This window comes from Brachyspira pilosicoli (genome assembly GCF_008016535.1).
Classification (GTDB): Bacteria; Spirochaetota; Brachyspiria; order Brachyspirales; family Brachyspiraceae; genus Brachyspira; species Brachyspira pilosicoli_A.
Window position 1 is genome coordinate 1 of the sequence record NZ_SAXY01000040.1, and the last position, 57,671, is coordinate 57,671.

50 protein-coding genes and 1 riboswitch (1 of these 51 running past the window's edge) are annotated in these 57,671 nt (G+C 27.0%); of the genes, 20 read left to right on the plus strand and 30 right to left on the minus strand.

Annotated features, from left to right (window positions below; translation table 11 throughout):
• Positions 1 to 4: 4 nt before the first annotated feature.
• Entirely contained in the window at positions 5 to 841 is an 837-nt protein-coding gene (locus EPJ72_RS06010; RefSeq protein WP_147731296.1) for a DDE-type integrase/transposase/recombinase, read from the minus strand.
• Positions 842 to 982: 141 nt separating this feature from the next.
• A riboswitch (purine riboswitch) is annotated at positions 983 to 1,079 on the minus strand.
• A 319-nt stretch (positions 1,080 to 1,398) separates the two neighbouring features.
• Between EPJ72_RS06010 and EPJ72_RS06015 the strand changes: the two genes are divergently transcribed.
• The 5 genes from EPJ72_RS06015 (at position 1,399) to EPJ72_RS06035 (ending at position 5,386) form a co-directional block, all read left to right on the plus strand.
• Complete coding sequence (locus tag EPJ72_RS06015; RefSeq protein ID WP_147731297.1) at positions 1,399 to 2,154, plus strand: hypothetical protein; 756 nt, start codon at positions 1,399 to 1,401, stop codon at positions 2,152 to 2,154.
• 18 nt (positions 2,155 to 2,172) lie between these two features.
• Positions 2,173 to 2,799, plus strand: a complete 627-nt coding sequence (locus tag EPJ72_RS06020) for an MBL fold metallo-hydrolase (protein ID WP_147731298.1) — start codon at positions 2,173 to 2,175, stop codon at positions 2,797 to 2,799.
• 535 nt (positions 2,800 to 3,334) lie between these two features.
• Positions 3,335 to 3,589, plus strand: a complete 255-nt coding sequence (locus tag EPJ72_RS06025; RefSeq protein ID WP_147731299.1) for a hypothetical protein — start codon at positions 3,335 to 3,337, stop codon at positions 3,587 to 3,589.
• Between the two features lie 76 nt (positions 3,590 to 3,665).
• Positions 3,666 to 4,811: a DUF262 domain-containing protein gene (locus EPJ72_RS06030; protein ID WP_147731300.1), complete on the plus strand. Its 1,146-nt coding sequence runs from the start codon at positions 3,666 to 3,668 to the stop codon at positions 4,809 to 4,811.
• Between the two features lie 20 nt (positions 4,812 to 4,831).
• Positions 4,832 to 5,386 carry an HNH endonuclease family protein gene (locus EPJ72_RS06035; RefSeq protein WP_147731301.1) on the plus strand — a complete coding sequence of 185 codons (555 nt, stop codon included), beginning with the start codon at positions 4,832 to 4,834 and terminating at the stop codon, positions 5,384 to 5,386.
• A gap of 479 nt (positions 5,387 to 5,865) precedes the next feature.
• Here the strand turns inward: EPJ72_RS06035 and EPJ72_RS06040 are convergent, their stop codons facing one another.
• From EPJ72_RS06040 to EPJ72_RS06055, 4 genes are read right to left on the minus strand one after another with little or no spacing between them, the layout of a single operon-like run.
• Positions 5,866 to 7,068 (minus strand): ABC transporter substrate-binding protein, encoded by a 1,203-nt coding sequence (locus EPJ72_RS06040; protein ID WP_147731302.1) that lies wholly within the window; start codon positions 7,066 to 7,068, stop codon positions 5,866 to 5,868.
• Positions 7,069 to 7,092: 24 nt separating this feature from the next.
• On the minus strand, positions 7,093 to 7,905 hold the full coding sequence (locus tag EPJ72_RS06045; RefSeq protein WP_147731303.1) for an ABC transporter permease: 813 nt from the start codon (positions 7,903 to 7,905) through the stop codon (positions 7,093 to 7,095).
• The gene (locus tag EPJ72_RS06050; protein ID WP_147731304.1) at positions 7,902 to 8,711 is read right to left on the minus strand and encodes an ABC transporter permease; all 810 of its coding nucleotides are present in this window, start codon (positions 8,709 to 8,711) and stop codon (positions 7,902 to 7,904) included. Before EPJ72_RS06050 ends, EPJ72_RS06045 begins: the two co-directional genes overlap by 4 nt.
• Complete coding sequence (locus EPJ72_RS06055) at positions 8,708 to 9,766, minus strand: ABC transporter ATP-binding protein (protein WP_147731305.1); 1,059 nt, start codon at positions 9,764 to 9,766, stop codon at positions 8,708 to 8,710. The genes EPJ72_RS06050 and EPJ72_RS06055 overlap by 4 nt, the downstream gene beginning before the upstream one ends.
• Positions 9,767 to 10,208: 442 nt before the next feature.
• Between EPJ72_RS06055 and EPJ72_RS06060 the strand changes: the two genes are divergently transcribed.
• Complete coding sequence (locus EPJ72_RS06060; protein ID WP_147731306.1) at positions 10,209 to 10,700, plus strand: hypothetical protein; 492 nt, start codon at positions 10,209 to 10,211, stop codon at positions 10,698 to 10,700.
• A 24-nt stretch (positions 10,701 to 10,724) separates the two neighbouring features.
• Here the strand turns inward: EPJ72_RS06060 and EPJ72_RS06065 are convergent, their stop codons facing one another.
• Positions 10,725 to 12,089: an MATE family efflux transporter gene (locus EPJ72_RS06065; protein WP_147731307.1), complete on the minus strand. Its 1,365-nt coding sequence runs from the start codon at positions 12,087 to 12,089 to the stop codon at positions 10,725 to 10,727.
• 25 nt (positions 12,090 to 12,114) lie between these two features.
• Positions 12,115 to 12,558 (minus strand): hypothetical protein, encoded by a 444-nt coding sequence (locus tag EPJ72_RS06070; protein WP_147731308.1) that lies wholly within the window; start codon positions 12,556 to 12,558, stop codon positions 12,115 to 12,117.
• Positions 12,559 to 12,760: 202 nt separating this feature from the next.
• Here EPJ72_RS06070 and lepB point away from each other — a divergent pair, with 202 nt between their 5' ends.
• The 4 genes from lepB to EPJ72_RS06090 all read left to right on the plus strand — a co-directional run bounded on the left by lepB (position 12,761) and on the right by EPJ72_RS06090 (position 19,611).
• Positions 12,761 to 13,807 carry a signal peptidase I gene (gene lepB / locus EPJ72_RS06075; protein WP_147731309.1) on the plus strand — a complete coding sequence of 349 codons (1,047 nt, stop codon included), beginning with the start codon at positions 12,761 to 12,763 and terminating at the stop codon, positions 13,805 to 13,807.
• Between the two features lie 13 nt (positions 13,808 to 13,820).
• Complete coding sequence (locus tag EPJ72_RS06080; RefSeq protein WP_147731310.1) at positions 13,821 to 15,461, plus strand: hypothetical protein; 1,641 nt, start codon at positions 13,821 to 13,823, stop codon at positions 15,459 to 15,461.
• A gap of 38 nt (positions 15,462 to 15,499) precedes the next feature.
• A complete protein-coding gene (queA, locus tag EPJ72_RS06085; RefSeq protein ID WP_147731311.1) occupies positions 15,500 to 16,576 on the plus strand; it encodes a tRNA preQ1(34) S-adenosylmethionine ribosyltransferase-isomerase QueA in 1,077 nt (358 codons plus the stop codon).
• A gap of 71 nt (positions 16,577 to 16,647) precedes the next feature.
• Positions 16,648 to 19,611 carry a PD-(D/E)XK nuclease family protein gene (locus EPJ72_RS06090; protein ID WP_147731312.1) on the plus strand — a complete coding sequence of 988 codons (2,964 nt, stop codon included), beginning with the start codon at positions 16,648 to 16,650 and terminating at the stop codon, positions 19,609 to 19,611.
• A 405-nt stretch (positions 19,612 to 20,016) separates the two neighbouring features.
• Here the strand turns inward: EPJ72_RS06090 and EPJ72_RS06095 are convergent, their stop codons facing one another.
• The 6 genes from EPJ72_RS06095 to EPJ72_RS06120 form a co-directional block, all read right to left on the minus strand.
• Entirely contained in the window at positions 20,017 to 20,913 is an 897-nt protein-coding gene (locus tag EPJ72_RS06095) for a class I SAM-dependent methyltransferase (protein ID WP_147731313.1), read from the minus strand.
• A 5-nt stretch (positions 20,914 to 20,918) separates the two neighbouring features.
• Positions 20,919 to 22,406, minus strand: coding sequence for a transcription termination factor NusA (nusA, locus tag EPJ72_RS06100; protein ID WP_147731314.1), 1,488 nt, complete (start codon positions 22,404 to 22,406; stop codon positions 20,919 to 20,921).
• A gap of 26 nt (positions 22,407 to 22,432) precedes the next feature.
• On the minus strand, positions 22,433 to 22,978 hold the full coding sequence (locus EPJ72_RS06105; RefSeq protein ID WP_147731315.1) for a ribosome assembly cofactor RimP: 546 nt from the start codon (positions 22,976 to 22,978) through the stop codon (positions 22,433 to 22,435).
• Positions 22,979 to 23,114: 136 nt separating this feature from the next.
• A complete protein-coding gene (locus tag EPJ72_RS06110) occupies positions 23,115 to 24,053 on the minus strand; it encodes an NAD(P)/FAD-dependent oxidoreductase (RefSeq protein WP_147731316.1) in 939 nt (312 codons plus the stop codon).
• Positions 24,054 to 24,128: 75 nt separating this feature from the next.
• Entirely contained in the window at positions 24,129 to 25,592 is a 1,464-nt protein-coding gene (locus EPJ72_RS06115; RefSeq protein ID WP_147731317.1) for an AlbA family DNA-binding domain-containing protein, read from the minus strand.
• A gap of 265 nt (positions 25,593 to 25,857) precedes the next feature.
• Positions 25,858 to 26,646 (minus strand): hypothetical protein, encoded by a 789-nt coding sequence (locus EPJ72_RS06120; protein ID WP_147731318.1) that lies wholly within the window; start codon positions 26,644 to 26,646, stop codon positions 25,858 to 25,860.
• 170 nt (positions 26,647 to 26,816) lie between these two features.
• Between EPJ72_RS06120 and EPJ72_RS06125 the strand changes: the two genes are divergently transcribed.
• The 3 genes from EPJ72_RS06125 to EPJ72_RS06135 all read left to right on the plus strand — a co-directional run bounded on the left by EPJ72_RS06125 (position 26,817) and on the right by EPJ72_RS06135 (position 33,076).
• The gene (locus tag EPJ72_RS06125) at positions 26,817 to 28,316 is read left to right on the plus strand and encodes a DUF4026 domain-containing protein (RefSeq protein WP_147731319.1); all 1,500 of its coding nucleotides are present in this window, start codon (positions 26,817 to 26,819) and stop codon (positions 28,314 to 28,316) included.
• A gap of 81 nt (positions 28,317 to 28,397) precedes the next feature.
• Positions 28,398 to 28,715, plus strand: a complete 318-nt coding sequence (locus EPJ72_RS06130; protein ID WP_147731320.1) for a hypothetical protein — start codon at positions 28,398 to 28,400, stop codon at positions 28,713 to 28,715.
• A gap of 2 nt (positions 28,716 to 28,717) precedes the next feature.
• Positions 28,718 to 33,076 (plus strand): hypothetical protein, encoded by a 4,359-nt coding sequence (locus tag EPJ72_RS06135; RefSeq protein WP_199749269.1) that lies wholly within the window; start codon positions 28,718 to 28,720, stop codon positions 33,074 to 33,076.
• On the opposite strand, the gene pyrR is transcribed toward EPJ72_RS06135, so the two are convergent.
• The gene (gene pyrR / locus EPJ72_RS06140; protein ID WP_147731321.1) at positions 33,073 to 33,600 is read right to left on the minus strand and encodes a bifunctional pyr operon transcriptional regulator/uracil phosphoribosyltransferase PyrR; all 528 of its coding nucleotides are present in this window, start codon (positions 33,598 to 33,600) and stop codon (positions 33,073 to 33,075) included. The genes EPJ72_RS06135 and pyrR overlap by 4 nt on opposite strands.
• Positions 33,601 to 33,838: 238 nt before the next feature.
• On the opposite strand from pyrR, the gene EPJ72_RS06145 reads away from it, so the two are divergent.
• The 3 genes from EPJ72_RS06145 to fliN are packed head-to-tail and all read left to right on the plus strand — an operon-like array spanning position 33,839 to position 36,497.
• The gene (locus EPJ72_RS06145) at positions 33,839 to 34,384 is read left to right on the plus strand and encodes a flagellar basal body-associated FliL family protein (RefSeq protein ID WP_147731322.1); all 546 of its coding nucleotides are present in this window, start codon (positions 33,839 to 33,841) and stop codon (positions 34,382 to 34,384) included.
• 30 nt (positions 34,385 to 34,414) lie between these two features.
• Positions 34,415 to 35,446, plus strand: a complete 1,032-nt coding sequence (fliM, locus tag EPJ72_RS06150; RefSeq protein WP_147731323.1) for a flagellar motor switch protein FliM — start codon at positions 34,415 to 34,417, stop codon at positions 35,444 to 35,446.
• A gap of 4 nt (positions 35,447 to 35,450) precedes the next feature.
• Positions 35,451 to 36,497 carry a flagellar motor switch protein FliN gene (fliN, locus tag EPJ72_RS06155; RefSeq protein WP_147731324.1) on the plus strand — a complete coding sequence of 349 codons (1,047 nt, stop codon included), beginning with the start codon at positions 35,451 to 35,453 and terminating at the stop codon, positions 36,495 to 36,497.
• Between the two features lie 429 nt (positions 36,498 to 36,926).
• On the opposite strand, the gene EPJ72_RS06160 is transcribed toward fliN, so the two are convergent.
• The 10 genes from EPJ72_RS06160 to EPJ72_RS06205 form a co-directional block, all read right to left on the minus strand.
• Entirely contained in the window at positions 36,927 to 37,469 is a 543-nt protein-coding gene (locus EPJ72_RS06160) for a hypothetical protein (protein WP_147731325.1), read from the minus strand.
• Between the two features lies 1 nt (position 37,470).
• On the minus strand, positions 37,471 to 39,009 hold the full coding sequence (locus EPJ72_RS06165; RefSeq protein ID WP_147731326.1) for an NAD(P)H-hydrate dehydratase: 1,539 nt from the start codon (positions 39,007 to 39,009) through the stop codon (positions 37,471 to 37,473).
• A 9-nt stretch (positions 39,010 to 39,018) separates the two neighbouring features.
• The gene (locus EPJ72_RS06170) at positions 39,019 to 40,641 is read right to left on the minus strand and encodes a hypothetical protein (RefSeq protein WP_147731327.1); all 1,623 of its coding nucleotides are present in this window, start codon (positions 40,639 to 40,641) and stop codon (positions 39,019 to 39,021) included.
• 114 nt (positions 40,642 to 40,755) lie between these two features.
• Complete coding sequence (trxA, locus tag EPJ72_RS06175) at positions 40,756 to 41,073, minus strand: thioredoxin (protein WP_147731328.1); 318 nt, start codon at positions 41,071 to 41,073, stop codon at positions 40,756 to 40,758.
• Positions 41,074 to 41,398: 325 nt separating this feature from the next.
• On the minus strand, positions 41,399 to 42,412 hold the full coding sequence (locus EPJ72_RS06180; RefSeq protein WP_147731329.1) for an alpha-hydroxy-acid oxidizing protein: 1,014 nt from the start codon (positions 42,410 to 42,412) through the stop codon (positions 41,399 to 41,401).
• 85 nt (positions 42,413 to 42,497) lie between these two features.
• Positions 42,498 to 42,818 (minus strand): PTS lactose/cellobiose transporter subunit IIA, encoded by a 321-nt coding sequence (locus EPJ72_RS06185; protein ID WP_147731330.1) that lies wholly within the window; start codon positions 42,816 to 42,818, stop codon positions 42,498 to 42,500.
• A gap of 22 nt (positions 42,819 to 42,840) precedes the next feature.
• Positions 42,841 to 43,029, minus strand: a complete 189-nt coding sequence (locus EPJ72_RS06190; protein ID WP_277871915.1) for a hypothetical protein — start codon at positions 43,027 to 43,029, stop codon at positions 42,841 to 42,843.
• A 323-nt stretch (positions 43,030 to 43,352) separates the two neighbouring features.
• Positions 43,353 to 44,435 carry a DUF871 domain-containing protein gene (locus EPJ72_RS06195; RefSeq protein WP_147731331.1) on the minus strand — a complete coding sequence of 361 codons (1,083 nt, stop codon included), beginning with the start codon at positions 44,433 to 44,435 and terminating at the stop codon, positions 43,353 to 43,355.
• Positions 44,436 to 44,456: 21 nt separating this feature from the next.
• The gene (locus EPJ72_RS06200) at positions 44,457 to 45,776 is read right to left on the minus strand and encodes a PTS sugar transporter subunit IIC (protein WP_147731332.1); all 1,320 of its coding nucleotides are present in this window, start codon (positions 45,774 to 45,776) and stop codon (positions 44,457 to 44,459) included.
• A gap of 59 nt (positions 45,777 to 45,835) precedes the next feature.
• Positions 45,836 to 46,135: a PTS sugar transporter subunit IIB gene (locus EPJ72_RS06205; RefSeq protein WP_147731333.1), complete on the minus strand. Its 300-nt coding sequence runs from the start codon at positions 46,133 to 46,135 to the stop codon at positions 45,836 to 45,838.
• A gap of 150 nt (positions 46,136 to 46,285) precedes the next feature.
• Here EPJ72_RS06205 and EPJ72_RS06210 point away from each other — a divergent pair, with 150 nt between their 5' ends.
• Positions 46,286 to 48,157, plus strand: coding sequence for a BglG family transcription antiterminator (locus tag EPJ72_RS06210; RefSeq protein ID WP_147731334.1), 1,872 nt, complete (start codon positions 46,286 to 46,288; stop codon positions 48,155 to 48,157).
• Entirely contained in the window at positions 48,158 to 48,424 is a 267-nt protein-coding gene (locus EPJ72_RS06215) for an HPr family phosphocarrier protein (RefSeq protein ID WP_147731335.1), read from the plus strand.
• A gap of 298 nt (positions 48,425 to 48,722) precedes the next feature.
• Here the strand turns inward: EPJ72_RS06215 and pnp are convergent, their stop codons facing one another.
• From pnp to EPJ72_RS06240, 5 genes are all read right to left on the minus strand, one after another.
• Positions 48,723 to 50,861 (minus strand): polyribonucleotide nucleotidyltransferase, encoded by a 2,139-nt coding sequence (gene pnp, locus EPJ72_RS06220; protein ID WP_147731336.1) that lies wholly within the window; start codon positions 50,859 to 50,861, stop codon positions 48,723 to 48,725.
• Positions 50,862 to 50,925: 64 nt separating this feature from the next.
• On the minus strand, positions 50,926 to 51,195 hold the full coding sequence (gene rpsO, locus EPJ72_RS06225; protein ID WP_147731337.1) for a 30S ribosomal protein S15: 270 nt from the start codon (positions 51,193 to 51,195) through the stop codon (positions 50,926 to 50,928).
• A complete protein-coding gene (locus EPJ72_RS06230) occupies positions 51,168 to 52,097 on the minus strand; it encodes a bifunctional riboflavin kinase/FAD synthetase (protein WP_147731338.1) in 930 nt (309 codons plus the stop codon). The genes rpsO and EPJ72_RS06230 overlap by 28 nt, the downstream gene beginning before the upstream one ends.
• 4 nt (positions 52,098 to 52,101) lie before the next feature.
• Positions 52,102 to 52,938, minus strand: coding sequence for a hypothetical protein (locus tag EPJ72_RS06235; protein WP_242004940.1), 837 nt, complete (start codon positions 52,936 to 52,938; stop codon positions 52,102 to 52,104).
• Between the two features lie 159 nt (positions 52,939 to 53,097).
• Entirely contained in the window at positions 53,098 to 53,475 is a 378-nt protein-coding gene (locus EPJ72_RS06240) for an STAS domain-containing protein (protein ID WP_147731340.1), read from the minus strand.
• 139 nt (positions 53,476 to 53,614) lie between these two features.
• Here EPJ72_RS06240 and EPJ72_RS06245 point away from each other — a divergent pair, with 139 nt between their 5' ends.
• Both EPJ72_RS06245 and EPJ72_RS06250 read left to right on the plus strand, forming a co-directional pair.
• Positions 53,615 to 54,955, plus strand: a complete 1,341-nt coding sequence (locus tag EPJ72_RS06245) for a CoA-disulfide reductase (protein WP_147731341.1) — start codon at positions 53,615 to 53,617, stop codon at positions 54,953 to 54,955.
• Between the two features lie 90 nt (positions 54,956 to 55,045).
• Entirely contained in the window at positions 55,046 to 55,654 is a 609-nt protein-coding gene (locus tag EPJ72_RS06250; RefSeq protein WP_147731342.1) for a hypothetical protein, read from the plus strand.
• A 362-nt stretch (positions 55,655 to 56,016) separates the two neighbouring features.
• Here the strand turns inward: EPJ72_RS06250 and htpG are convergent, their stop codons facing one another.
• A protein-coding gene (htpG, locus tag EPJ72_RS06255) for a molecular chaperone HtpG (protein ID WP_147731343.1) crosses the window boundary here: on the minus strand, positions 56,017 to 57,671 show its 3' portion. The gene runs 265 nt beyond the window's last position; 1,655 of the gene's 1,920 nt are visible here — the last part of the coding sequence; its start codon lies off the right edge, out of view; it ends in the stop codon at positions 56,017 to 56,019.

A 57,671-nucleotide genomic window follows, 5' to 3' on the forward strand; every position in this document is an offset into this window, starting at 1 on the left:
TAAATCAATAATGTGTATATTCTTTTAATTTTTCTCTCAATAATTCTACTGTGATATTTTTATTTAATCGTGAATAAAATTCTCTTTCGTCTATGCCGTGTACTCTTTCTACTACGCCATTGTATCTTGGTGTTGCTATAGGAATATATCTCCTCTCTAATTTATTTTTTAAGCAGTATTCATCAAAAATATTTATTTTAGGAGTATTAATACAGCGATAAGTATATTCTATACCATTGTCCGTTTGTATAGCCTGTATCTTAAAAGGTGAAGTTTTTAAGACATATTTTAAGAAAGATAAAGCACTATAAGGTGTTTTATCCTCATAGATTTGCCTCCAACTATAGCGTGTAGCTAAATCTACTGCAGTGAATTGATAAACTGTTTTTCTGCCTAATTTGATATATTTAGTGTCTATTTGAACTATTTTGCCCTCTTTTTGTATTTTAGAGACAAATTTTCGTTTATCATATCGCTTCTTTTTCTTTTTTGTTTTATATCTCCAAAGATTATTTCTTTTTAGTACATTCTCTATAGCTGTAACACCTATCTTAATGCCTTCACGATTTAAATATGCTTTAATATAATGCTTACCTCGATATTCTTTAGTATAGAGTTCAATAATTAAATTAATAGCTTTTTGATTATTAAAGATATTTGGAGAAGTTTTTGGCTTAGTACTAAAATTAGCGACAGTTCCAGTGTCTTTATATTTTTTAAGCCAAGCATAAAAAGTGGATTTAGGTATTTCTTGTCTCTTTAAAAATCTTTTAATATTTTTAGTTTTTAATGCTTCATCCACTATAAATAATTTAAATTCTGTGCTATAATCTCTTTTCATAGTAGTATCCTTTTATTTCTTTTTTGTTCAAAATATTATAACAAGGATACTGCTTTTTTTATACTAAAAAATGTCCAATATCTCATACTCCTAAACACATTTTTTATAAATAGACTTGACATATAAATCACCCCTTTAATTTAAATAAGGCATAAAACTTATAGTCAATTATTTAGGTAATTGGTAGAAACATTCATCCGTATTATGAACTTATATAAGAATAAATATTTTGCCCATACATAAGTATAGTGCTTTTTTACACTATGTCAATTAAATATAATGAATTTTATTTACACAACCCGCCCTATATATTTTTTACTCCATTTTCAAACAACAAACAAACTTTTTCTTATTATTTCATTAAAAAATGCAAAACCCACCCAAGTTTTTATTAATTATTATAATTCCATTTAACGCACGGTTGATGCATTTATACCTATAAAAAAATTACCATTATTAACTCACCTATATATTAAAAACATACTCTGCGTGCGGTAAATAATATATTTTTTCTTTTTCTATATTGAAATTTGTACTATTAAGTTTATTATATAATAATGAAAAGATTAATAATTATTTTTGCAGTATTTACATTTAATATTTTAAATGCACAATACTATTCATATACCAATATAAAAAATTTACCTCAAAATGAATATTTTACCTACAAAGGAATATCTTCTAAAAAAGATAAAGCAATAATTATATACACAGAAACTTCTATCGATAAAAATTACTGGAATATAAAAGAAACTTATATTAAAGGAAATGTAACGAACAATTTAAAAGACCCTTTCAAATTGAAAGAAACTTTTCTAACTAATGTAAGAAAATCAGAAAATTACTACACAATAGATTTAAAAAATATGAGAACAGTGTATGCAAAAAATATCGATTATTATGAGTTTGGAAATATTGAATATACATTTGATATAAGAAAAAAAGTAGACTATACAAACGATGCAGGAAGTTTGGCAATATTTTCTATGTATGGAATATATCAAATTGCAAGAGCTTATCCAATAGGCTCTACTAACCAAATGAATATTATTATGCCAACATCAAGCCCAGACAGTAAGCTTAGAGCTTATGTTATATATAATGGAATAAAAAAAATAGATATTAACACCAATCAAAAAAATGCTTATGAAATGGAAGTAAAAATTGAAGGCATACCTTTTTCTATATTTCTTCCAAAAATGGGAGCATATATAGAAGAGAATGATGAATCAAGAAAAATAATAAAATATAATTCTATTACTGGAATATTTGATAATATAGATATATATTTAACTGATTATAAATCTAAATAAAAATTATGGAGAAAAATAATGAGTGAATTAAAAGTAAGCTGTATTAACACAAATATGTATGGAATGAACTCTTATATAGTTTCTGTAGAAGATGAAGCTATTATAATAGATATTGCTAAATTGTCATTTGGATATGATGATTATACAAAATTATTAGAAGGCAAAAAACTTGTTAATGTATTGTTTACGCATGGGCATTTTGACCATATGTCTGGTGCTGATGATATAAGAGAGATTTACAAAGATACAAAGCATGCTGTACACAAAGATGATTATGATTTCTTTCAAGATGCTAACTTAAATGCAAGCGGTTATTTTGGAAGAGGTATAACATGCCAAAGCCCAGAAATAAAGTTTAATGATGGGGATACTTTTAAGTTAAAAGACAAAGAGTTTAAGGTAATACATACTCCGGGGCACACAAGAGGAGGAGTTTGCTATTATACAGAGGGACACTTATTTTGCGGAGATACTATATTTGCTTATGGTATAGGAAGAACAGATTTTGTTACTGGAAACTATGAGGAACTTGAAAACAGCATAACAAATATAATATACAAACTTCCAGATGATACATTGCTTTATCCAGGTCATGATGCTTACGGCTTTAAATTATCGCAAAGAAAGAAGATGGGCATAATGTGATTTAATAATAGCTGCAGTATATTTAAATCCTTATGGAATTAACAGAGTTTCAAATAATTATGCTTTAAAAAATAGCGATAATTATGCATTAGAAATAGAAATATTTTAATATTTTTCTAAAATTAATATAAAAAAATGCTTGACAAAACATAAAAATATCTTAGACTTACGGTATTATGAATATTATGTTTAGTTTAGAAAATATAAACCGCACCGCACCGCACCGCACCGCACCGCACCGCACCGCACCGCACCGCACCGCACCGCACCGCACCGCACCGCACCGCACCGCACCGCACCGCACCGCACCGCACTAATTTAAACTTTTTATTTAAAATATTTTTTAAGGGCATTTATAATCTTTTTAACTGCCTGTCTTTGCTATTGCAGAAATTATTATACATTAAAAAACTATCAGAATTATTTAATAACTTTATATATTTAAATTTCTTTTATAAAACAATTAAATCAATTGCAAAACTTTCAATATTTTTCAAAAATTTAATAATAAAAATTTATTTTAAGGAGGCTTTTTATGGCTCAAAATTTTTACTGTGAATATTGCGGTAGGAAATATAATTCTATATTTAGTTTAACATCTGGTTCTTGTTCTAGACATCCTGATGGAGCAAATAAGGGAAGGCATAAACTTTATGAAGGAAGTGAAAAAACTCAATATTTCTGCAAATACTGCGGTAGGAAATATAATTCCATATCTGATTTAACATCTAATTATTGTTCTAAACATCCAAATGGAGCAAATAAGGGAAGACATGCACCTGCTTTATAATTGGGGTTAAATTTAAGCACTTGATAAGTTTGTTTTATCAGGTGCTTATAAATATATTTAATTTAAGGAGATTATTATGTCTTTTATAAATATAAATGAATTGTTTAATGATAATAATAAAAAAGAAATAGAAATTCCAGATTATCAAAGGGCATATTCTTGGGAAGAAGATCAAATAAAAAGATTTCTTTCAGATATAGAAGAATATATTGGAAATAAAGAAATTGAGTATTATATGGGGCATTTTTTATTTGAGAAGCATGATAATTCTGATACCTATTATATTATAGACGGACAGCAAAGACTTACTACTATAGTAATATTTATGGCTTCCATTATAAACATTATGAATAAAAATAATATATTGGATAACGATATAAAAGATATTTATGATTCTATAAAAAATAAATTTTCAACAGTTTCATTTGATAACAATAATTTTAGAAAAATAATCGAAAATAATATAAGTAAAAGAGATTTGATTACTTTATCTCAAAAACGAATGCATAATGCATATAAAATTTTCACTAATGAATTAAAAAATAAAAAAGATAAACTTAAAGATATGTTTGATATTATTATGAAATCCCGCTGCAGCGAGTATGTCGTAAGCACAAAATCCCAAGCGGTGCAAATGTTTATATATGAAAATGACAGAGGCAAAAATCCTACCAATTTGGATATACTCAAATCTTTATTTATACATACCATATATATTAATTCAAATAAAAAAGAAGAAATTATAAATGATATTAGTTCAAAATTTGAGGAAATTTTTAAAAGTATTTCAAAGATAGAGGATATTTTAAGCGAGAATAATTTTTTAGAAATAGCTGTAAAAACATTTTTTAGCGATTTGAAAGAAAGAGGCATAGAACATATAAGAAAATATTTAAATTCCAAAAATGATGAAGAAGTTCCTAAAAAAATTAAAGATTATGGATATGATTTCAATACAAAAATAGACTTTATAAATGATTTTGTAAATACATTGGTTAAAAATGGAGAATATTTAGTAAAATTTGTAAATGAAGATAAAAAATATTTTTATATACATTCTATAATATCATTAGGCATTAATGTTGATATATATCCTTTAATAATATTTCCGTATAAAAACAATGTAGATGAAAAGACAAAAAAAGATTTTATAGAAATGATAGAAAATATATTAATAAGAAGCAGAGTTATAAATACTAGAAAAAAATATCTTCCGAATTAAGATGGAAATACTACTATAGATTGGCTGATGATAATGATGATTATAATATAAATGATTTTGTAAATGATATGTTAAAAGCATTTGAAGATGAATATTTTGCTTGGAGCAACAAGAGATATGAAGAATATCTTAATTATGAAATATCTAATCATACTATAAAATTTATATTATGGAAATATGAAAATTATTTATTGGGAAAAGAATTAAGATACGATGATGATAAAAAAATGCATAATATTAGTATAGAGCATATAGCACCCATTGAGCATCCGAATAAAAAAGATCATGGATTTGGTAGATATGACGGTAAATTTAAAAATTTAATAAATAGTTTGGGAAATTGTCTGCTTTTAGATAAAGATATTAATAATGCATTGAAAAATTCAATTTTTTGCAAAAAACTAAAAGGTTATAATGATCAAGAAGAATTTAAAAAGCTTAAACAGCAGGAAGAAATTATTAATAAATATCTCAATAAAAAAACGGGAACTATTAAATCTAATTGGGATAAAAATGCCATAGAAATCAGAAAAGCTAAAATAATTAATACAATGAAAAATATATACATAAAATAGTTATTGTATATTTTTTAACGATATTTTGTTAAATTTTATATAAATTATACTTGTATTAGCTTATTGATAATTCTGTCAAACAAATCACAAAAAACGGCAAATATGCTTTTAAAATTAATATTGTGCTATATACCTTTATAGCTACTTAAACTGTATATTATAATTTATTTAAAATTTTTATAAAAAAGTTTGCATTTTTTTTATATATAACTAGGCTTGTCAATATTATCAATATTAAATTAAAATTTTGCAGCAATTAATATTTTTAAGAACAGAATAAAAATGTTATAGCACTATTTCTATTATATTCATTTAATAGGTTGGTGCTACCGTTCGTTTCAAAAGAACTGTGGGGCTAGTAGCCGCAAATAATTAAAATAAAAACTTATATGACAAAATATAGTTATTTAAGTATAAATAAATGCAATAAAAAAGCATGTACGTAAAATACATGCTTTTGTTTTCTATGAAAATAATTATTAATTTTCTCTTCTCTTCTTCTTTCTCAAAACTATTATAGCTACACATAAAGCTACAACTACCGCCAAAGATATAGGAACAACCCAACCGCCGTAAGTTGAATCATCTGATAATATCTCATTCCAAAGCTCTTCCATAAGCAAGTTTGTCTCATCTGGCAATGTTATATAAACTTCGCAATTATCAAGAACCTCAGCAGGCGGATATATTAAAGGATTATTTTTTACTTCTTCGCTCATAATTTCTATAGCAGCATTATTAGGAGAGCCGTAATTAATATACTCTATATTAGCTAAAGCAACTTCTGCCTCGCATAAGAAATTTATATAAAGCTCAGCAGCCTCAACATTTTGAGCATTTGAAGGTATACATATAGCATCTACAAATAAATTAGCTCCATTCTCTGGTATAACAAATTTTAAATCAGGATTATTGTCTATCATAGAAAGAGAATCTCCAGCATAATAAACACCAAGTGCCGCCTCACCTGCCTCCATTTTGTCATATATTTCGTCCATTACATAAGCCTGAACCAAAGGTTTTTGCTCTTTTAATATTCTTGCAGTCTCTCTTAATTCCATTTCATTAGTAGTGTTTAATGAATAGTTTAAATAAGCCTGTGCCACTCCAAAAGCATCTCTTAGGTTATAATACATAAGTATTTGGCCTTTATATTTATCATTAAAAAGTATATCCCAGTCTACTATATCTTCTGTTACTTTTTTTGTATTATATATTATTCCATTGATTCCCCAAGTATATGCTACAGAATATTCGCCTGTTGGGTCATAAAGTTGTTTATAAAATCTCTTGTCTATATTTTTAGCAGCTGGTATATTATTATAATTTATTTTTTGTATGAGGTTTTCTTTTATCAATTTTGCTATCATATAATCTGAAGGTATTATTATATCATAAGCAATGCCGCCAACTTTTAATTTTACATAAAGCTCTTCATTTGAAGCAAAAGTTGAGTAATTTACTTTTATACCTGTAAGCTCTTCAAACTCTTTATTAATATCCATAGATTCATCAGAACCATCAGATATATACTCGCCCCAGTTGTATACATTTAAAGACATATTCTTATCTTTAAACTTCTGATAGTAGTTTAAATCGAGCTTGCTAGTATCAAGTCTCTGAGCATTCAATGAATAAAAACACATAGAAACTAATGCAAAACTAAAAAATAATTTTTTCATTTTTTATTATTCTCCTTTTAACTATTAATTATTTTTATTGAATTTTCTTTTTAATTGTGTTAAATATTTTTCTTTTTTTATCTCTTTAATATTGATAATAACTAAAGTGATAAGAACTATAGTAAATATTACAGTAGATATAGCATTAATTTCTGGGCTTACTCTTTTTCTAGTCATAGAATAAATTGTTATAGGAAGAGTTTGAGAAGTGATGCCAGAAGTAAAATAACTTACAACAAAATCATCTAAAGAATAAGTAAGAGCCATTAAAAAACCAGCTATAATACCAGGAAATATATCAGGAATTACAACCTTCCAAAAAGCCAAAGTAGGAGTGCATCCCAAATCTAATGCTGCTTCATACAAACTATTATCCTGCTGTCTTAATTTTGGAAGAACATTCAATATTACATAAGGTATATTAAAAGTAATATGAGCAAGTATTAAAGTTGTAAAACCGAATTTCAATTTCATTATTACAAACAAAAGCATTAATGAAACACCTGTCACTATTTCAGGATTAATTATAGATATGTAGGTAACACCCATAATAGCACTTTTCATTTTTTTGTTGAAAGAACTTATTCCAATAGCAGCCATAGTTCCTATAATTGTAGCAAGTACAGATGAAACAGCAGCTACTATGATTGTGTTAAAAAAAGAAGTTAATATCAAATCATTTGAAAAAAGTCTTTCATACCATTCAAAAGTAAACCCCGTAAAAACTCCGCGTCCTCTTGCTTTATTGAAAGAGAAAAATATTAGTATAGCTATAGGAGCATATAAAAATAAAAATATAAAAGCAATATATGTTCTAGAGAGTATTTTTTTTATCATAATAGCATACCCTCTACATCATCATCAATCTGCTGCATAAGAAGTATAGCACATAATGAAATTACTATTAAAACCAAACTAATAGCAGACCCCAAATTAGGATTATAAGACATTCCTAAAAATTGCATCTCTATCAAATCACCTATAAGTATGTTGGAGCCTCCACCAAGCATACGGGAAATTACAAATGTACTAACAGCTGCCACAAACACCATAGTAACACCAGAAGCCATACCCGGCAAACTTAAAGGAAAAACAACTTTTGTAAATACATTAAAAGAATTAGCACCCAAATCTTGAGAAGCCTCTATTAAACTCTTATGTATCTTTGTCATTACAGAATATAGAGGAAGTATCATAAAAGGCAAATAGTTATATATCATTCCTATAAGCACAGCCCATTGAGTGTTTATAAGTTTTACAGGTGAAAGCCCGAAAAAAATTAAAGTCTTATTAATTAAACCATTTTGCTCTAATATAGTCATCCAAGCATATGTTCTTAATAAAAAGTTCATCCACATAGGAAGCATTACAAGCATTATAAGTGCATGCTGAACTGTTTTATTTTGTCTTGATATATAATAAGATAATGGATAAGCAAGTATCAAACATACCAAAGTAGACACAAAAGCAAGCATCACAGAACGCATTATAACAGGGGCAAATGTAGAAACATCTGCAAAATTTTTTATAGTAAAATCACCCCTCTGATTAGTAAAAGCAAAATATATAACCAAAATTAAAGGCACCAATATAAAAACTAAAGTCCAAATAAGATAAGGTATAGCAGGTATTTTTGTTTTCATAAAAGCACCTCCTCTTCCTCTCTTTTCATTATATGAATATTTTCTTTAGCTACATCAATGCCAATCTCAGTACCAGCTTCCCATTTCTCTGTAGAATGTATAATCCATTTATAACCATGAGCATCAAGTATCATCTCATAATGAACACCCTTAAATATAGCAGATTCCACAAGTCCAGATATATTAGCATTATCAGCAGGCACTACTATTATATCTTCCGGACGAATAACAACATCAACTTTCTCTAACTTTTCAAAACCCTTATCAACACAATTAAATACATAACCCGCAAACTCAACTAAATAATCTTCATGCATAATACCATCTATAATATTGCTCTCTCCAATAAAATCTGCTATGAATGCATTCTTTGGTTCATTGTATATATCTTGAGGAGTGCCAATCTGAAGTATCTCTCCGTCTTTCATAACAGCAACCGTATCACTCATAGTTAAAGCTTCTTCTTGGTCATGAGTAACATATACAAAAGTAATCTCTAATGACTGCTGAATTTTTTTAAGCTCTATTTGCATCTCTTTTCTAAGTTTTAAATCTAATGCTCCTAAAGGCTCATCAAGAAGTAAAACCCTCGGCTTATTTATTAATGCCCTTGCAATAGCTACCCTCTGCTGCTGACCGCCTGATAAATTATTGATATTTCTATTTCCGTAATTTTCTAAGTTCACCATCTTCAGCATTTGATGAACTCTATCTTTAATATCTGCTTTAGGAACCTTTTTGAGATTAAGACCAAAAGCAATATTTTCAAACACATTAAGATGCGGAAACAAAGCATATCTTTGAAAAACAGTATTTACTTCCCTTTTGTAGGGCTGAGTATTATTTATCACCTTACCGTCAAATAATACCTCTCCATAATCTGGCTTAACAAAACCTGCTATAGTTCTAAGTATAGTTGTTTTACCGCAGCCTGAAGGTCCTAAAAGAGTGAGAAACTCTTTGTCTTTGATGTCTAAATTAAGATTTTCAAGTATGGTATTTTCACCATAAGATACATTGATATTTTTTAAAGATACGATAATATTATCGCCCATCACACGACCCCCTATGCGTATATTTACAATAGCCTCCGTAAAATTACGTATATACATGTTAACGTATAAAACGCAGTTTACTCGTCGCTTACCCGCATAGGGTTTTTTTCGTTCTAGCTAATTATAGATTAATAATAAGCCTTTCTTAGTCAACAGATACACCTGCAAAGAATATCCATTACTCGAGCTATTGCATTAATTTTTTAATGAAACTCAATATAATACAAATAAAAATAATGTCAATACTATAAATAAAATTTTATTTAAGTTTTTTAATTCTAATGAAATATTTTTACTAAATGTTATTAACATATCATAAAAAATAATTTTAAATATGAAATCTTAATATACAAAAGTTGCAATACTATTATAAATTATATATAATCCAATATAAATAGATTTTTAGTTCTATAACAAAATTAAAATCAAGGAAGCTCATTCTATGAAAAATATCAAAAAATTATCTATTGTCTTAATATCTTTATTATTTATATTATCTTCATGCGAAACATTACAAAATACAGCAAGAGAAATTACAAGAGAATATATAGAAGAAAATAAACCAGATATAAAAGTAAAAAAAGCTTCTATTGCAAGTATAACTTTTAAAGATATTACTTTAGATGTGCTTCTAAATATAAAAAATAATTTTCCTTTTGAATTGCCATTAGAAAGAATAGATATAGAATTAATTAATACAGATAATAAAGTTTTTACAAGTGCAAACACTATTCAAACTCTAAAAATACCTTCTAAACAATCAAAAGATGTTAATATGGAGTTTAATGCTAAATATATTGATGTATTTACTACAGCCTTTGGAAGTATAAAAAATAAAAACTTCAAATGCTCTGCTAAAATTACTTTAACTTTTACAATACAAAATATGAAATTCCAAATACCTTATACTAAAGAATTAACTTTTATAGAATAAATAATTTTTAAATAAATTTTTTATCTATTGTGTGATATTTGAGTTTTTTTGCCATTTATTAGATTTATAATAATATAAACTAAACAAAGTATTTATTATATAACAAATACCCATAGATGCCCATATTCCAACAAGTGCAAATTTTCCTGATAATACATAAGCTAATATGGTTCTTAAAATAAGTGTAGTAGAAGTGCTAAAAATCATTATTACTATAGTTTTACCAGCACCATTAATTATACCATTGCATACAAACATAATTGAATAAAATATAAATATAGGCATTATAGTATAAATATAACTCTTAGAATATTCAAAAACTTCTAAATCTTTCGTAAACATATTAACTAGTAAATGAGGATTAACTATAGAAAATATGCTCATCACAGAAGAGATAATTATACCAATAACAATGCCGTTTTTAAAAATTTCTTTTACCCTATCAAATTTATTAGCTCCGATATTTTGTGCTGACATTGTCATAACAGCATTACCTAAAGCCCCTATAGGCATAATAAATAAAGATTCTACCCTATTTACTATAGCAACCGTAGCACTTGCAGCATCTCCAAAACTGCTTATAAGTCTTGTTATTATAAGCCAGCCGAAAGCCACTATAAATTGATTCGATGAAATTGGAATTGCTAATTTCATTATCTTTTTAGTTATTTTAATATCAAATGTAAATATAAAAGGATTAATTTTTATAAAGCTATTTTTTATTTTTAAATATGATGTGCTTATTAACACAGAAATACATTGAGATATTACAGTAGCTATAGCAGCCCCCTTAAGCCCCATTGCTGGAATTATAAAAAAGCCCTTTATTAATATTGGGTCTAATATAACATTAATAACAGATGATACTATCAAAAATATTAAAGGCCTCACAGTGTCCCCAATAGCCCTAAGTATAGAAGATATAAAAAAATAAGAATATGCAAACGGCAAACCTATTATAGATATTCTCAAATAAATAACGGCCATATCTAAAGCATCTTTTGGGGTGTTCATTATTATTAATATTTTTTTAGCAAATATAAACATTAATGAGCCAACAGTAAAAAGTATAATAACTCCCAAAGTGGTAGATACTTTTATTACATAACTAACACTATCATAATCTTTAGCACCATAATATTGTGATACTATAACCCCATTAGCCATATTGACCCCAAAAGCAAAAGAACCCATCATAAGTGTTATTGGAAAACTCACGGCAACAGCAGAAAGTCCAAGAGGTCCTATAATATTTCCTATCCATATGCTATCTACTATGTTATAAACAACATTCAATGTGTTTGATAATAATATTGGTATCAAAAGTGTGATAAGTGTGGTAGATACCTTTGATTCTGTAAGATCTTTGCCTATGTGATTTGATGACATATATTATTATAACCTTCAAAATTAATTAATATCTATTAAAAATACCACTGTATATTTTATCATTCATTATATTTCTTTTCTCTACTAAACCAACATTAGCTATATAAATACTTTCATTATAACTACTCTTTACAAATTCAATAGTTAAATAGTAAGTAACACTATCTCCCCTATCATATACATATTTAGTTGCATCATACACATCATTCCCAGAAACAGTTCTATATACAATATCATACTTATAAAAATCTATAGTAAGGTTATATTGATCTTTAAACTGCATAGTACCGTCAGAAGCAATTCTTATAATAGAATTACCATGTATATTATCAGCTCCATATAAATATCCAGCCCAAGCTCCTGTATATATGTTGCCTTTTGTAAAAATCGAAGAAGTGCTTAAATTAATAATACAGGAAGATAAAACTATGTTTAAAAATATTATTAGTAGTATAATTTTTTTATTCATAATTTAATTACCATTTTTTAAACATTATTTTTAAGATAATATATCATAAAAATATAAAGTCAAATATCAAAATTACAGCAATATATTATAAAAAATGACTTTATTATAAATAAATAATTATATATAACATAGTATCAAGTTGATTTTTTATGAGTGTTATTATATAATACTACATTAATATTTAGAGAAGGTGCTTAATTTTATGGAAAACCCTATAAAAAATATTACAGATATCATAATAGGCGAATGCAAAACTTTTAAACATACATTAAAAGAAATTTTATACGCAATAGTAATAGTGCTCATTATAAACACATTTTTAATACAAAACTATCAAATTCCAACAGGTTCTATGATACCAATTATCATGCCTGGAGATAGGTTATTTGCAAATAGATTCGTATATGGCGTAAAACTTCCATTTACAGACGGACTTTTAGGATATAGACTTCCTAAAATCAAATCACCTCAAAGGGGAGATTTAGTTGTATTTAGAGCGCCTCCTTCTTCTACTTTTGGATGCGAATCTTCTATGCCATATTATGAACCTTCACCTTTGGTACAGATGTTAAAATTGCCTGTAATGGTATTTTCACTTACTCCTTTTAATTGGGACCCGAGATTTTTAGTGGCAGACTTTATAGGAGAAAAACTCACAGGAGGAAAGCATCTTGCTCCTGCTAAATTATTCTTTGGGCTTAAAGCTGTAGATTTAGACCCTAGAAAAGAGTTTGTTAAAAGAGTAATTGCTACTGCTGGAGAAACTGTTGAAATTAGAGAAAAAAAGATAATTATAAATGGAAATGAAATAGAAGATAAATGGGGTTATTTTTATTATGGGGAAAGAGACTTCGTACCTATTATAGATATATATGGACCTGTTTATGTACCAAAAAAAGGTGATATTATAATATTTAAAAAAATAGTTGATAGGGAAGATTATTATAATGACCTTAAATCTTTTGAAGTATATATTAATGATAAAATAGTTAGCGATGATATTAAACTATTTTTTTGGATGAATATATATATACCTTATGCAAAAGACAGACCCGATGAATATATATACAATGTACCTGAAGATTATTTCTTTGTCATGGGAGATAATAGGGATCAAAGCTGCGACAGCAGAATGTGGGGACTTGTACCTTACAGACTTATTAAGGGTCAGCCTATGATTGCTTGGATACAATCAAAAAGACCTGATGATGTGCCTCAAGGTTTCTTTAAATACTTTATTATAAAATAAGTGAATATATATTATGTATAGCCAAATATCAAAAGATACATTAAAAGAATTATTAAAAATTTGGAAAGCAAAAAATATAGAAGATTTGCAAAATAAAACTGATAATATATCTTTAATTTCGTATAAGTTCTTTCTTTTAAATAAAGAAGAAAAAGAAATTGTTTATTTTATTATAAAAAATTATGATAAAGAAATCAATTCTATAGATATTGCATATTCTCTTAAATATGGTCAAAAGCAATTACCTATGTTTTTTAATTATGTTGATGATATAAAAAAATCTGGGCTTTTATATTTAAAAATGAAAAGAAGAAAACTTAATGCTAATGATGATACATTAAACTTTTTACCAAACATAAGAGAATTATTAGAAACAATTATTCTAAAAGACAATACTAAAAAAATAGAAAATTATATTGATGTTAAATATAATGCTACAACATACAAAAAATATCTTAAAAAAATAATATCCATATATGAAAATGGAGGAATAATAGAAAATACAAAAATAAAAATTACTAATGATGAATTATTGGATTTATGCAAGGCTAATATTGTTACATTATATTTTACAAAAGAAAGTGAAAATGCATTTATAGCTATTAATAATACAAATGTATTAAACACTATAGAAAAATCTCTTGAAGACAATGTGGCTTCTTCTGTTTTTATATATAATCACCTTAATATATTAAATGATATAGAAAACTTTATTTATGAAGTAGATATTCAAAAAATAAATATAGATAATATTAATTTAGAAGTTTTTAGCAGCAATATAGATTATAACACAATCATAGATATTTGCTTAAAACTTGATTTAATAGTGATAGATAATAAAGGTTTTATTTCATTAGAAAGTGATAATGTAAAAAAATTCTTATCACTTAATATAGAAAAAAGAAGAGATACCATATTAAAACAAATATTTAAAAATCATATGGAATATCAAAATAAAATACTTCAAATATTAGAAAATAATGAAAATATTTCTAAAACCAAATTGCTATTAGAACTCAAAGAAAAAAACACTATATCTCCAGAAACATACAATAATATATTATATACAATGTTTATTTTCGGACTTGTAGAAGCTTCTTTTTATGAAGGAGCTATTGTTGCATTAAAAAGTGTAAAAGATATAAAAAATAATGCAAAAAAATGTTTTATTAATGGCAATTTTGAAATAACCTTAATTAATCATAATGCTTTTGATGATGATTTTATTTATATGTGTAATTTATATTTTGAGCTTGAAAAAAATGAAAGCGTTTATACTTATAAAATCACAGAAGACAAAATATTAAAAGCAAAAACTATTATAAATGATACTGAGTCTGATTATAGTTTTAATAATTTTTTAAGCAAATTAAAATCTGTATTAAATGAATATTCGCTTACAATACCAAAACATGTAGAAAGTAATATTAACAGATGGTATGAAAGAGGAATTATATCTTCAATATACGAAAACATTACTTTGATAAATATAAAAGATAAAGACAAACTTGAAGAGATAGTTTATGAAGCAAACAGAAAAGGCATGAACATAAAAAAAATTAATGATGAATATGCTATATTAAAATACAATTCTGTAAGCAAGAAGACTTTAACGAAATTTTTAAGACAAAGAAGAATAATAGTAACTTTTTAATTTTTTAGATTTAATTTTTTACAAAAGAGAAATATTTTATGATAGATTATTTAAATAGAGAAACTTATAATTTTTATTTACCAGACAATTTAATAGCAACAACTCCAAACTATGAAAGAGACCATTGCAAGTTAATGACAATCAACAAAAATACAGGAGAAGTAGAACATAAAATTTTCTCAGATATTATTAATTATTTAAATAAAGATGATATATTAGTTCTCAATGACAGTAAAGTAATCCCTGCAAGAATATACGCTAAAAAAAATACAGGAGGTAATTCTGAGATACTTCTTCTAAATAAATTCAATAACAGTGAAGATTTATGGGAATGCTTAATAAAAGGAAAAAACATAAAAGAAAATGATGTATTATATTTAGATTATAGCCATATAGAAAATATTGGAATAATAGAAGCTTTTATAATAAAAGATAATATATCAACAAAATTAATAAAGTTCTCAAAACCGCTCACTTCAAATATATTAGATAGAATTGGTAAAATACCTCTTCCCCCCTACATAATACAAAGCAGAAAGAAAAGAGGTGAAGAAGAATATAACGATAAAGATAAAGAGTTCTATCAAAATGTATATGCTAAAAACGAGGGAAGTATTGCTTCTCCTACTTCAGGACTTCATTTTACTAAAGAGCTTTTAGAAAAAATTAAATCTCTTGGCATTACAATTTGCTATGTTACTTTGCATGTTGTTTTTTCTACTTTTAACCCTATAAAAGAAGAAGATTTAAAAAAACATATTATGCATGAAGAGAGATTTTCTATACAAAAAGAAACCGCTAGTATAATAATAAATGCTAAAAAAGATGGAAAAAGAATAGTATCCTGCGGTACAACTGTGGCAAGGGTTTTGGAAAGCGAATATAATGATTTTAATTTTAATAGATTAGAAGGCTCTACAAATATTTTTATATATCCTCCATATAAGTTTAAATGCATAGATGCTCTCATTACAAACTTCCACACCCCGCACTCTACTCTTCTTGCTATGGTGAGTGCTTTTGCTGGTTATGATAATATTATGAATGCATACAAAATTGCTTTAGAAAATAATTATCATTTCTTCTCGTATGGAGATGCTACTTTTTTATATTAAGTTAAATACTTGATTAAATGGTATTTTAGTTTATTATAAAAAATAAATTAAAACTATGGATTTTTTATAGCATGAATAAATTATTTTTGTTTCCAAACTCTAAAGCAAGAGATAATTATCTTATAAAAGAAAATGGAAAATATTATAGCCTTGACATCACAAATTATAAAACAATATATGAATTCTATAAAAACAGTATAGATAATTTTTTAAAAAAATATTCTATAGAAAATAATGTTTGTATGTTAGAAAAAGCTATTGCTATAGTAAATATGCATTCTGCTATAAATGAGTTCGCACAAAAAAATACAAAATCAATATTATCTAAACAGGTTATTACTTATCAATTAGCTTCAAGTTTATATTCTTTTTTAGAAGAGATTAGTTTTGCTAAATTGATGTGTAATGAAAAGATAATTTTTGATGATGAGCATTTAAAAGATATAAATAAAATCATAGAAATATATAAACTTAAAAATGCTTCAATTAATGCTATCGATGAGTTTGATGCATTTGAATATTTTATTAATGCATTAAAAAATAAAAAGGTACAATATAATTATGATGAAATAAATATATATAACTTTGAAAGCCTACCTCATTTATATAGCATATTCTTAAATACAATACGAACTTCATACAACATAAAAATAAACATATTTTTAGCAGAGGAATGCATAAAAAACTTTAAGAGTTATTTTAATGATTATAATATAAATACTTATAATATATCAAATTTTGCAAAATCATTAATAAGTAAGAAAAATATAAAAAAAGATGATATAAAATTAATAACAGCATTTGGCACAAAACAAGAAGTTGATACTGTATTAGATGAAATAACAAAACTAATAGAATCAAATATTTCTTTAGAAGATATTAATATAATTTATTCTGATGCTGATAAATATCATGATATTCTAGTTGAAAGATTAAAAGAATGTAATATTGATTTTAATGAAAGAAGGGGGAATTTTATATGGAAAATGCCTCTTATACCTGTATTAATGTCTATATTTACTGTGCTTGAGAAAAAAGAGGAAATAAAAATTGATGTAGAGAACCTGATTAAAATATTATCATCTCCTTTTATAAGCAATAATGAAGAGATAAATAATTATAACCTAAGAAATACATTGTATGCTAATGAAAAAATAGTAAGTATTATGCCATTAGATGATTTTGTAAAAAACGTAAAAGATAATAAGTTTATACTAAATTTTATAGAATTATTAAAAAAACTAATATATGCCAACACTTATAAAACTATAGCAATAATATATATAGAAATATTAAAATTTTTAAAAGTAGATTTAATATTTGATAATAAGTTAATTTATAAAGATGACAATATTATTAACATTCATCAAAATACATTAAGATTATTTATAGAACTAATACTAAAACTTGAAGCAACAGAAGATGAAGATAAAATAGATTATTATGATTTTTATTCAGCATTAAGTACATTAATAGAAGACAGCTACATAAAAACAGATAAAAGCAAATATGACGCTATAACATTAAGCAATCTATATGATGCAAGAGGAATAAAAGTAAAACATTTATTTATATTAGGTATGAATAATGATTTTTTAATGAGAAAGCCAAATACTTTTTTTATGAGCAATAAACTCAGAGAAGAAATTAATAATAAATATAAAAAACATATATTTAATACTCAAAGTTTATTATCTGATATGTATTATAATTTATTTTTAAATATACTCTCTTCATTAGAAGATGATAGTAAGGTTTATTTTTCTTTTAGATTTAAAGATGATGAAGGAAATTTAGATATACCATTTTATTATTTGGAAGATATAGCATCAGAAATTGGAATAAAAGATTTTAATGATATTAACTCTTTTATTTATAGAAAAAATTATATAACAGATAATATTCACACTTCAAAAGAAAATATGATGAGCTTATTTTTTGAAAGGGAAAATTACAATTTAGAAGAAAAATATTTGAATAATAACAACAAACTTCCAATTAATATAAAAGAGATTACAAAAAGTGTTTATAATAAAATTAATAAAAATGAATATGATGATGCCAATAACAATGCAATAGAAATAATACAAAAAAAATTATTTAATAAAGATGGCATTAGTGTAAGTTACTTGCTTAATATAATGCAATGCCCTGCTAAAGTTTTATATAATGATGAATGTAAAATAGAAGCTGTATCATCTGCACTTGTTGATATAGATAAAATATTGAGAGGAAGTATTTATCATGATATATTTCATTATTTTTACAAAAATATAAAAAATAAATATGGTGATTTAAAACTAAAAACTTCAGAGTTTGATAATTATAGCAATATAGCAAAAGAAGTTATAGAAGATACTTTAATAAAACATAAAGAAATTACTGATGAAAATGATAAAAAAATAATGACTTATGAAATAAATAATATAATGAAGCATTTTATATCAAATGAAATAGAAAATATTGAAGAATATGGATTTATACCATTTGAATTTGAAAAGTCTTTTAGCGGTGTTAAAGTTTATTCTTATAATGGACTTGATGTAAAAATTAAAGGCAGAATAGACAGAATAGATTTAAGTTATAGAAATGATAAAACAATAAATGGAATAAGAATTATAGATTATAAAGGAAGCAGCTACAATATAAAAAAAATTGAAAAATCTGATAATTATGATGATATAATTAATAATTACTTACAGCCTTTACTATATTTAAAATATGCCATAGAAGAATATATAATTAAAGAAAATAAAAACATTGATGTATTTAATCAACTAGAAAAATGCGAATTAGGTTTTAGTATTTATAAAGAAGAAAATGTAGTAAATAGAAAAAATCACTATATAAAATTTGATGATAAAGAAACAATACTTACTATATTAGGATATAACGGAGAAAACATACTTTTTAATTATTTTGATAAAGTATTAAAACATATTGCAGATGGAGAGTTAATTTTTATAGCGGGTGAAAATCAATGTAGAGATTGTATATATTATAATCTATGCAAAGAGCATTATGTTTATGAATAATAATATATACCTAAACAACTATATTTTATCAAAAATAAGTTTTTTCTTCAACTTTTTCCCGCCTTCGCTCTGCGGACTTCGTCAAAGTTGCAAAAAGTGCATATATCATAATCAATATTTTATAAATATGTATAAAATATATCATAAAACCTAAATTTTAGCTACACGCTGTGGACTTCGTCAAATGCAGTCTTTTTGGTTCTTTTGGTCATACCACAAGGGCACTTCCTAAGGTCGCCCTGAAGGACTTCCTAAGGTCGCCCTGAAGGACTTCCTAAGGTCGCAAGAAGAACTGGGGGCGTGTACCCTAAGGGCACGCTTCGCAGGGGGAAAAGCCACAACAAATAAAAACTTAAAAACTATATTTTGACAAACTTAAAAATTCTCAGTATATATTTTTTTATTTTATATTTTTGCTATTAATCTAATGTTCTCTCCATAAGACCATTTATTAGCCTTACCTTTATAATCAATAAAAGTTGAATTTGGTATAATTAATGTTTTTAGAGCAAACAAAGAAAAGTTAAAATAATTACTAAAATTAGGTAAAGAGCCTTCTAATAGGCTTATTCTTAAATTTTTATTGTCTATACTAATGTTATAATTATTATATTCACTTCTTACTATTTTTAAATTGACACTTTCTACAAATTTAAGCAAATTATCCATATTAAAATTAACAATATGCTCTGTATTAAGATACCTCATAAGCATATTGTAAGAGCATTCATTAGGCATAGGAGAATTAGGTACTTCTATATATATAAATCCATTTTCTTTGAGCATACTTTTTATTTTTATTAATATCTCTTTAGGCTCTCTAAAATGCTCTATTACATGTGAAAGTATTATAATGTCATATTTAGATTTACTCTCCAAAAAGTTTTCTTTCAAATCAATATCATATTTTTTTTTGGCATAAACTCTAGCATCATCATTAAGCTCATACCCAAAAACATTATTATTATTTTTCTTAAATAAACTTAATAATAATCCGTCAAAAGCACCAATCTCGCATATATCTTTGTTTTTCAAATCTATAGTTTGTTTAATAAAATTAAATTGAGATAAACTTCTAGCATAACGCATCTTGCTTTTAGCTATTTCAAATAATTTATTTTTTATATTATTATGATATTCATTTTTGTATAATGAGTTAATCTCTTCATCGGTTGGAGAATCTATAAAGTATAAAGAACATTCATCACATTGATAAACATCTTTATACTCTCTCCAAATATTTTTAATTTCTCCAATTTTTTTATAATGATTGGAAGAACAAACTTTGCAGCTGTTTGCCATATAAATTATTCAAAAGAAAGCTCAATGCCGCATTTAGGACACTTAGTCATATCTTCAGTAATACTAGAACCGCAATTAGGACATTCATAAACTTCTATCTCTTCAACAACCTCTTCTGCAATTCCTTCATAGTTCTCATCAGTCTCTTCTACAACACTTACAACTTCTTTAAGAATATTTATTATATTATTAACAGTTTCTTCATCAAGATTAGTTTTTTCTATAATAGTATTAGCATCCATTCCATAAAGCTCTTCTATAGAATTAATGCCGCCGTCAATAAGTGTTTTTATTATATCTTTATCTATATCAGTTAATGAATATAAATTACTTACTGCTGCCTCTTGAGTATCTTCTGTATTAGCTATAGCCTCTTCATTTTCAACATTCTCTTCAACATTTTCAGCAAATATTTGATTTAAAGGAACTATGTCTTTTAATAATTCAGGATTTTCTTTAATATCAGTTTCTGTTTTAAGGTCAAAAGTATAACCAGTAAGCTGAGAAGCCAATCTTACATTATATCCGCTTCTTCCCAAAGCAAGAGATAATTGATCATCAGGTATAATAATCATAGCCTCTTTTTTATCAGGGTCTGTAATAATTATTCTAGTAGGTTTAGCAGGTGCAATAGCCTCTGCAATATACTCTCTAATATCTTTAGACCATTTTAGAACATCAATCTTTTCACCTTCAATCTCTTTTATAATAGCCTGTATTCTTATACCCTTCTGTCCAATACAAGCTCCTATTGGATCAACTTCAGGCTTGTTTGATACTACTGCTATTTTTATTTTTAATCCCGGCTGTCTTACAACATTCTTTATCTCTATAGTTCCATCAGCAATCTCTGGAATCTCTAATTCAAATAATTTCTTAATAAAATCAGCTTTAGTTCTAGTTAAATATATAGTAGGATGTCCTGATCTATCATTTTCTACTTTATATATATATGCCCTTATTCTATCTCCTGCAGAATAATGCTCTCTTGGAGATAAATCTTTTTTTAGTAAAACACCTTCAGTCTTACCTAAATTCACATATATATTGCCTCTGTTTTCTCTTTGGAAATATCCATTTACTAATTGATTTTCTCTTCTTTTGAATTCATTATATATAATATTTTTTTCAAGCTCAGAAATCTTTTGAAAAAAAGTAGTTTTAGCAGCAGTGCTCTCTATTCTTCCAAAATCTCCAACATGATCAACCAATATTAAAACCTCATCACCCAAGTTAATATCGCTGTCAAGTTTCTTAGCCTCTTCTAAAGATATCTCTTTTCTGTCATCTTTTACCTCTTCAACAACATTAACTCCTCTATATACTGTAGGATTATTATTATTATCAAAATTAATGTGAAAGTTTACATTATCTCCATATTTCTTTTTTAAAGCCAAAATCATAACAGATTCTACAACCTCTTTAAGCAAATCAATACTTATATCTTTTTCTTCAGATAGAATTTGCAAATAAGTACCAACATTTTCAAACATAATTAATTCTCCATTTTTGTTTTTTACTAGCAATTTAATCTAGTTTTTATAATATTAGATTTTAATATCTTTATATCAACATTATCATCATTCTTTATAATAATATAATCATCTTTAGCTTCTTTTAATATAGCCGTAGTAGTAATATAATTGTCATCATCTATCTTGTATTTAATCTTTATAGGCATATCCTCAAAAAGCTCATAATTATCATCAAATTTCCATCTAAACCCAGCAGAAGATACAGTAATAGTATAATCACCCTCATCATAACCATTATTTTTTATTACTTCTTGAATTACTCTTGTTGCTTCAATACAATGATTATGTGAAACACTCTCTTTTTTCTTAAATATAACAGCATAAACTTTTTTATTATCTTTAACCGCAAGCACTTTCAAATCTAATAAATAAATATTATGCTTTTCTATTAATTTTTTAGCATTCTCAAAAAGCAGCTCTTGGTCTATTACTTTAACTTCATCTTTTTTAATGGGCTTAACTTTTTTCTTTTTAGCATCTCTGCCGTATTCTTTTTGCCTCTGCGGTCTTCTATTGTTTTTTTCGCTCATAATACTAAATGTTAACAAAAAAAGAGAGTCAGTTTTTCCCTTGTGGGAGATAAAACCAACACTCTTTTATTAAAGTCCTATTGATTATAAAATTAATTCTATATCAATAAATATTTTTGTCAAGCATTTTTAAAAATTAAAGATGAGATAAATACTCAGTAACTCTCACAGCTGCCACTGCACCCTCGCCCACAGCATTAGCAACCTGTCTTACAGGCTTAAATACAGAATCTCCGCAAGCAAAAACTCCGTCTATATTAGCAGCCATAGTAGCCATATCAACTATAATATGTCCGCTTTCTTTCATAGCAAGACCAGTATCTTTTAATATGCCAGTAGCAGGCTCTTGTCCCACAAATACAAATACGCCGTCTACAGCTTGTTCATGTATAGAATTATCTAATACATTTTTTATTTTTATATTAGTAACTTTTCCGTCTCCGCAAATCTCATCTATCACACTGTCTAAAACATATTCTACTTTGCCAGTATTAGTTAAATGTTCTATATTGATAGCATCAGCTCTAAACTCTTTTCTTCTATGAACTAAATATATTTTCTTAACGAATCTAGTAAGGAAATAAGCCTCATCAAAAGCACTGTTTCCTCCTCCAACTACAGCAACAGTTTTGTTTCTGTAAAAAGCTCCATCACAAGTAGCACAATATGAAACACCCCTTCCAGCAAACTCTTCTTCACCCTTAGTGCCTAATTTCTTGGAAAATCCACCCATAGCAAGTATTATCGTTTTGGTCTGATAAGTTTTTCCGTCTGCAGTATGTATTGTTTTTATTTTATCTTTAATATTTTCTATTTTTGTTACATCATCATAAACTATAGGGTTCTTAGAAAATTTTTCAGCATGCCTTTGCATTCTGTCAACAAGTTCAAAAGAAGTCATCTCCTCTGGAAAACCTAAATAATTTTCAACAGTATCAGTACTCATCATCTGTCCGCCAATACCTTTTTTCTCTATAAGCAAAGAATTAGTTAAAGCTCTTCCCAAATAAAGCAAAGCAGAAAGACCAGCAGGACCGCCTCCTATAACAATAGAATCATATATATTATTTGACATAATAGAACTCCCTTTTTATTAGTAATCATTATTATATTGTATTTTTTTAAATTAGTCAAACATTTTGTTATAGTATTATAACTTTTTGAAATGCTTGTTAATATAGGCTATGATTTCGCTAGCATTTGCTATTTCCCGAGATGAATTGCCAACTCTAATAAAGAATTTTTCCTCTTTAAGACCTTGTTTATTGGTAATCTTACTATATACAGGTTCTCTGCTTTTACTTATATAAACAATACATATGTCTTTTCCTTCTTCTTCAACAAAGTCTATTCTAATATTTTCAGCAGAAAAAGCATTGCCGTAATAGGTTTCAACTAAAGTTCTAAGATGAAGCTCAAAGAAATCTTTATTAGGCTGTTTTAAAGTGGAATAATCATGGTCAAGACCTATAATTTCTCCGTCATTAGTAATTCCTATAAAAAGTCTTCCTCCTTCTGTGTTAGCAAATGCCGCAATGGACTTCATTATCACTTCTTCTAAAGATTTATTTATCTTTTCTGTATTGCTGTCATATCTTAAAGTTGACTTAAACTCTATATTTGTACTTTCGCCCTCTTTTATAATGTTTTTAATATTCATATGATTGTTTCTCAAATCTTCTATTATCCTTACATAATGAGCAGAAAACATTACTATTAATCCTATTGTAAGAAGTATAAATATAACAAAGAAAAGTATAATAGGTACTTGTATTTTATTTATCAAAGATTTTTCTGGAATTATAATTCCTATTTCAACTTTATTTTCTGATACACTAAAATTACCCTTATAACCCCAATAATGCTTATTATTATAAACTACTTTGGCTATATCTTCATTTTCATTTTTTTGAAATTCATAATTAAGCATATCCGCTATTTCAACAAAATCCATAGTGTTTTCATTGGTATTAGACAAAGATATAGGGAAAATTATTCTGCTGTTTCCTGTAACTAAATAAGCATATATATTATTCATATTTTTTATGTCTAAATTATCAAACTTTACATTAAACTCTGAAATATATTCAAAAGCAACATTCTCACTTGCAATATAAATTAAATGTATATAAGGCTTGCCGTCTTTTACATAAAAAGAGTCTATACTAAGCTGCTCCATTGGTATTGCAGAATATTTTTGCATATTATTCGCGGCAATAGTACCCTGAACCTTATAACCATTACCTGATTTAGTAATAGACATATAACTGTCTCCAAACTGCATAGCTGCTTTTTCTATAAAAGTATGCTTTGGAAAAAAATTAGTTATTAAAACCTTATAAACATCCGGAGCTTGATTGATTATATCAAATATAGGCGTCATTTGCATAGAAAAATAGTAGGTGGGGTAATATATTTTTGAATATTCCTCTACTACGCTGTTTTTTACATCTTGAAAAAGAGACTTAAAAAGAAACTTTACAGGCACTGGGCTTCGCATTTGAAAATATACAAACCCTGATACAGATATAAACAGAAATACTAACAGCACATCCTTAAGTATCTTATTACGCAGCTCAGATTTTGAGATAAATCTCCCAGATATTATTTTCATGCCATATCCATAGTACCTATTTTTCTTATTATTACACTATAATAACATAATATAATTATAATATCAACATATAAAATATCAACATATAAAAAAATAATAAAAAGTCAATACATAAATATTGGTAATTATATACTAAATACACCCAATTTGTTAATCTAATGAATATAAATTACACCATATCATAACAAGGGGCTTAAGCCCCTTGTTTAATATTTAGTAAATGGGTTTATTTTATATATAGATACCTAAATATTATAATATTTTTTTATGGTGTAGCTTTTACAAAGTTATAATTAGTATTTTGTTTTTCAAAAGTTCTATCAGGGTCGTAATTGTAGAAACTTATCCACTGAGCATCATTAAACAATATATCTGCTCTATAATTAGTATTTTTAGTGCTAGCATCAGTTGTCAGTTCATCGGGTCTTAATATAATAAGCTCATCAAATCCAGCGTTTTGGAAATTTTCAGATTTTGTCATAGCTCTGGTAACAGCACCCCCTGCGGTGCTGTTTTCTTCTTCTCTATAAATCCCTGCTATAGTATAATTTCCTAATAATGAAGAATTAGCAGTTTTTATAGCAGGTGCAGCATCTGTAGCATCAGGGTATATTATTACTAAACAAACACCTCTAAATTGCTTATTTCTAGCTGTTGTTGTTCCTGCATTTTTATTTGCTTCTTTTTTTATAAGATTCAAATCCTTATCAAAAGTATAAGTTTCTTTATTGTCATTTTTAGATAATTCAAATCGAGCTTTTCCGCTTTGAGAATCTATTATCATATTAGAATAAGCTTCAAGCAATTTATCAGTATCTGATATTTTATATTGGTTTGTTATAATAGTTCCATTATCTCCAAGTATCAAAACATCATAATAACCATAACCAGAATTTAAATCATTATTACCCCCGCTGTTTGTATTGCTGCTGCCTGTATTATTATTTGTTATTCCTTCCTCAATTTTAGGGGGAGAAGATAACACACTTCTCGGATTTTGTTTGCAGGACAAAGACGTAAATAAAAAGAACAAAACTAAAAATAATATTTTCATAATATGCCCCCAAAAAATTATTAGTATATATATTATTATAATCATATTAAAAAATATTTCAATCAAAAATAACAATTTAATAGTAAAAAATTAATAAATATATTTATAATTGCAAAAAAATATTTTTTATTTTATCATATAGTATTATTTTTTAAGAGGTTTAGCAAAATATGGATTATAATGAAAAACTATATAATGTATTTTCAAATAAGGAACATAGATTAGAATCTTGGATGGCGGCTGTATTTTCTAAAGAATATGACCATAATGTAACTATAGATGAGCTTAAAGATATTTTAGCAGAAGAAAACAGCTTTATAGTTACAGAATTAAAAGAAGTAGAAAAAGAAAATTATATAAGAGAAAACTCTAAATGGGAAATTATATTAAAAGCAGAATATATAGAAGAATATGATGACTGCGATGACTGCAGTGATTGCAATAATAAAGAATGCGATAACGGCAGCGAAGAAAATGAATGCTCTTGCTCTCATAGCCACAGCGAAGAACATCAATGCTCATGCGGACATCACCATGAAGAAGAACATCAATGCTCTTGCGGCAGCCATGATGATAACATAAAACAAAACGATGAGCTTACATTCTACATAGCATTAATAGATGCAAAAACCGTAACTCAAAATGTACCTGAAATATTCTCAGTTAATACAATAAAAGAAGAAAATTATAAAGAGGCTTTAGAAGTAAATTACGCCGTACATATATCAACAGTATTTCAAAATTATCCTCTTACAGACTATCAAAGACAATTACAATTATTAAACAGCATAGTAGCAGATGCTTCATTATTTTTAGATATGTCTTGTTCTACAGCACGTTCTGGAGATTGGCTTGCATATACTGCTACATTCTCTCTTTTGCCTTCATTAGACTATCTCTATACTATTCATGCTATATATGATGATGATAAAGACCCTAACAAAGTAGAATATTGGTTTCATACGCATGGGTTATACAGAGCAGGTGTAATAGAATTAGAAATTGTTGGAGTTGAGGATTCTAATGCTCATTATGGAGAATTATTAAACACTGCAGCAAAACTATTTATAGAAAGAGGCGTTCCTGAAAAAGGTTTTAAATTTACTCCTGCTTATGGTGTTAGTGTTTGCTGGCTTCCTTGGCAGGAGGCTTTAGAAAAACTTAATATTGACAAAGATTTTTCTGGAAGCTATAAAGACAGAAATGATAATATACATAACACTCCTTCTGGTGTATTAGTAGCTGTAGATGAAAAAGGAAATTACCATACTATGGACTACTATAAAGATAAACTTACAGATAATCCTATTTTTATGCTTAGCAATTTTGAAACTGCTATAATGAGAGAAGCTGCTTTTGAAAAAATAGAATATTTTATAGAGCTATTAACAAAGAAAAAGAAAGATGAGGATATTTCGTTTTTAGTAAAATTAGGTTATGCCAGAGAAGACGAAGACCCTAATGATTTAGAGCATTTATGGTTTGAGGTTCATGATTTTACTGATGATGGATATTTTGATGCTACATTAATAAATGAGCCTTATAAAGATTTGAATATGCATGAAGGCGACAGAGGAATGCATAGCATAGAAAATCTTACAGATTGGATAATATACTATAAATCTGTACATTATGACTCTAAAAATATATATTTATTATTTGAAGATTAAATTTATAATTTCTTGACCTTATATAGAAATAATGATATCATTAATAGTATAAAGTATTATAATTTATTTTTATAAATAGAAATGAAAGAAAAAATTATTTGTCTATCTTTTATTTTATTGGTTTTTTTATTTGGTATTATAATTAATACTTTTTATAATAATGATACCAATACTAAAAGATATATAAAAGTAACTATGAATGGTGCTGTAAGACATTCAGGTGTATATTTTTGCGAATATGGTTCTTCTTTTGCTGAACTTATTGAATCAGCCGGCGGAATTACAGAAAGAGGATATTTGCCTGAAGGATTAGATTACAATATGCCGATTACAAATGATATAATTATAAATATACCAACTAAGTATTACAGCATTAAAAAAAATACTGAAGGGAGATAAAATTGAAATTAAATAATTCAAATATTTTTGATGATAATAATGATATCTCTCTCGATGAATATGATATAGATTCTCTTATAGATAAAAATATAGAAATTAATGAAAACAATTTTCCTACTGTAGCTATAGGTATTGAATCGCCTACTATACACAGCTCTATAATAGATGATAATATAACTTCTACAGCAGATGAAAATATAGAAGCAGAAAATAATAATCAAGAAACTGTAGATGCTTATACAGAAGAAGAGAATCAGGCATATAATGAAATAGAAAGCAATGTTGGAATATCTGAAGATGATTTGAATGCTATAAGTGATGTTGATGATTTTAATTTGGAGAGTCATTTTCAAAGTGTAAATAATGATGAAACTATATCAGCATATACGGAAGAAGAAAATAGAGCATACAATGAAATAGAGAGCAATATTGGAATATCTGAAGATGAGTTGAATGCGATAGGCAGTGTTGATGATTTTAATTTGGAGAGCTTTTTTGCTGATAGTGCATCTAATAGTATAGAAGAAAATAACATCACTGAAACAAATACTATCAATAGCGAAGAGAGTATTGATACAGATGAAAGTTTTGAAGAAAATAATATAACAGACAATGATATTAACAATGAAAGTATAGAGGCATACACAGAAGAAGAAAATAGAGCATATAATGAAATAGAAAGCAATGTTGGAATATCTGAAGATGATTTGAATGCTATAAATGATGTTGATGATTTTAATTTAGAGAGTTTCTTTGCTAATAGTGAAATTAATACAGAAGAGGCATCAAATAATAATACTGAAGAAAATATTATAAATAATGAAGATACTGCTGCAGATGAAAGTTCTGAAAATAATTCTTTAGAAAATGAAACAAGCGTAGTAGAAATTGTTGAAGAGAATAACAATATTAATGATGAAAGTACTGAAGACAACACTTACACAATTGAAGAAAATGATAATAACACTTTTGAAACCACTGTTAATGATGAGATAAATAATGTTTTAAATAATTATTTAGAATCTGAAAGCTATGAAAGTAATATTGATTTAGAAAATACAGAAACTAAAGAAAATATTGATGACTCTTCTGTAAATAATGAAATAGATAATGAAGTAATTGATGAGTTAGAAAAATTAGATGATTTAGTTGAAGACTTAGAAAACGCAGAAGATATAGAAAACAATAATAATGATATAGCTGATATAGTATCTCAAGGTTTAGCTGAAATAGAGAATCTTGAATATGCTGAAAGTAATGCTTTAGAAAATGATAATGATGTAGTAGAAATTGTTGAAGAAGATAATAATATTAATGAAAATAATGAGAATATAGAAGATAATACTGATAACATTATTGAAGAAAATGACAATACTTTTGAAACCACTGTTAATGATGAGATAAATAATGTTTTAAATAATTATTTAGAATCTGAAAGCTATGAAAGTAATATTGATTTAGAAAATACAGAAACTAAAGAAAATATTGATGACTCTTCTGTAAATAATGAAATAGATAATGAAGTAATTGATGAATTAGAAAAATTAGATGATTTAGTTGAAAACTTAGAAAATACAGAAGATATAGAAAACAATAATAATGATATAGCTGATATAGTATCGCAGGGTTTAGCTGAAATAGAGAATATTGAATATGCTGAAAATAATGTTTTAGAAAACGATGATGATGTAGTAGAAATTGTTGAAGAAAATAATAATATTAATAATAATGATAATATAGAAGATAATACTGATAACATCATTGAAGAAAATATTCATAATATTGATGTTCCTGATATTGATGATGTTGATTATATAGATGAGTCAAATTATATTAATGAAAATAATAATCAAGATGATATTATAGAATTGTCTGGAAACGAACTTGATTTAATAACTAAAGATGAAAATATTGAATATAAATATATAAATAATAATAATAAAGAGTATGATATGAATAAAATAAAAAAAGATATAGAAGAATTAGAAATATATGAATTATCTGATGAAGAAAATAATATATATAACAATCAGATATTAGATGAAAGTAATAATGAAGCATATGAACTTACAGATGAAGAAGTAAATATGTATAAGGACTATATAGAAAATAATGAATTAGAAGATAATGAGCTTTCTAATGAAGAGATAGATATGTATAAAAGCTATATAGAAGGTAAAGAATACATAAATACTTCAGAAAATATTGATAATTCAAAAGATATTAACAAAGAAGATATTAATGAACTTACAGATGAAGAAATAAATATGTACAAAAATTACATAGATAAAGATGAATCTGAAATAGATTATTTAACAGATGAAGAAGAATTAATGTATAAAGCTTATATAGAGAATAACAGTTCTGATAATTCTGCAGAAGAAATTATAACAACTAATAATTTATCTAATACATCAGATACAGAAGAAATAAATAATAATGTAGAATTAGTTCAAGATATTCAAGAAAGAACTAAAATAATAATAGAAGAGGCTAAAAAAGAAGAACAAGCTAAAGAAGAAGAAAAAGAAAGCAATGACTTTTTAGCTAAATTAAAGAAAATGAATGAGGAATATAAAAAGGAAGAAGAGGATAAAAAAGAAGAGCAAACTAAAGAAGAAGAAAAAGAAAGCAATGACTTTTTGGCTAAATTAAAGCAAATGAATGAGGAATATAAAAAGGAAGAAGAGGATAAAAAAGAAGAGCAAACTAAAGAAGAAGAAAAAGAAAGCAATGACTTTTTGGCTAAATTAAAGAAAATGAATGAGGAATATAAAAAGGAAGAAGAGGATAAAAAAGAAGAACAAGCTAAAGAAGAAGAAAAAGAAAGCAATGACTTTTTGGCTAAATTAAAGCAAATGAATGCAGAATACATAGAAGAAGAGGAAAAAAAAAACGAAAAACTAATTAAAAAAAAAGTTGAAAATATAGATGAATCTGCAATAGACGACAATACTCTAATAGGCGATGATGAAGCAGAAGAACTAATAATAGATGACAACATTTTAATAGGTGATGACGAAACTGAAGAACTAACAATAGATGACAATACTCTAATAGGCGATGATGAAATAGAAGAAAATATAGATGATAAAGAAGAAGTAGTAATAGATGATAATACTTTAATAGGCGATGACGAAACTGATACTAAAATAGACGACAACATTTTAATAGGCGATGATGAAACTGATACTAAAATAGACGATAACATTTTAATAGGCGATGATGAAGCAGAAGAACTAATAATAGATGACAACATTTTAATAGGTGATGACGAGACAGAAGAAACTAAAATTGATGATAATACTCTAATAGGCGATGATGAAATAGAAGAAGCTAAAATAGATGACAACACTCTAATAGGCGATGATGAGACAGAACAAAATAAAATTGATGATAATACTCTAATAGGCGATGACGAAACAGATACTAAAATAGAAGACAACATTTTAATAGGTGATGACGAGACAGAAGAAACTAAAATTGATGATAATACTCTAATAGGCGATGACGAAACTGATACTAAAATAGAAGACAACATTTTAATAGGTGATGATGAGACAGAAGAAACTAAAATTGATGATAATACTCTAATAGGCGATGATGAAATAGAAGAAGCTAAAATAGATGACAACACTCTAATAGGCGATGATGAAATAGAAGAAAATATAGATGATAAAGAAGAAGTAGTAATAGATGATAATACTTTAATAGGCAATGATGAAGAATTAGAAGAAATTGTTGAAAATAATTTAGAAAAATTAAATGAAATTATGGAATTAAATGCTGTTAACAAAATAAAAGATTCCGATTTAAGTATTATGGAACGTCTTATATCAGGACAAAGTGATGAAGATGGTCATGAACTTATACATATAGATAATAAAAAGAGTAATAATACTAATAAGAAATCTGTTGAAGAATATGATGAAACAGATAAACTTCTAACAAAGGAAAATATAATGGCTGAAGAAAAAGAATTATATGAAACAGAAAAAAATAATATAGAAACAAATGTAAAAGTGGAAGATGAATTTAGCCTTAATGAAGATATAGATAAAAAAGAAAATACAGAATACAATCCAAATGAAGATTTTGACGGAGAAATAAGTCAATTAGATTTAGATTTTGCTATAAAGATGTTTGAAGCTGAAGAAAATAGCAATAATAATAATAATGAAATGACATATTGCGGCAAAAATGATCTTTTACTTTCAGAAAGTGAAATGAATAAATTTAAAAAACTATTCTCATACTTCAAAAAAATACTAGAAAAGATGCCAGCTGAATATTTAAAAGATTTTTCTAAAACAGAGTTTTATGATCTTTACTCATCTTTAAGCAGAAAATTTGACGATTAAGCCTTATCTTTAAGTAAAACTATATCCTCGCCTTCTAATTCTTTCATTCTTACAGATATATACTGATCAGCAGGAACATTTAATGCAAGTCCAACATAATTTGCAGATATAGGAAGCTCTCTTCCAAATCTATCAACTAATACAAGTAAAACAACTCTTTGAGGTCTGCCATATTCAAATAAAGCATTTAAAGCAGCTCTAATAGTTCTGCCTGTATAAAGTACATCATCTACAAGAAGAACAGTTTTTCCTGTAATATCAAAAGGTATGTCAGTTTCTTTAATTTCAGGGAATTCTGATAAAGTAGATAAATCATCTCTATAGAGGTTAATATCAATAGCACCTATAGGTATATCTATATTTATTTTCTCTTCTATAAGTTTTTTAAGTCTTACAGCCAAATAATCGCCTCTTCTTCTTATACCCACAATAGAAAGTTTATCCATATTTTCTTTCTCAATTACTTCAGCAGCAAGTCTTGGAAGTACTTTTTCATAATCTTCAGCTTTTAATAAAACTCTCATCAATATAACCCCTTTATTTATCTTTGTTAAAAACACACTTTTGATTATAATATTAAAGTAAAAAAAATCAATATAATAATTTTTACATTTTACAAAAAAAAATATGTTAAGTATTTTTTTAGTTTACCGATTTTTAATGTAGATACAGTAATAACAAAGTTAACATAAGAGTTGATTATTTATTTTACTGTTATATAATATTGAAAACAAACATATTAATTTAAGCGAGGAAATTTATATGGCAGAAGAAGAAAACTTAGAATTAGAAGAAGGCGAAGAAGAGGAACAAAACGAAGCTCCAGCAAAGAAAAAATTCACTTTAAGCCCGATGATAATAAAAATACTAATGATAGCAGCTGCCATTTTAGTAGTTGCTTTAATATCTGGACTTATAGCATTTTTTGTTTCTAAGAGCGTAGGAAGAGCAGCAGGAGTAAATGCTGGTGTGGTAGACGGAATGATTAAACAGCCGCCTCCAACATATTTCCCTATTACTCCAGAGTTTAATGTTAATACTGCTGATATGGATGTTGCAAGATTTGTAAGAGTAAGCATAGTATTGACTTACACTGCTAATGTTAAGCAATTAGCAGTAGAACTTCCAGAAAGAGGATATATGATAAGAGATAGAATATATTCTTTGATAAGTTCTTATACTTATGACCAATTAAGAACTAATGAAGGAAGAGAGCAACTAAAAGCTGATATTAAACGTGAAATAAACAGTATGTTAAAAAATGGACAAATAGATGATATATTATTTGATAGTTTCTTGTTGAGTTAATGAGTTAAAATAAAGTATAAGGATAATAGTATGACAGAAGTATTGTCACAAAGTGAAATAGACGCATTATTAAGTGCTATATCATCTGGCGAAGTGTTAGATAATATTGATACCAAACATGTAGAAGTAGAGCATAGAAAGATTAAGATTTATGACTTTAAGCGTCCTGACAAATTCTCTAAAGACCAGATAAGAACGCTTCAAATGATGCATGAAAACTTTGCACGTGTTACTACAACTTCATTATCAGCTCAATTAAGAACTTTAGTAGGTATACACGTAGCAAGTGTAGATCAGCTTACTTATGAAGAGTTTATAAGAAGTGTAAGTAATCCATCTACTTTGGCCATTGTGAGTATGGACCCTTTGAAAGGAAGTTCTATTTTAGAGATTGACCCATCTATTACTTTTACTATTATAGATAGGTTGTTTGGCGGAGCTGGAGAGAGTCCTAAAAACTTAAATAGAGAATTAACAGATATTGAGTTGTCTGTTATGGAAGGTATTATAGTAAGAATATTAGGTAACTTAAGAGAGGCTTGGTCTCAGGTGATAGACTTAAGACCGCGTTTGGGTTCTATAGAAACTAACCCACAGTTTGCTCAAATGGTTAGCCCTAATGACATGGTTGTACTTATTACTTTAGAGACAAAGGTTGCTGATGTTGAAGGTATGATGAACTTTTGTATACCTTATATCACTATTGAGCCTATACTTTCTAAATTCTCTGCTCAATATTGGTATGCTTCTGTAAGAAGAGGAAGTACTAGTGAAAACTTAAAAATTATTAAAGAAAAATTACAAAATATATATGTTGAAACTTCGGCTGAACTTGGTTCTATACAATTACCATTATCAGACATTCTTAATTTGCAAAAGGGTGATGTTGTTAAGTTTACAGAAACTAAGATTACTGACCCTGTGATATTCAAGATTGGCACTATGAAGAAATTCTTATGCCGTCCGGGTATATCTGGAAGCAGAATGGCTGTACAGCTTACTGGTGTTATGGATGGAGAAACTGATATCACCGAAGATGATTTATTAAAAGAGGAGGATTAAGGTTATGATGAGTGACGGTGCATTATCTCAAGATGAAATAGAAGCTTTGCTTAAAGGAAGTGAAGAGGCTTTTGGCGGCACTGATAGTGCTTCAGCATCTGCTGGAAACGGCAATAATGTAGATAAGCAGCTTTTCAATGAAGCAGCGAAAATCATAGCAGATAATCAAGCTTATTCATTATCTTCTATTTCTACAAAGACTGTGTCCATCACAAATATTACTACAACTGTTGGAGATGTAAGTAATTTGCATCAAATGCTTTCTGGTAAAGTAATAGAGGCAAAAGTATCATACACTGGCTCAGCTAATGGTAATGTTTATTATTTTATGGATGAAAAAGAGGCTTTAACTATAGCTTCTCTTATGACTGGTCAGGCTGAAACAGATTTAAATGATATGGTAGCTCAAGTATTAAAAGAAGCTTTCTCTCAAATGATTGGTGTTTCTGATAGTGCTTTAACTTCTAAGTTTGGAGGAAACTTTACTAATGCTCCTGTAGAAACTAGCGTATTAGATGATGCTGCTTCTATAAATATTGCTGGACCTTTAGCTATAGTAAATGCATCTCTAAGTATAGATGGAGAAATAGATAACGCTCCTTATATATTTGCTTTTGAATTGCCTGTTTTACAAGCTATTTTAGCAAATGCTTCAAAAACTGCTTCTAATGCAAATGCTTCGGCTGCAAACAGTAATAATAATGCTCAAGCTAATGATGCCACTAAACAACTTGGCGTACAACATGCTGAATTTAATTCTTTAATGCCTGCTTCTGATGTTCAAGGTACTGGTAACATCGGTCTGCTTATGGACGTTACTATGAATATGACTGTTGAACTTGGAAGAGCTACTATGACTATTAAAGATATTTTAGGTCTTGGTGAAGGTTCTATAATTGAGCTTCAAAAGTTAGCTGGTGAGCCTGTGGATTTGCTTGTTAATGGAAAATTAATCGCTAAGGGTGAGGTTGTAGTTATTGATGAAAACTTCGGTGTTCGTGTAACTGATATTATTAGCCCTATGGACAGATTAAGAAAAAAATCTAAATAAGAGATAAGATTTAATTAAACATAAATACCTTTTTTATAACGGAGTTTTTAAAGCTCCGTTTTTTATTTTTAAAGTATATCTAAACGAGTATGTTTTGTTGTATATATTTTTAGCTTTGTATATTTGGAATATGTATTAATATAAAATAATACCAACATTTTAAGCTAAGAAATGCAGTCTTTTTGCTTCTTTGGGTCGCTACCACAGGCACTTCCTTCGGTCGCAAAAGAAGTGGGGTGCTGCACGGTGTGTACTTCGTTAAGGGCAAAGCCCTGCAAATAATTAAAATAAGAAAGTTAATAATTATTAGTGTATATTAAAACTATTATTTTCTATCAATTTTTTGTTGTTCTTTTTCCCGCAGCAAAAAGAACCAAAAAAAATATATATATTGAAAAATATAGTTGTTTAGGTGTGTACCAAAAATTGCTATCTTCTTATTCTCACAAAATTGCTGTGTATGAAATTATCATCTATATTTAAAACTATCAACATTCTATCTGCTTTTTTCCAATAATTCTTATCAAAAGGCATTCTAAAACCAATACGCTGACCTACTGGAAACATTACATTATAAAACTTGTCATTGCCTGTAAAGATAAGCTCTTTATTATTATATAACGATACACTAGCTTTTAATTCTTCTATTGTATTTGAATTTGTATAATTAAAATTATTAACTTCTATGGTAGCTACTACAACTTCATTGTTATTAGAATCTATATTATTAATTTTAGTAGTGATAGGAGCTCTAAACTTTCTAAAAAACTCTATATTATCAAATAGCCCCGCCCTATTTGCAAAGAATAATACTACTACAATAGTGAGAAATCCTCCATAAAGAAGCATAAACCATCTTTTAGAAAATACATTTGAACTTCTTGGTATTTTAGGCATTTTTGGAGTGTGCGGAGGTTTAGTATTGTAAAACTCTAATTCTGGTTTTTTTGGGTCATATACCTCTCTTGCCAATTTACATCATCCTCTTTAATATTTTTGATTGAAAATAAGCAACATCTTTTGCCTGAACAGAATCATTGCCTAATTTTTTGCTAGCCTCTAAAAAACTTTTTGATTGTAATATTAATGCTAACTTTGAAGCTTCAAGCATTTTTAATTTACGTGCTAAAAAGGCTCCAACAAAACCAGCTAATACATCTCCCATTCCAGCTTTGCCCATAGAAACTGTAGGATTATAATTTATATATATATCATCATCATTCATCAAAAAACTAACAGCATCTTTTAATATTATATTAGCATTAGTGCTTTCTCTAAACTTTTTTAAAACATTATATGGATTAGTTAAGGTTTCTATATGATTAATGCCCATAAGTTTTTCAAACTCATAAATATGAGGAGTAAGTAAAAAGTTATTACCCAATTCTGATAAAGTACTTTGAAACATCAAATATAAAGCATCAGCATCAACAACTGTTGGAATATTTATTCTTTTTACTATAGAATTAATAAAAACTTCAGTTGACATATCTCTTCCAATACCAGAGCCTATTATACAAGCATCACTTTTATTTATATCTTCTGCAATATGTAAATCATCTGCTGTAAAATATTTATTATCATATTCCCCAACACCTATAACAACAATCTCAGGCATCTCTATCATTACAGCATTTCTAACAATTTCTAATATCGCCTTAGGAACATAAAGCCTAATGTATCCTACCCCACTCCTATAAGCGGCCTTTGCAGATAGTATGCAAGCTCCTGTGTATTCATAACTTCCGCATACTATGGCAAGTTTTCCCTGCTCTCTCTTAGAATAAAAAGCATTTCTTACTATTTCTATATTCTCATCATAATCTATTAAATTAGCAATATAAGGAGTTTCATTTAATATACTCTCTGGAAATATTGATTTTATTATAAATAAATCCCCAATATATTCTCTAGTATTGTATAAAAACATAATGTCTTTAGCAAAACATACAGTATAAGTTTCATCAGCCTTAAAACAACTATTAGAACTATCATCAATCTTTGAATATAATCCAGAAGGTATGTCTATAGCTATTCTTATAATATTTAATTCATTTAACTTATCTACTAAAAGTTTTTGTATACCTCCTAATGGTCTTCTTCCCCCCGTACCAAATAATGAATCTAAAACTATATCATTTTCTTCTATCAAATCAATAGCTTCATAAACATTCTCTTCACTTCCCAAATACTTTATTTCAACATTCATAGATTTTAATATATTGAAATTAGCATAAGTGTCTTTATTAACTTTATCTAAATTACCAGTAATATAAACATTTACATTATATCCATTTTTTATTAAATACCTAGCAACAGCAAAACCATCTCCGCCATTGCCTCCAACAGATGAAAATATATGCACAAAATGATTATCAAGTGTTTCGGCATATCTCTCATATAATAAATTAAATATATCTAAAGCTACATGCTCCATCAAAAGTATAGAAGGAATCTTTTCTATTGTTTTCTTATCTATATTTATTACTTCTTCTGTTGTTACTACTTTCATCTGCTATCCTTATTTTCTATATTTTACATTATCTTTAATTATCTCTATAAATGAAGATATAGGATTTTTAGTAATTTTATTATATCTATTCATTTTATATAATAAATCATTAAATCCCGAATGTTCTGATAATATTTTTGTATATGTTTCATTAGGTATTGAATTAGTATTATCTTTAAAAACTCTTATATCATAATAGGCAGCTAATTTTAATGACCACATAGCATGATTATATTTTTTGCCATTTTGTAAAACAGGATAAACTTTAATAAAAGATTTTGATAAACTATTTTCGAATGTTTTTAACTCATCTATATTAGAAAATTGAGGAAGTAATTTATAAGTTACTCTGCTGCCTTTTTTTATTGGAGTAATTATATCGTATTTATTATAAGCAGATATAACAGGCCAATAGGTAGAATTTCCATATACCTCTTTAGCTATATCCCAATAATACATATTGTTTGATACAGTATAAGATAAATTAGCTGTTTTAACATTTGTGAAATATCCATTTACTATATCAGATAACTTTTCATTATCCACATTGTTACTTCCATTGTTATTAACATTCAAAAGAAACATAATTATAACAGCAATAATAATAATTATCACTGCTGCTATTTTTAATATAAAAAAATTGTTCTTTGTTTTTTTTTTTTCATCAGTTGTTTCTTTATCAGAAATATTTGACATATCTAATAATTCATCTGTGCTGTAATCTTTCATTTCTAATTGCTTCTCACTAATCGCGGCTCTTTCATTAAAGAATTTATTATTAACCCTATTAATAAAAACAACATCAGCAGTAAAAGCAACATATCCTTTATTGTAGAAAAAAGTACCAAAATTATCTATATAAACACTTTCATTATGATCAACTAAATGTCTAATAGTTTCAAATACTGCCTCAAAAAATTTTTTCTTTTCTAATCTATCATTAACATTATCAATCTTAGATATGATACTGTAAAGTGAAGCATCAAAACCCATATCAGCACTTCTAAAAGCTATATTATAATTCTTGTCAATAAAAACATTTCCAACTTCATAAATAAAAAATATTTTCTTTTCTAATACCAAAGAAGTAATATTTTCAAATAGATTATTAATTTCATCTTCAATAACATTCTTATCCAAATACTTTTTAGCAGAAGATAATCTATCTATTAGTTTATTATATCCCAAATATTTATTTTTTATATCTTGAATCTTCATTTCAACTAAATAAACTAAAGCTCTATCTGCCTCAAAGTTTATATGACCATCGCTATGAAAAAAAGTGCCGAAATTTTCTATATATACATTCTCTCCATTATCAACTAAATGTTTAATATTTTCAAAAATCATTTCATATATCTTTTTTTTTACAGCTCTATTTTTTACAGTATCATATTTTTCTGTTATAGTATTCAAAGAAGCATCAAAAGATATATCAGCACTTCTAAATATAATATCATAATTTTTATCTAAATATATATATCCTAACTCGTACATATAAAAAACTTTATTGTTTAGAACATATGGAGTAATACTAGAAAATAATTCATTAATGAGTTTATTTACTTCTGTTTTTGTAGTTCTTAATCTTGAAAACAATCTATCAATTAATATACTATTTGTACTAAACATAACTACCCCTTAGATAAACATATACAGATTATATATTAATTTAAAATAAAAAAAAAGCCTAATTCTTTAATTTTACAAAAAAATCAGGCTTTTTAATTTTTCTTTAATTTATTTTTATAGATATTCTTGAAGCCATTCTTTTAATTGAGCTTCATTTTTCATTCCTTCAGCTCTCTTAATAATTTCACCTTTTTTGAAAACCATAAGTGTAGGTATAGATTGAACTCCATATTTAGCTGCTATCTCTTCTGCTTCTTCAACATTTACAGCAGCAAAATTCATCTTATCAGAATTAGCATCTGCAACCTTATGCAAAATAGGTGTCTGCATTTTGCATGGTCCGCACCATTCTGCAAAAAAATCTACCAAAGTTGCCTTATCTGATGATATTGCACTTTCAAAATTATCTGATTTTAATTCTTGTACTGACATATTATAATCCCCCTCGTCAATGATATTTAATGTTTGTATAATCTAAACATAATTTAAATAAATGTCAATAGAATTATGTTAATTTTAAAAACCAAATTAACATAACTATATATTTATATATAATTTCAAATATTTTTTTAATATCCTAATAAATTAAAAAAACATATACTACACATTATAACTAATATATAATAAATTAAATAAACTAAAAAATTTTATACCAAATATAGTTATGTTTTGCTTAATAAATAAGTTAATATTTTTATATAATTAAAATAAATTCAATATAAAGTTTAATTTATCTTTAATATTGAGTTTTAAATATTTAAAATCTTATAATATCTCTAGTTATTTCTTTTAAGCCATGAACCCCACACATAGTCATAGCATCTTCAAGTTCAGCCCCCAATTGAGCAACATAAGATTTCACTCCCTCTTCTGCCCCGCCATAAACAGCTATAACAAAAGTTCTCGCAATAACAACACCGTCAGCACCAATAGCAAGCGCCTTTAATATATCAGCACCGCTTCTAATACCGCCATCTACTAATATTTTAATCTTTCCTTTAACAGCATCAACTATCTCAGGCAGAACTTCAGCAGTAGAAGGACATTGGTCAAGTACTCTTCCACCATGATTTGATACTATTATAGCATCAGCACCAGCCTCAACTGCCTTTTTAGCTCCATTAACTGTCATTATTCCCTTTATTATAAATGGTCTGTTAGCAATCTCTTTTATTTGCCTTAATTCATCAACAGTTTTACTTCCTGCCTTTGGAGTGAGATTTTTTAAAAAAGGAAGTCCAGCAGCATCAACGTCCATAGCAACAGCAAAAGCATTAGAATCTGCAACTAGTTTCATTTTATCTTTTATCACATCTATATTCCAAGGCTTTACAGTAGGAATTCCTATACCATTTTGCTTTTTTATCATAGTAGTAGCAGCAATCATTACATTAGGGTTAGTTCCGTCCCCAGTGAAAGCTGCAATTCCAGCATCTGCACAAGATTTTACTAATATATCATTATAATCTTCTTCCTCATATTTATTGCCATAATGAAGTTTAACAGCACCAACAGGTCCAGCAAATATAGGATATTTAAACTTTTTACCAAATAACTCAAAAGAAGTATCAACATCTTCATTTGATGTTATAGTATCCATATTAAGTCTTATCTCTCTCCATTTGTCATAATTTCTAATAGCAACATCTCCTATCCCCTTAGCACCAGGTCCAGGCATACAATCCCTGCATACTCTGCCATTACATATAGCACAAGCCTTACAAAACCCCATGCAATCTTTCGCAGCTTCTATTATTTCTTTATATGTCATAAAAAATTCCTTTAATTAAAACTGTATCTTATAGTTATATAATATTGAACAAAAAAATAAATAAAATAGTTTTAAATTAAAAAAATTATTTACGTTTTAATATATCTATCATCTCTTTTATAAGGTTTTTTTCACTCATAGCAGTCATTAAATGGTCCTGAGCATGCACAAATAGCATTGTAATGTCCATTTTCTCACCATCCGCTTCCCTTGTTATTAAATTTGTTTGGAATTCATGGGATTTTAAAATGATAGCATCAGCCTCTTTCATCTTTTCTGCCGCCTCATCGAACTTTTTTTCTTTAGCAAGTCTTAAAGCCTCATAAGCTAAACTTTTGCTTTCTCCCGCCAAACTAATAATAGGAAATACATTCTCTTCCATAAACTTTTCTTGTTCTTCTGTCATAATATTAAATCTCCTAATAAAATTATTTATTTTTATAAAATTGCGGTAAATATTCTTTATTTTGTTTTATTATTTCATCAAGTAGAGTTTTAGCAACTCTCCCGCTTACTACTAATGGATTAACAGTTAATGCTTGAAGTGCTTTACCATAATCTCCATGAACTGCTGCTTCTACAGTTAATTGTTCAAAGTTTTTATAAACTGCAACAATCCTCTCACTTCAATAAGGAAAGATTTTTGTTTATATAGTTTTAACTTATCCTTATAAACATTAATTGTAATATCAAAAGTACAGTCATTATAAAAACAATCATTATAGCATTTTATTTATTGTAGATATTATATGTTTTTATAACAAACTGAATAACTATAAATAAACCTACAATAAAAATGGCATAGCAAAAACAATTTGTATATTATTTAAATACATGTTGCTTACTATTTTATTAGCTATAGGTAAAATTATATTCTATCTAAAAATTAATTAATTTATTATCATATAAACCCGCTCAAATTAATTTATAGAAAATAATTTTATTCTTTAATTCTAAATTTTTGTGCAGGTTTTATATAATCTAATAAATATAAATATTCATCACATATATGACCAACAACATTTGTTCTTCCTGTGTTTTTCATATCTTTTAATGCTATTTGCATCTCCCCAGCATAACTTCCATATTGAGAAGAATCAATTAAAATATCACCTTTTTTTATATTTTCTACAGGGTTAAATATATTAAATTTTTCTCCTTTATATTTTACTCTTGATGCTGAAGAACGAATCATATAGTCATTTGTATCAATTCTTCTAGTATGAAGCTCCTCTGTAACTATTATCTTTTCTAATTTAGGAATATCTCTTACTAAATCTGCTTTTAATATGAGCATATCTTTATTAATATTTGATAGCTTTTTAAATGTATCTTCATTAGCATAACAAGTAGATATAAAAACATTATCAATTCCTGACATAAATAAATCTATAGCTTGAATTTCTATAGGTAAAAATCTATGCTCTTCTAAAGTAGGCATACCATCTATTACAGGCCAAGGTCCAAAAGTCGCTTCTTTGGCATTAACAAATGCTGATGTTTCTATAGAATATTTTTTAAATTTTTCTGTACATTTAGTAAAGAAATCTCTAGATAAGCCTGTATAAATATGCGGATAAAAATTATGACATCCCATTATTGTATTTTTATTAGAACAATAATCTATCACAGTATCTAAATATGATGTATAATCACTCATATTCACTTCTATTTTTAATTTATATTCATTAAATGACATGAAAGATTCTTGATTTCCTCCAAACCCTGAATCTAACCTTATAGCCCAAGCTCCTAATTTGTGAAAAAAGTCTAGATTATCATAGGATATGGATAATTTATTAAATACATTTGGGGAAATATCTAAAGTTGTTTTTATCCCTCTATCTTTAGCATAATTTATAATTTCTGAGAACTCTTTTATAATTTCTTCCTTCGAATGTTCTACAGATAATAAACACATAAAACATCTTGTAAATCCATATTTAGAAGCTAAATCTATATATTTTTTATTTTCACTCATATCTGAATGAAATGGATAAATTGATATACCTAATTCTTTCATAAGTATTATATTCTCCTTTAATTATTTATTTAAATCCAATGATTTTGCATATATTTTTACAAAAGGTGTGTATATTAAATAAGACATAAATATTAAAAATATATTTAATACAAACGCTGAAAAACTAAAATTCGTTGCTATAAATACACTAATAGGTGTAGGAGTTGTCCAAGGAACTAAAGTGACAATTCTACCTATTATATTTAATTTAGAAAAAGTATATGCTATTATAACACTAAGCATTGGAATACCTACAAAAGGTATTGCTATAACTGGATTCATTACTATAGGCAAACCAAACAATATAGGTTCATTTATATTAAATATACTAGGAACAAGAGCTAATTTTCCTATAGATTTTATATGTTCATTTTTACTCATAATCATAGCTATAACTAATCCAAGTGTAGAACCTGCTCCTCCAATATGAGCAAATGAATTTAAAAAATCTCCTGCCCATATTTTAGGTATAGCTTCTCCTGCTTGTAAAGCTGCTTGATTTATAGCTAAATTAGAAAGAGCTATAGTTGAAGCTATAGGACCTAATACTGAAGCATGTATACCTGAAAACCATATTAAGTGAATTAATATAACGATTAATAATAAAGCAGGTAAACTATCAGAAACATGCAATATAGGTTCAAAAAATTTAGATATTAGCTCTGGTATTAATATAGACATTGAATGATTAATAATTATGTTAAAAGCTTGGAAAATTACTGTAACAGCTAATATAGGTGTTAAAGACTGAAAAGATTTAGAAACTCCTTCAGGCACAGATTCAGGCAAAGAGATATATAATTTTTTATTAACCAAAAATCTATATATTTCTACAGATATAAATGCTGCTATAATTGCTATGAATAATCCTTTTGCATTCAAAAATCTTGCATCAAGCATAGCTACTTTAGAATTTTCTTCTAGAAAGAATTTTTTAGATACATCTTCTAACAAAGGTACAACACTATATTTAGCAGAAACAATAAGAAAAGCGTATAATGATAAAAGTCCTCCTCTTATAGCAGATAATGAATAGCTGTTAGATAAAGAATAACCTATACCATAAGCTACAAATAATGCCATAACACCACTTCCCACATAATAAGGCTGCATTAAAATACTGCCATATTTTGCTACAAAATTAGCATAAAACTCTAAATAAAATGGTGTACTTTTATCAGTAAATGGAAGATTTAATATTAACAATAAAAATGAACTTATTATAATAAAAGGCATAACAAATACAAATCCATCTTTTACTGCATTCAAATGTTTATTTACAGCCATTTTCTCAGCTATAGGTAATAATTTTGATTCTATAATAGGAAATATTTTATTCATTGTACTAATTCCAATAAATTATTTTTATTTTTTATATCTAAAAAAGATAATATAGCTAATTATAAATTTAAAGCGAAATCTAATATCTTCTCTCCATTCATTGTACCATAATCTCTAAAATCTATAACATCTAATGGTTTATTTTTCTCTTTAGCTTTTGCTTGGAATTCTTTAAGTTGGAGTTTAACTTGCGGTCCAAGTAAAAATACATCATAGCTGTCTAAAAGTTCATTAAATCTTGCAGTACTTACAGCATCTATTTCTACTTCAATATTCTTCTTTGCAGCTGCTTCTTTCATCTTTTTAACAACCATACTTGTAGACATTCCTGCTGAACATAATAATAAAATTTTTTTCATATATTTACCTCTTTCTTTGATTTTTTATATTATAAAGATAACACTTTATTCTAATAACTCAAACAATAAAATTTCTACTTTAATCTGGTAATTTTTTGTGTGTTATTTTTTTATAATGATATATAATATAATTATAAGTTTATATGCATTATGAAAAGTAAATATATAAAAGAATTATTATCCATTATCTCTAATGAATCATATATCACCGCAGAAATGCTAGCAAAACAATTGCAAATAAGTGAAAAAACTGTTAGAACAAAAATAGCAGAATTAAATAAAGAATTAGAAAATACAGGAATAAAAGTAGTATCTAGAGCAAGATATGGTTATATTTTAGAATGCGGCAATCATAAAGATATATCAAATATTGACATTAATGCACATATATTTAATGATTTTGAATATAGATTAAAATACATATTTGAACATCTTATAAATAATAATAACACCTATATAAAATCTGATAATCTTATAAATGCATTAGATATATCTAAAACAACTCTCACAAATACATTAAAAATTATAGAAGATAATATTAAATATTATAATTTAAAAATAGAACGTAAACCAAATTATGGTATTAAATTAGTTGGTAAAGAATTTGATATTAGAAATTGTATAATAGATTATTATTTAAAACAGCAAATATACGATAAAAAATATATAAATAAAACTATAGAAAATATAGTAATTAATTTTATAAAGAAAAATGATATAAAATTATCTGAAGTAAACTTGGAAAATTTTATATTATATATTTCTGTATCAATAGAGAGAATAAAAGAAAATAAAAATATAAACGATTATAATGATGATGTTTTATTAAAAGATGTAAAAAAAGAGGAATTAAAATTAGCAAAAAAGTTAGCAAATATTTTAGAAAAAGAATTAGATATAAAATTAAATGATATAGAAACAATTTTTATAGCAATTCATATAGCATCAAAGAGTTTATTAGTAAATACTGAAAATTATATTATACAAAATAAATTAGATAATGTAGTGCAGGATATGCTTGATTTGATATACAACAATTTAAAAATAGATTTAAAAGATAATTTAAACTTAAGACTTTTGCTTAACCATCATATGATACCGCTCGATATAAGAATAAGATATAATGTTTTGCAAAAAAATCCAATGCTAAGTGATATAAAAACTAATTATTCTTTAGCATATTTAATAGCATCAGAAGCTAATACCGTACTTAAAACATATTATAATAAAGAAATATCAGATGATGAAATTGGTTTTTTAGCATTATTATTTCAAATAGCCTTAGAAGAAAATAGCGAAGAGAAAAAGAAAATCAATATACTAATAGTATGCGGAAGCGGAAAAACTACTTCAAAGCTTCTTATGCATAAATATAAAAAAGAGTTTGCTGACTATATAGAAAATATTTATACTACAGATTTGATAATGCTCAAAGATTTTGATTTTTCTAAAGTTGATTATATATTTTCTACAGTCCCTATAGTTGTTCAAGTACCTGTTCCTATTGTGCATATAGGGCTGTTTTTAGAAACTAATGATATTATAAAAGTTAAAAATGTTTTAGATTTATCTGAAAATGATTTTTTGAATAATTATTATGATAAAAAACTGTTTTCTACAAATATAGAGGGGAGTAACAGAGAAGAGATTATAAAAAATATATGTAAAAATATTAAAAAATATATTGATATACCAGATAATTTTTATGATTTGGTAATGAAAAGAGAAAGTTTATCAGAGACAGATTTTGGAAACTTGGTTGCAATTCCTCATCCTTTTGAAATTGTAACTGATGAAACTTTTGTATTTGTTGCTATATTGGAAAAGCCTATTATATGGTATAAGAATAATGTTCAGGTTGTATTTTTAGTTTCTATATCAAATAAAGAAGATGAGAATTTGCAGAAGTTTTATCAATATACGGTTGATTTTTTGTTGAATGAAAAAAATGTTATAAAGTTAATAGAGAATAAAAGTTTTGATAACCTAATGTGTTTATTAAAAAATTCTTCAGGAGAATAGATGGAAAGTTTTAAATATACTATTAACAATACAAATAATATACATGCAAGACCTTTGAGCGAACTTGCTAAAATAGCAAAAGACAGCGAATGCGATGTTACCATAATAAAAAATGATATATCAAAAGACATAAAAAAAATAATAGGTATAATGCAATTAGGATTAAAAGTTGGAGATGAAGTTGTTGTAAATATAAAAGGAGAGAGTAAATCAAAAGAAAATAAAACCAAAAAAAACATATTAAATTTTTTTAAAACGAATTTTTAATATTTATTTAACTATATTTTGTATATAATTGTTTTATTCAACTTTTCCCGCGTACGAGCTGTACCACCTTGCCGCACAACAATACTCTGGTTTAATCATAGCCCTTTAGTCGTGCGGGGGAGTGCTTTTTAATGTACAATTAAATTATAAAATTTATATTGTTCTTTTTCCCGCAGCTAAACAATGTCTACCTCGTTAATGGCAAAGCCCCAACAAATAAAAAACTTAAAAATTTTTACTAAAAAAAAGAGGCTATTATTAAATAATAACCTCTTACTATATTCACAAATCTAAAAGATTAAAATCTCTTTTTTCTGTCGTGTTTTCTTTTATTGTTATTTTCTTCTTCAACATAATCTGCAGGTTTTTCAAGCAAAGCTTTTCTGCTTAAAGAATATTTTCCGCCCTTAACATCTATGATTTTTACTTTTACTTCATCACCAATCTTTAAAACTTCTTCCACATTCATAACATGTTTATAAGCAAGCTCAGATATATGACAAAGCCCTTCTACACCCGGCAATATTTCAACAAAAGCACCAAAGTCTTTAATGTCTTTTACAACCCCATCATAAACTTCACCAACCTTAGGGTCTTTAACATAAGAGTTTATAAGACTAATAGTTTTATCTAAAGTAGGAGTGTCTGGAGCAAATATATTAATTACACCGCTGTCTTGTATCTCAACATCGCTTCCAGTCTCTTCTATGATAGCCTTAATATTTTTTCCTCCAGGTCCAATCAATACTCTAATCTTTTCAGGATTAACATCCATAGTTTTATACTTAGGAGCAAAATCTGAAATCTCATTAGGGTTAGATATAGTAGCTTCAATTTTATCAAGTATAAAATATCTAGCCTTTTTAGCCTGATCTAATGCCTCTTTTAATATTTGAGTAGATATACCAGTAAGTTTAATATCAAGTTGGAAAGCAGTGATGCCCTTACGTGTTCCAGCAACTTTAAAGTCCATATCACCCAAATGGTCTTCAACACCCTGTATGTCTGTAAGCACTTTATATCCATCTTTATAAGTAGCAAGTCCCATAGCAATACCAGCAACACTAGCATTAAGAGGAACACCAGCTGAAAGAAGCGACATAGTAGAAGCACAAATTGTAGCCATTGATGAAGAACCGTTACTTTCTAATATTTCAGCAACTACTCTTATAGTGTATGGGAATTTATCTTTTGGAGGAAGCACAGCATTAAAAGAACGCTCTGCTAAATTACCATGTCCAATTTCTCTTCTTCCGGGAGAGCCGTATCTTCCAACCTCTCCAACAGAAAATGGAGGGAAATTATAATGAAGCATAAAAGTTTTGTTTTCTTTTCCGTATATATCGTCCATTAATTGAGCATCTTTCTCGCTTCCTAATGTAACTATAGATAAACACTGAGTTTGTCCTCTTGTAAATAAAGCAGAACCATGAACTCTAGGAATAAGATTAGTCATTGTGCTTATAGGACGAATCTCATCTAATGCTCTTCCGTCCGGACGCATTCCTTTTTCTACTATTGCCTCTCTTACTATTTCTTCTTCTATAGAATGACAAATGCCTTTAACTTGAGATATTAATTTTTCATCTTCTATTTTTGTTTTAATATACTCTTCTACTTCATTAAAAGCATTATCCATACTTTCATTTCTTTTAGCTTTATCAGGATTATAGTTAGCAGCTTCTATTTTTTCTCTACCGTATTCAGTAACCATTTTTACTAATTCAGCATCATACTCAAATAATTCCTGTTCTATTTTTTGAGTTCCGCAAAGAGCAGCCATTTCATTTTGCATATCAATATATTTCTGCATTTCTCTATGAGCTAACTCTATAGCACCGATAAATACTTCTTCAGAAACCTCTCTAGCCTCACCTTCAATCATAAGTATAGCATCTTTACTTCCAGCAACGATTATATCTAATTCGCTTGATGCAAGTTCGCTGTTTTTAGGGTTGATGATATATTCGCCATTTTTATAACCTATTCTAACAGCTGCAACCGGTCCTCCGAAAGGTATCCAAGAAATAGTGAGTGCTGCAGATGAAGCTATTAAAGCTAAAGCATCTGTAGGCATATCAGTATCTACAGAAAGTACTGTAGGAATAATTTGCACCTCGTTTCTAAAACCTTCAGGAAAAAGCGGTCTTAAAGGTCTATCTATTATGCGGGAAATGAGTATTTCTTTATCTCTAGGTTTAGCTTCTCTTTTGAAGAAACCTCCAGGAATTTTACCGCCTGCATAATATTTTTCATTATAATTTACAGTAAGCGGGAAAAAGTCTGATTCTAAATTAGGCTCTTTTGCCGCAACAACTGTAGCTAAAATAGTAGTATTTCCTAATCTTAAAGTTACTGAACCATGTGCTTGTTTTGCTAAAAGCCCTGTCTCTAAAATTAATTCTTCTCCGCAAAATACACTCTTAACTGTTACCATATATTCTCCTTATTACAAAATACCATAGACAGTATTAACTATTCGTAATTATCAAGCAACTGTTTTATTTTCTTAATTTCAATTTCTGTATAAGATTTTTATAAGCTTCAAGATCAGTTCTTCTCAAATAATTAAGAAGTTTTCTTCTTTTAGCTACCATTTTAAGAAGTCCCATTCTTGAATGATTATCTTTTGTGTGCTCTTGGAAATGTCCTTTTAAATAAGTTATACGATTAGTTAAAAGAGCTATTTGTACTTCTGCTGAACCTGTGTCTTTTTCACTCTTTCCAAATTCTTTAATAATTTTTAGTTTTTCGTCTGCTGTAATAGACATTTTTTTCTCCTTTTGAAATATTTTCTTACATTGTATTCATCTTTTTCTAATAATGATTTCACTTCTTCTATAGAGTTAACTTTAATATTATCTCTAATATATTTAAGAAATATAACTGTTATTTTTTTACCATATATCATTCTAGAAAAATCTAATATATGGCTCTCTACTCTAAGTTCTTTATTTATGTTGCTTATACCTATAAAAGTTAAAGCTTTATATAATTTAGTGCTATTTCCTATACTTACTAAAGAGCTATAAACTCCCATCTTAGGAACAAATATATTATCATCTAATTCTAAATTTGCAGTAGGATAACCAATCTTTCTTCCCAAAGCATTACCATGTATTATAATACCGCTCATACTATAATTTCTGCCAAGCATATTAGAAACACTTTCAACTTCGCCATTAGATAAACAATCTCTTATTTTACTGCTGGATACTCTATCTCCGCAATGATTAAGGAAATTAATTATATTAACATTAACCCCCTTTTCTGAAGCATATCTCTTCAAAAAATCAATATCGCCAACTCTATCCTTACCAAAAGCAAAGTCCTCTCCAATGACAATTCTCTTCATTTTGTAGTATTCTATTAATCTATTAAAGAACTCTTTAGCTTCCATTGTATAAAATTCTGGTAAAAAGTCAATAACTATTATATAATTAACACCCAAAGCCTTAATAAAAGATATATTCTCTTCCATATGATAAATAGATACATTCTTCTTCCTTATCATCATAACAACAGATAATAAGTGATATTTCCTAGCCATATTAACAGTATATCTAATAAGCTTCTGATGCCCCTTATGAACACCATCAAATTTACCTATCGTAACTACACTATTCTTTTTTATATCTATCTTGCAAAAATCATTAATAACAACTTGATTCATTCTATCATTCTTCCATTCTCTTATTATTACGCATTAATATAATATTTATTATTAAAGATAATATTATAATTAATAAAGACAAAGCACATAAAAATATACCAAAATTAATATAATTATCCATTAAAAAACTATATTTAAATCTAACAAAGAAAAATATCACTACAAACATTATATAAATAATAAAACCTAAAAGCATATTATGATATTTAAAACTTGAAAATGATAAAGAACTGCTAATCATATAAACTGATAATAATAATAAAAATAAACTAATATACAAAATACATATAAAAAATACAGATAAATCATTAACACTAATATATTTTAATAATCTATTTAAATAAGATGACATATCAAATCCAAATACTATATCTTCTATAATACTAGATATATAACTATAAATATTTTTTCTACTTAAAGAAACTAAATCTTTATTTACAACATCATTGCTATTTATTTCTACAACATTATTCATAATAACTTCATTTTTTGTAACAATCATATTATCAGCAAAATACATTTTATTAGAATATACATTATCTATTAATATTGAACTAGCATATGCATCATTAGTAGGATTAGCTTTTATTAAATAATTATCTACCTTATATAAATAATTTGAATTTGTTATAATATATTTATCAGAATATTCTATATCATTAAAATTAGCATTAAAAAATATTATGTAAGACGGATATATTAAAGCTATTATAGTAAATACAATTATAGTAATAATATTTAATATATGACTTTTTTTATTAAATACACCTATAAATATAGAGCTGCATAAAAAAGATATAAGCAATATAGAAAAAATATTACTTACACAAAAATTTTTCAAAATATATATATTAAAACCATATGAAAAGTTTTCTAAATATCTAAATAAATAAATACAAAAAAATATTATAAAAAATATTAATGCAGTAAGTAAATTCTTAGCAACTTTCATAACATATATATTATACTATAAAGACAAAAATTCAAGCATAAAAAACATTTAAGCGAATCTAGTTTGATTAAATATCCCAAAATTGTAAAGAGCATCATTTAAGCTCTCAAATGATTCTATTGTATTTGAAAGCTCCATCAAATCATAATCTAATTTAACATTACCATCTAAATTTGAAAGTACAATATCGCCGCAGCAATCATAGAGTTCTTTTTTTAAATCTATTAAATAATTCCATATATCTCTTTCAATAAAAGAACATTCACAAAGATTAATTATTATATTATTAATGCCTTTAGATAGATATTCCAACATTATATCTTTTATTTTAGGGAGAGATTCTAAGCATATATTCTTTTTTAGATATAATACTATTACAGAATCTTCTTTGACAAGATAATTAATTTCAAATGAGCAATCAATCATATTTATATGATAACAACTTTTTATCTTTTGTCAACAAAAATTCATAAAATAATATTGCTATTAACATTTAATTGACAAATAAGTATTATCCATTATACTTTAAAAGTAGATTTATTTTTATTAACGGAGTTTTTTATTTATGAAAAAAGTAATAATTATAGGAGGAGTTGCAGCTGGAATGAGTGCTGCTGCAAAGGCAAGAAGATTAGACAAAGATGCTGTTATAACAGTTTATGAAAAAACTGAATATGTATCTTGGGGAGCTTGCGGTATGCCGTATTATGTTGGAGGTTTTTTTGATAATTCCAACACTATGATTGCAAGAACTGCTGAAGCTACTATAAAATCTGGAATAGATTTAAAAGTTAAACATGAAGTATTAAAAATTGATGTTAATAACAAAAAAGTAGTAGTAAAAGATTTAGAAAATAATAAAGAGTTTGAAGACAGTTATGATACTTTGCTTATAGCTACTGGGGCAAAATCTATAATACCAAAAATAGAAAATATTAATATTGGAAATGTATCTACACTTAAAGAGTTTACAGACGCTATTAATATGAAAGAAAAAATGAAAGATGATAATATAAAAAATGTAGTTGTGCTTGGGGCTGGTTTTATAGCTATAGAGGCTGCACATACTATAAAGCATCTTGGTAAAAATGTAAGAATAATACAGCGTTCTGACAGAGTATTTGGAGCTAAATTTGACAAAGAGTTCTCTGACTTAGCTATTGAGAATATAAAAACACATATTGAGTTAAATTTAAACGAAAAAGTTTTATCATTAGAAGCTGACAACAATAATAATGTTAAGGCAGTTGTTACAGACAAAGGAAGATATGATGCTGATTATGTGGTTGTTGCTATTGGAGTTACACCTAATAGTGATTTGGCTAAAGAGGCAGGAATTAAATTAATGGAAAATGGTGCTATACTTGTTGATAGAGAAGGAAAGACTAATATTGATTCTATATATGCTGCTGGTGACTGTGCAGGAATATACAACAGGGTATTAGATAATACAAGTTATGCTGCTTTGGCTACTGGGGCTAATAAACTTGGAAGAATGGTTGCTTCTAATTTAGTTGGAGGAAATGAAAAGTTTATTGGAAGTTTGGGAAGTGCTTGTATACTTTGCTTTGATTTAGAAATGGCAAGAACTGGTATTACTGAAGAAGAGGCTAAAAATAACAATATTAATTACAAAACTGTTACAGTAAAAGATATTGACCATACACATTATTATCCAGACTATCAGGATTTGCATATAAAACTAGTATATTCTGCTGAAAACAGAAAAATATTAGGCGGGCAGATTGCTGGAAAAAGAGGTGCTGTACTTAGAAGCGATGTAATAGCTGCTTGTATACATGCTGGTCTTACTGTTGATGAATTGGGTATGCTTGATTTATGCTATGCTCCGCCTTTTGCACGTACTTGGGACTCTTTAAACGTTGTTGGTAATGCTGCTAAATAATATAAAAAAATTAGATATTTACATTCAATTTTAAATATTATAATTCCGTTTTATTATATGGAGTTATAATATTTAAAATTGGAGTTTTGTATGTATAGATATATATTTATTTTTATAGTGTTTAGCTCTCTAATGCTATCTGCTCAAAACAATATGGATACTAATAGTATAATGTATGATATTATAAAAAATAGAGCATACATCACAGAAAGAGATAAACTCACATCAAAAATAAATATATTTACCTCTTGGAAAAACACTCAAAAATATATGCGTGAAAATAGTTTCAGATTTTTCAAAAGATATGGAAGAACTTTAACATTAGAGTTTAGATATAGATATCCGTACTATTTTCAAGTAGCAAGTTCAACTCCTATAATATTTATGTTTGATGATGGAAGCACTTTAGAATTAACAAACATACAAAAAACAGTATTCACTCCATTTACAATGGGAAATTTACAATATTATGATATAGAAGTAAAATATAAATTTAATGATGATAATGAGTTTGATAACTTCACTACAAAAAGCATATCAAATATAAGATTTAACTTTATTAATAATTTCAATGAAAACACCTACGAAGACATAGCAATATCCCCTACAGCAACAAGCAACTGGCAAAGTAATTTTACTCTGTTTAGAGATGCCATTAACAAGCTTGATGAAATTCAAGGTTCAGCAAATGCTTATTAATAGAATTATTATATAAAAGAATTAAAAATATTAACCGCACGGTGGAAGAATTTTTTTTATTTGCAGGGCTTTGCCCTTAACGAAGTACACACCGTGCAGCACCCCAGTTCTTTTATTGGTATAAAAGAACCAAAAAAACTGCATTTTTATTATAAATTTTATAATTTAATTGTACATTAAAATGCACTCCCCCGCACGACTAAGAAGTTATAATTAAACCATAGCATTACCGTGCGGCAAGGTGATACAGCTCGTACGAGGGGAAAAGAACAACAAAAACTAAAAAGATAAAAATTGAAAAATATAATCATTATAACTATATTATAACAATTTCTATCTTTAATAAAATCATAATCAATTAATTATAATTTTAGCATTAATTTGCTCATTCTGCTTGCAAATAATTTAGGGTCTTCAAGTGGAAGTCCTTCTAGTATACAAGCCTCATCATAAAGAAGTTCACTATACTCTTTAAACAAATCAGAAGTCTTATTAGCCTGATACTCTTTCTCTATAGCTTTAAATACATCATGTGAAGTATTAATTTCTAATACCCTCTCTGGCTTCATAGCAAACATAGGATTTCCGCTTTCAGCAAGTACCTTAGCCATATTAAAGCTTATAGAATCTTCTTTATTTGATAAACAAACAACACTCTCTTTAAGCCTATTAGTCTCTCTCACCTCAGCAACCTTATCAGCACCCAACACCTCTTTTATGGCATTAAGCACATCTTTATTAGCAGAATCTTTGTTTTCATCTTTATTTTCTGTATTATTATCAGCCTGAAGTATAGAATGAAGTTTAGTGCCGTCAAACTCCCTCATCATATTAACCATAAACTCATCAACTCTGTCAGTGAAATAAAGAACTTCGTATCCTTTATCTTTCATACCCTCCATATGAGGAAGTTTTTCTATTGTAGCTTTATCTTTAGCAGCTGCATAATATATAAACTCCTGACCTTCTTTCATTCTTGATTTATATTCTGCCAATGTTGTATATTCTTCTTCTTTCGTTTCTGATGACTGGAATAATAAAAGATTAGACAATTTATCTTTTTTACTAAAGTCTGAATATATTCCTATTTTTATAGACTCACCAAACTCTTTGAAAAACTCTTGGTATCTTTTTCTGTCATTTTTTAATATATTTTCTAAAGTTTCCAAAACCTTTTTTTCAACATTTGATGCTATTCTTTTTAATTGAGTGCTATGCTGTAAAATCTCTCTTGAAATATTTAAAGAAAAGTCAGGAGAATCAACCAAACCTCTAACAAATTTTAAATATTCAGGAAGCAAATCTTTACATTTACCCATTATAAATACGTTTCTTGAATAAAGCTCTAAACCTCTTTCAAAATCTGGGTGAAGGAAATTAAAAGGTGCTTTCGAAGGTATAAATAAAAGTGCAGTATATTCTATGGTACCTTCTGCCCTTGTATGTATTACTTCAAATGGGTCAGCATAGTCGTGGAAATGCTCTTTATAAAACTCATTATACTCTTCTGCCTTAACATCGCTTTTTGATTTCTGCCATATACTCACCATTGAGTTAATAGTTTTCTCTTCATACTGCTGAACTTCTTTTTCGTCTTTTTTTGGTATAGGCATATCCATAATTATAGGATAATGAACATAGTTTGAATATTTATGAATGAGACTTTCTAAAGTGTATCTGTTGCAATAATCATCATCAACAAATCCGTCTTCTTCTAGCTTTTTATCTTTTGCTTTTAACTTAAGTATTATTTTTGTACCTCTGTCTTGTTTGTCAATATCTTCTATAGAATAAGAACCGTCTCCATTACTCTCCCAGCGAACACCTTTTTCACTATCAACGTTTTTAGTTTCTATTATAATATCATCAGCAACCATAAATGCAGAATAAAAACCAACACCGAATTGTCCTATTAAATCTATTCCGCTTTCTTTTGATGCTTCTTTATCTTTTTGTATTTTCTCCAAAAATGCTTTAGTACCGCTTCTTGCAATAGAGCCTATATTATTGATAACAT

What these genes read in the sequence shown, in the direction of transcription:
- EPJ72_RS06250 (WP_147731342.1), top strand. Translation starts at nt 55,046, where the DNA reads ATGTATAGATATATATTTATTTTTATAGTGTTTAGCTCTCTAATGCTA.
- EPJ72_RS06030 (WP_147731300.1), top strand. Translation starts at nt 3,666, where the DNA reads ATGTCTTTTATAAATATAAATGAATTGTTTAATGATAATAATAAAAAA.
- EPJ72_RS06070 (WP_147731308.1), bottom strand. Translation starts at nt 12,558, where the DNA reads ATGAATAAAAAAATTATACTACTAATAATATTTTTAAACATAGTTTTA.
- EPJ72_RS06015 (WP_147731297.1), top strand. Translation starts at nt 1,399, where the DNA reads ATGAAAAGATTAATAATTATTTTTGCAGTATTTACATTTAATATTTTA.
- EPJ72_RS06180 (WP_147731329.1), bottom strand. Translation starts at nt 42,412, where the DNA reads ATGACATATAAAGAAATAATAGAAGCTGCGAAAGATTGCATGGGGTTT.
- EPJ72_RS06020 (WP_147731298.1), top strand. Translation starts at nt 2,173, where the DNA reads ATGAGTGAATTAAAAGTAAGCTGTATTAACACAAATATGTATGGAATG.
- EPJ72_RS06010 (WP_147731296.1), bottom strand. Translation starts at nt 841, where the DNA reads ATGAAAAGAGATTATAGCACAGAATTTAAATTATTTATAGTGGATGAA.
- EPJ72_RS06205 (WP_147731333.1), bottom strand. Translation starts at nt 46,135, where the DNA reads ATGAAAAAAATTTTATTATTATGTTCAGCAGGAATGTCTACAAGTATG.
- EPJ72_RS06230 (WP_147731338.1), bottom strand. Translation starts at nt 52,097, where the DNA reads ATGAATCAAGTTGTTATTAATGATTTTTGCAAGATAGATATAAAAAAG.
- EPJ72_RS06170 (WP_147731327.1), bottom strand. Translation starts at nt 40,641, where the DNA reads ATGTTTAGTACAAATAGTATATTAATTGATAGATTGTTTTCAAGATTA.
- EPJ72_RS06090 (WP_147731312.1), top strand. Translation starts at nt 16,648, where the DNA reads ATGAATAAATTATTTTTGTTTCCAAACTCTAAAGCAAGAGATAATTAT.
- EPJ72_RS06105 (WP_147731315.1), bottom strand. Translation starts at nt 22,978, where the DNA reads ATGAGCGAAAAAAACAATAGAAGACCGCAGAGGCAAAAAGAATACGGC.
- EPJ72_RS06060 (WP_147731306.1), top strand. Translation starts at nt 10,209, where the DNA reads ATGAAAAATATCAAAAAATTATCTATTGTCTTAATATCTTTATTATTT.
- fliN (WP_147731324.1), top strand. Translation starts at nt 35,451, where the DNA reads ATGATGAGTGACGGTGCATTATCTCAAGATGAAATAGAAGCTTTGCTT.
- EPJ72_RS06065 (WP_147731307.1), bottom strand. Translation starts at nt 12,089, where the DNA reads ATGTCATCAAATCACATAGGCAAAGATCTTACAGAATCAAAGGTATCT.
- EPJ72_RS06025 (WP_147731299.1), top strand. Translation starts at nt 3,335, where the DNA reads ATGGCTCAAAATTTTTACTGTGAATATTGCGGTAGGAAATATAATTCT.
- EPJ72_RS06245 (WP_147731341.1), top strand. Translation starts at nt 53,615, where the DNA reads ATGAAAAAAGTAATAATTATAGGAGGAGTTGCAGCTGGAATGAGTGCT.
- nusA (WP_147731314.1), bottom strand. Translation starts at nt 22,406, where the DNA reads ATGTTTGAAAATGTTGGTACTTATTTGCAAATTCTATCTGAAGAAAAA.
- EPJ72_RS06050 (WP_147731304.1), bottom strand. Translation starts at nt 8,711, where the DNA reads ATGAAAACAAAAATACCTGCTATACCTTATCTTATTTGGACTTTAGTT.
- EPJ72_RS06130 (WP_147731320.1), top strand. Translation starts at nt 28,398, where the DNA reads ATGAAAGAAAAAATTATTTGTCTATCTTTTATTTTATTGGTTTTTTTA.
- lepB (WP_147731309.1), top strand. Translation starts at nt 12,761, where the DNA reads ATGGAAAACCCTATAAAAAATATTACAGATATCATAATAGGCGAATGC.
- EPJ72_RS06055 (WP_147731305.1), bottom strand. Translation starts at nt 9,766, where the DNA reads ATGGGCGATAATATTATCGTATCTTTAAAAAATATCAATGTATCTTAT.
- trxA (WP_147731328.1), bottom strand. Translation starts at nt 41,073, where the DNA reads ATGTCAGTACAAGAATTAAAATCAGATAATTTTGAAAGTGCAATATCA.
- EPJ72_RS06200 (WP_147731332.1), bottom strand. Translation starts at nt 45,776, where the DNA reads ATGAATAAAATATTTCCTATTATAGAATCAAAATTATTACCTATAGCT.
- EPJ72_RS06080 (WP_147731310.1), top strand. Translation starts at nt 13,821, where the DNA reads ATGTATAGCCAAATATCAAAAGATACATTAAAAGAATTATTAAAAATT.
- EPJ72_RS06115 (WP_147731317.1), bottom strand. Translation starts at nt 25,592, where the DNA reads ATGAAAATAATATCTGGGAGATTTATCTCAAAATCTGAGCTGCGTAAT.
- EPJ72_RS06240 (WP_147731340.1), bottom strand. Translation starts at nt 53,475, where the DNA reads ATGATTGATTGCTCATTTGAAATTAATTATCTTGTCAAAGAAGATTCT.
- EPJ72_RS06195 (WP_147731331.1), bottom strand. Translation starts at nt 44,435, where the DNA reads ATGAAAGAATTAGGTATATCAATTTATCCATTTCATTCAGATATGAGT.
- EPJ72_RS06095 (WP_147731313.1), bottom strand. Translation starts at nt 20,913, where the DNA reads ATGGCAAACAGCTGCAAAGTTTGTTCTTCCAATCATTATAAAAAAATT.
- pyrR (WP_147731321.1), bottom strand. Translation starts at nt 33,600, where the DNA reads ATGAGAGTTTTATTAAAAGCTGAAGATTATGAAAAAGTACTTCCAAGA.
- EPJ72_RS06185 (WP_147731330.1), bottom strand. Translation starts at nt 42,818, where the DNA reads ATGACAGAAGAACAAGAAAAGTTTATGGAAGAGAATGTATTTCCTATT.
- EPJ72_RS06210 (WP_147731334.1), top strand. Translation starts at nt 46,286, where the DNA reads ATGAAAAGTAAATATATAAAAGAATTATTATCCATTATCTCTAATGAA.
- EPJ72_RS06165 (WP_147731326.1), bottom strand. Translation starts at nt 39,009, where the DNA reads ATGAAAGTAGTAACAACAGAAGAAGTAATAAATATAGATAAGAAAACA.
- EPJ72_RS06040 (WP_147731302.1), bottom strand. Translation starts at nt 7,068, where the DNA reads ATGAAAAAATTATTTTTTAGTTTTGCATTAGTTTCTATGTGTTTTTAT.
- EPJ72_RS06125 (WP_147731319.1), top strand. Translation starts at nt 26,817, where the DNA reads ATGGATTATAATGAAAAACTATATAATGTATTTTCAAATAAGGAACAT.
- rpsO (WP_147731337.1), bottom strand. Translation starts at nt 51,195, where the DNA reads ATGTCTATTACAGCAGACGAAAAACTAAAAATTATTAAAGAATTTGGA.
- queA (WP_147731311.1), top strand. Translation starts at nt 15,500, where the DNA reads ATGATAGATTATTTAAATAGAGAAACTTATAATTTTTATTTACCAGAC.
- EPJ72_RS06215 (WP_147731335.1), top strand. Translation starts at nt 48,158, where the DNA reads ATGGAAAGTTTTAAATATACTATTAACAATACAAATAATATACATGCA.
- pnp (WP_147731336.1), bottom strand. Translation starts at nt 50,861, where the DNA reads ATGGTAACAGTTAAGAGTGTATTTTGCGGAGAAGAATTAATTTTAGAG.
- EPJ72_RS06120 (WP_147731318.1), bottom strand. Translation starts at nt 26,646, where the DNA reads ATGAAAATATTATTTTTAGTTTTGTTCTTTTTATTTACGTCTTTGTCC.
- EPJ72_RS06045 (WP_147731303.1), bottom strand. Translation starts at nt 7,905, where the DNA reads ATGATAAAAAAAATACTCTCTAGAACATATATTGCTTTTATATTTTTA.
- EPJ72_RS06145 (WP_147731322.1), top strand. Translation starts at nt 33,839, where the DNA reads ATGGCAGAAGAAGAAAACTTAGAATTAGAAGAAGGCGAAGAAGAGGAA.
- EPJ72_RS06110 (WP_147731316.1), bottom strand. Translation starts at nt 24,053, where the DNA reads ATGTCAAATAATATATATGATTCTATTGTTATAGGAGGCGGTCCTGCT.
- fliM (WP_147731323.1), top strand. Translation starts at nt 34,415, where the DNA reads ATGACAGAAGTATTGTCACAAAGTGAAATAGACGCATTATTAAGTGCT.